This window comes from Amycolatopsis ruanii (genome assembly GCF_003385175.1).
Lineage (GTDB): Bacteria > Actinomycetota > Actinomycetes > Mycobacteriales > Pseudonocardiaceae > Amycolatopsis_E > Amycolatopsis_E thermalba.
In genome coordinates this window covers 1-56,798 of sequence record NZ_PQHY01000039.1, presented here as the reverse complement: position 1 = coordinate 56,798, position 56,798 = coordinate 1, and the positions used below count along the sequence as shown (strand labels likewise).

General features: G+C 72.0%; 48 protein-coding genes and 7 pseudogenes (1 of these 55 running past the window's edge). 20 read left to right on the top strand and 35 right to left on the bottom strand.

Annotation, left to right across the window (positions count from 1 at the left end; all coding sequences use genetic code 11):
• Window positions 1-93: the 5' portion of a TetR/AcrR family transcriptional regulator gene (locus D0D28_RS21010; RefSeq protein ID WP_233157268.1), read on the bottom strand. 480 nt of this gene lie to the left of the window's left edge; 93 of the gene's 573 nt are visible here — the first part of the coding sequence; its start codon is at window positions 91-93; the stop codon falls past the left edge of the window.
• 115 nt (window positions 94-208) lie between these two features.
• Here D0D28_RS21010 and D0D28_RS21005 point away from each other — a divergent pair, with 115 nt between their 5' ends.
• The gene (locus tag D0D28_RS21005; RefSeq protein WP_116111705.1) at window positions 209-1,408 is read left to right on the top strand and encodes an acyl-CoA dehydrogenase family protein; all 1,200 of its coding nucleotides are present in this window, start codon (window positions 209-211) and stop codon (window positions 1,406-1,408) included.
• A 67-nt stretch (window positions 1,409-1,475) separates the two neighbouring features.
• Window positions 1,476-1,664: pseudogene (locus tag D0D28_RS37505) on the top strand (phosphotransferase); the annotation flags it as partial.
• Between the two features lie 63 nt (window positions 1,665-1,727).
• On the opposite strand, the pseudogene D0D28_RS20995 reads toward D0D28_RS37505, so the two are convergent.
• From D0D28_RS20995 to D0D28_RS20950, 10 genes and pseudogenes are all read right to left on the bottom strand, one after another.
• Window positions 1,728-1,952 (bottom strand): annotated as a pseudogene (locus tag D0D28_RS20995) (acyl-CoA dehydrogenase family protein); the annotation flags it as partial.
• A pseudogene (locus tag D0D28_RS20990) lies at window positions 1,949-3,156 on the bottom strand (acyl-CoA dehydrogenase family protein). The pseudogenes D0D28_RS20990 and D0D28_RS20995, both read right to left, overlap by 4 nt.
• A 133-nt stretch (window positions 3,157-3,289) precedes the next feature.
• The gene (locus tag D0D28_RS20985) at window positions 3,290-4,183 is read right to left on the bottom strand and encodes an alpha/beta hydrolase (RefSeq protein WP_116111704.1); all 894 of its coding nucleotides are present in this window, start codon (window positions 4,181-4,183) and stop codon (window positions 3,290-3,292) included.
• Between the two features lie 142 nt (window positions 4,184-4,325).
• The gene (locus tag D0D28_RS20980) at window positions 4,326-4,763 is read right to left on the bottom strand and encodes a hypothetical protein (RefSeq protein ID WP_162831138.1); all 438 of its coding nucleotides are present in this window, start codon (window positions 4,761-4,763) and stop codon (window positions 4,326-4,328) included.
• 64 nt (window positions 4,764-4,827) lie between these two features.
• A pseudogene (locus tag D0D28_RS37500) lies at window positions 4,828-5,220 on the bottom strand (LLM class flavin-dependent oxidoreductase); the annotation flags it as partial.
• A 295-nt stretch (window positions 5,221-5,515) separates the two neighbouring features.
• Window positions 5,516-5,968 carry a Zn-ribbon domain-containing OB-fold protein gene (locus D0D28_RS20970; protein ID WP_116111702.1) on the bottom strand — a complete coding sequence of 151 codons (453 nt, stop codon included), beginning with the start codon at window positions 5,966-5,968 and terminating at the stop codon, window positions 5,516-5,518.
• The gene (locus tag D0D28_RS20965; protein WP_116111701.1) at window positions 5,965-7,143 is read right to left on the bottom strand and encodes a thiolase family protein; all 1,179 of its coding nucleotides are present in this window, start codon (window positions 7,141-7,143) and stop codon (window positions 5,965-5,967) included. Before D0D28_RS20965 ends, D0D28_RS20970 begins: the two co-directional genes overlap by 4 nt.
• Window positions 7,143-8,198: a hypothetical protein gene (locus D0D28_RS20960; RefSeq protein ID WP_240323287.1), complete on the bottom strand. Its 1,056-nt coding sequence runs from the start codon at window positions 8,196-8,198 to the stop codon at window positions 7,143-7,145. The genes D0D28_RS20965 and D0D28_RS20960 overlap by 1 nt, the downstream gene beginning before the upstream one ends.
• Window positions 8,199-8,266: 68 nt before the next feature.
• Window positions 8,267-9,012 (bottom strand): annotated as a pseudogene (locus D0D28_RS20955) (SDR family oxidoreductase).
• Window positions 9,012-10,185, bottom strand: a pseudogene (locus tag D0D28_RS20950) (thiolase family protein). Before D0D28_RS20950 ends, D0D28_RS20955 begins: the two co-directional pseudogenes overlap by 1 nt.
• A gap of 196 nt (window positions 10,186-10,381) precedes the next feature.
• Here D0D28_RS20950 and D0D28_RS36905 point away from each other — a divergent pair.
• Entirely contained in the window at window positions 10,382-10,696 is a 315-nt protein-coding gene (locus D0D28_RS36905) for an MFS transporter (protein WP_233157266.1), read from the top strand.
• A 47-nt stretch (window positions 10,697-10,743) separates the two neighbouring features.
• Window positions 10,744-11,694: an MFS transporter gene (locus D0D28_RS20945; RefSeq protein WP_233157265.1), complete on the top strand. Its 951-nt coding sequence runs from the start codon at window positions 10,744-10,746 to the stop codon at window positions 11,692-11,694.
• Between the two features lie 27 nt (window positions 11,695-11,721).
• Here the strand turns inward: D0D28_RS20945 and D0D28_RS20940 are convergent, their stop codons facing one another.
• The 7 genes from D0D28_RS20940 to D0D28_RS20910 all read right to left on the bottom strand — a co-directional run bounded on the left by D0D28_RS20940 (window position 11,722) and on the right by D0D28_RS20910 (window position 19,015).
• Window positions 11,722-12,927: an FAD-dependent oxidoreductase gene (locus D0D28_RS20940; protein WP_094005523.1), complete on the bottom strand. Its 1,206-nt coding sequence runs from the start codon at window positions 12,925-12,927 to the stop codon at window positions 11,722-11,724.
• Window positions 12,928-12,975: 48 nt separating this feature from the next.
• Window positions 12,976-14,106 (bottom strand): FAD-dependent monooxygenase, encoded by a 1,131-nt coding sequence (locus tag D0D28_RS20935; RefSeq protein WP_094005522.1) that lies wholly within the window; start codon window positions 14,104-14,106, stop codon window positions 12,976-12,978.
• Entirely contained in the window at window positions 14,103-15,134 is a 1,032-nt protein-coding gene (locus D0D28_RS20930) for a VOC family protein (RefSeq protein ID WP_158224429.1), read from the bottom strand. Before D0D28_RS20930 ends, D0D28_RS20935 begins: the two co-directional genes overlap by 4 nt.
• A 31-nt stretch (window positions 15,135-15,165) precedes the next feature.
• The gene (locus D0D28_RS20925; RefSeq protein WP_094005520.1) at window positions 15,166-16,050 is read right to left on the bottom strand and encodes an MBL fold metallo-hydrolase; all 885 of its coding nucleotides are present in this window, start codon (window positions 16,048-16,050) and stop codon (window positions 15,166-15,168) included.
• A gap of 11 nt (window positions 16,051-16,061) precedes the next feature.
• Complete coding sequence (locus tag D0D28_RS20920) at window positions 16,062-17,075, bottom strand: amidohydrolase family protein (protein WP_116111699.1); 1,014 nt, start codon at window positions 17,073-17,075, stop codon at window positions 16,062-16,064.
• Window positions 17,072-18,037, bottom strand: a complete 966-nt coding sequence (locus D0D28_RS20915) for a fumarylacetoacetate hydrolase family protein (RefSeq protein ID WP_116111698.1) — start codon at window positions 18,035-18,037, stop codon at window positions 17,072-17,074. Before D0D28_RS20915 ends, D0D28_RS20920 begins: the two co-directional genes overlap by 4 nt.
• Before the next feature lie 72 nt (window positions 18,038-18,109).
• Window positions 18,110-19,015 carry a LysR family transcriptional regulator gene (locus D0D28_RS20910; protein ID WP_094005517.1) on the bottom strand — a complete coding sequence of 302 codons (906 nt, stop codon included), beginning with the start codon at window positions 19,013-19,015 and terminating at the stop codon, window positions 18,110-18,112.
• Window positions 19,016-19,160: 145 nt separating this feature from the next.
• Here D0D28_RS20910 and D0D28_RS20905 point away from each other — a divergent pair, with 145 nt between their 5' ends.
• The 4 genes from D0D28_RS20905 to eno are packed head-to-tail and all read left to right on the top strand — an operon-like array spanning window position 19,161 to window position 23,333.
• Window positions 19,161-20,105: a fumarylacetoacetate hydrolase family protein gene (locus D0D28_RS20905; protein ID WP_094005516.1), complete on the top strand. Its 945-nt coding sequence runs from the start codon at window positions 19,161-19,163 to the stop codon at window positions 20,103-20,105.
• On the top strand, window positions 20,102-21,076 hold the full coding sequence (locus D0D28_RS20900; protein ID WP_158224428.1) for a C-terminal binding protein: 975 nt from the start codon (window positions 20,102-20,104) through the stop codon (window positions 21,074-21,076). Before D0D28_RS20905 ends, D0D28_RS20900 begins: the two co-directional genes overlap by 4 nt.
• Entirely contained in the window at window positions 21,073-22,017 is a 945-nt protein-coding gene (locus tag D0D28_RS20895) for a phosphotransferase family protein (protein ID WP_094005514.1), read from the top strand. Before D0D28_RS20900 ends, D0D28_RS20895 begins: the two co-directional genes overlap by 4 nt.
• Entirely contained in the window at window positions 22,014-23,333 is a 1,320-nt protein-coding gene (eno, locus tag D0D28_RS20890; protein ID WP_116111697.1) for a phosphopyruvate hydratase, read from the top strand. The genes D0D28_RS20895 and eno overlap by 4 nt, the downstream gene beginning before the upstream one ends.
• Before the next feature lie 67 nt (window positions 23,334-23,400).
• Here eno and D0D28_RS20885 read toward each other — a convergent pair whose 3' ends face one another.
• Entirely contained in the window at window positions 23,401-25,611 is a 2,211-nt protein-coding gene (locus tag D0D28_RS20885; RefSeq protein WP_240323286.1) for an alpha-L-rhamnosidase C-terminal domain-containing protein, read from the bottom strand.
• Between the two features lie 146 nt (window positions 25,612-25,757).
• Here D0D28_RS20885 and D0D28_RS20880 point away from each other — a divergent pair, with 146 nt between their 5' ends.
• The 3 genes from D0D28_RS20880 to D0D28_RS20870 all read left to right on the top strand — a co-directional run bounded on the left by D0D28_RS20880 (window position 25,758) and on the right by D0D28_RS20870 (window position 31,111).
• A complete protein-coding gene (locus D0D28_RS20880) occupies window positions 25,758-26,858 on the top strand; it encodes a LacI family DNA-binding transcriptional regulator (RefSeq protein WP_198958228.1) in 1,101 nt (366 codons plus the stop codon).
• 156 nt (window positions 26,859-27,014) lie between these two features.
• Entirely contained in the window at window positions 27,015-28,298 is a 1,284-nt protein-coding gene (locus D0D28_RS20875; RefSeq protein ID WP_094005512.1) for an MFS transporter, read from the top strand.
• Window positions 28,295-31,111, top strand: a complete 2,817-nt coding sequence (locus D0D28_RS20870; RefSeq protein ID WP_116111696.1) for an alpha-L-rhamnosidase — start codon at window positions 28,295-28,297, stop codon at window positions 31,109-31,111. Before D0D28_RS20875 ends, D0D28_RS20870 begins: the two co-directional genes overlap by 4 nt.
• Before the next feature lie 68 nt (window positions 31,112-31,179).
• On the opposite strand, the gene D0D28_RS37495 is transcribed toward D0D28_RS20870, so the two are convergent.
• The gene (locus tag D0D28_RS37495) at window positions 31,180-31,785 is read right to left on the bottom strand and encodes a GntR family transcriptional regulator (RefSeq protein WP_116111695.1); all 606 of its coding nucleotides are present in this window, start codon (window positions 31,783-31,785) and stop codon (window positions 31,180-31,182) included.
• 280 nt (window positions 31,786-32,065) lie between these two features.
• On the opposite strand from D0D28_RS37495, the pseudogene D0D28_RS20860 reads away from it, so the two are divergent.
• The 3 genes and pseudogenes from D0D28_RS20860 (at window position 32,066) to D0D28_RS35735 (ending at window position 34,681) form a co-directional block, all read left to right on the top strand.
• A pseudogene (locus D0D28_RS20860) lies at window positions 32,066-33,226 on the top strand (IS3 family transposase).
• A 124-nt stretch (window positions 33,227-33,350) separates the two neighbouring features.
• On the top strand, window positions 33,351-34,403 hold the full coding sequence (locus tag D0D28_RS20855) for a GIY-YIG nuclease family protein (RefSeq protein WP_162831136.1): 1,053 nt from the start codon (window positions 33,351-33,353) through the stop codon (window positions 34,401-34,403).
• A 140-nt stretch (window positions 34,404-34,543) separates the two neighbouring features.
• Window positions 34,544-34,681 (top strand): hypothetical protein, encoded by a 138-nt coding sequence (locus D0D28_RS35735; protein ID WP_158224426.1) that lies wholly within the window; start codon window positions 34,544-34,546, stop codon window positions 34,679-34,681.
• A gap of 554 nt (window positions 34,682-35,235) precedes the next feature.
• Here D0D28_RS35735 and D0D28_RS20850 read toward each other — a convergent pair.
• The 11 genes from D0D28_RS20850 to D0D28_RS20800 form a co-directional block, all read right to left on the bottom strand.
• Window positions 35,236-35,601, bottom strand: a complete 366-nt coding sequence (locus D0D28_RS20850; RefSeq protein ID WP_094005498.1) for a DsrE family protein — start codon at window positions 35,599-35,601, stop codon at window positions 35,236-35,238.
• A 68-nt stretch (window positions 35,602-35,669) separates the two neighbouring features.
• The gene (locus D0D28_RS20845) at window positions 35,670-37,238 is read right to left on the bottom strand and encodes an HD domain-containing phosphohydrolase (RefSeq protein WP_205413320.1); all 1,569 of its coding nucleotides are present in this window, start codon (window positions 37,236-37,238) and stop codon (window positions 35,670-35,672) included.
• 35 nt (window positions 37,239-37,273) lie between these two features.
• Window positions 37,274-38,839 (bottom strand): class I adenylate-forming enzyme family protein, encoded by a 1,566-nt coding sequence (locus tag D0D28_RS20840; RefSeq protein ID WP_205413319.1) that lies wholly within the window; start codon window positions 38,837-38,839, stop codon window positions 37,274-37,276.
• Window positions 38,836-40,512 carry a CoA transferase gene (locus tag D0D28_RS20835; RefSeq protein WP_240323285.1) on the bottom strand — a complete coding sequence of 559 codons (1,677 nt, stop codon included), beginning with the start codon at window positions 40,510-40,512 and terminating at the stop codon, window positions 38,836-38,838. Before D0D28_RS20835 ends, D0D28_RS20840 begins: the two co-directional genes overlap by 4 nt.
• Complete coding sequence (locus tag D0D28_RS20830; protein WP_116111693.1) at window positions 40,509-41,327, bottom strand: class I SAM-dependent methyltransferase; 819 nt, start codon at window positions 41,325-41,327, stop codon at window positions 40,509-40,511. The genes D0D28_RS20835 and D0D28_RS20830 overlap by 4 nt, the downstream gene beginning before the upstream one ends.
• A 34-nt stretch (window positions 41,328-41,361) precedes the next feature.
• Complete coding sequence (locus tag D0D28_RS20825) at window positions 41,362-42,957, bottom strand: class I adenylate-forming enzyme family protein (RefSeq protein ID WP_240323284.1); 1,596 nt, start codon at window positions 42,955-42,957, stop codon at window positions 41,362-41,364.
• On the bottom strand, window positions 42,954-44,291 hold the full coding sequence (locus D0D28_RS20820; protein WP_116111692.1) for a protoporphyrinogen/coproporphyrinogen oxidase: 1,338 nt from the start codon (window positions 44,289-44,291) through the stop codon (window positions 42,954-42,956). Before D0D28_RS20820 ends, D0D28_RS20825 begins: the two co-directional genes overlap by 4 nt.
• A complete protein-coding gene (locus D0D28_RS20815) occupies window positions 44,288-45,241 on the bottom strand; it encodes a UbiA family prenyltransferase (RefSeq protein WP_116111691.1) in 954 nt (317 codons plus the stop codon). The genes D0D28_RS20820 and D0D28_RS20815 overlap by 4 nt, the downstream gene beginning before the upstream one ends.
• On the bottom strand, window positions 45,238-45,909 hold the full coding sequence (locus tag D0D28_RS20810; RefSeq protein ID WP_233157261.1) for a class I SAM-dependent methyltransferase: 672 nt from the start codon (window positions 45,907-45,909) through the stop codon (window positions 45,238-45,240). The genes D0D28_RS20815 and D0D28_RS20810 overlap by 4 nt, the downstream gene beginning before the upstream one ends.
• A 26-nt stretch (window positions 45,910-45,935) precedes the next feature.
• The gene (locus tag D0D28_RS20805) at window positions 45,936-47,081 is read right to left on the bottom strand and encodes a DegT/DnrJ/EryC1/StrS family aminotransferase (RefSeq protein WP_116111711.1); all 1,146 of its coding nucleotides are present in this window, start codon (window positions 47,079-47,081) and stop codon (window positions 45,936-45,938) included.
• Window positions 47,078-48,271: a DegT/DnrJ/EryC1/StrS family aminotransferase gene (locus tag D0D28_RS20800; protein ID WP_116111690.1), complete on the bottom strand. Its 1,194-nt coding sequence runs from the start codon at window positions 48,269-48,271 to the stop codon at window positions 47,078-47,080. The genes D0D28_RS20805 and D0D28_RS20800 overlap by 4 nt, the downstream gene beginning before the upstream one ends.
• A 244-nt stretch (window positions 48,272-48,515) precedes the next feature.
• Between D0D28_RS20800 and D0D28_RS20795 the strand changes: the two genes are divergently transcribed.
• Genes D0D28_RS20795 through D0D28_RS20770 form a run of 6 tightly spaced genes read left to right on the top strand, consistent with a single transcriptional unit; the run spans window position 48,516 to window position 54,128 of the window.
• Entirely contained in the window at window positions 48,516-49,595 is a 1,080-nt protein-coding gene (locus tag D0D28_RS20795; protein WP_162831135.1) for a Gfo/Idh/MocA family oxidoreductase, read from the top strand.
• Window positions 49,558-50,448, top strand: a complete 891-nt coding sequence (locus tag D0D28_RS20790) for a sugar phosphate isomerase/epimerase family protein (protein ID WP_205413318.1) — start codon at window positions 49,558-49,560, stop codon at window positions 50,446-50,448. The genes D0D28_RS20795 and D0D28_RS20790 overlap by 38 nt, the downstream gene beginning before the upstream one ends.
• The gene (locus D0D28_RS20785; RefSeq protein WP_240323283.1) at window positions 50,445-51,728 is read left to right on the top strand and encodes a M20/M25/M40 family metallo-hydrolase; all 1,284 of its coding nucleotides are present in this window, start codon (window positions 50,445-50,447) and stop codon (window positions 51,726-51,728) included. Before D0D28_RS20790 ends, D0D28_RS20785 begins: the two co-directional genes overlap by 4 nt.
• Window positions 51,725-52,798 (top strand): Ldh family oxidoreductase, encoded by a 1,074-nt coding sequence (locus D0D28_RS20780; protein ID WP_205413317.1) that lies wholly within the window; start codon window positions 51,725-51,727, stop codon window positions 52,796-52,798. Before D0D28_RS20785 ends, D0D28_RS20780 begins: the two co-directional genes overlap by 4 nt.
• The gene (locus D0D28_RS20775) at window positions 52,798-53,709 is read left to right on the top strand and encodes a Gfo/Idh/MocA family protein (RefSeq protein ID WP_116111688.1); all 912 of its coding nucleotides are present in this window, start codon (window positions 52,798-52,800) and stop codon (window positions 53,707-53,709) included. The genes D0D28_RS20780 and D0D28_RS20775 overlap by 1 nt, the downstream gene beginning before the upstream one ends.
• The gene (locus D0D28_RS20770; RefSeq protein ID WP_094005490.1) at window positions 53,706-54,128 is read left to right on the top strand and encodes a DUF6917 domain-containing protein; all 423 of its coding nucleotides are present in this window, start codon (window positions 53,706-53,708) and stop codon (window positions 54,126-54,128) included. Before D0D28_RS20775 ends, D0D28_RS20770 begins: the two co-directional genes overlap by 4 nt.
• Before the next feature lie 42 nt (window positions 54,129-54,170).
• Here D0D28_RS20770 and D0D28_RS20765 read toward each other — a convergent pair whose 3' ends face one another.
• The 4 genes from D0D28_RS20765 to D0D28_RS37385 all read right to left on the bottom strand — a co-directional run bounded on the left by D0D28_RS20765 (window position 54,171) and on the right by D0D28_RS37385 (window position 56,728).
• Complete coding sequence (locus D0D28_RS20765; protein WP_094005489.1) at window positions 54,171-54,695, bottom strand: EF-hand domain-containing protein; 525 nt, start codon at window positions 54,693-54,695, stop codon at window positions 54,171-54,173.
• A 104-nt stretch (window positions 54,696-54,799) separates the two neighbouring features.
• Window positions 54,800-56,065, bottom strand: coding sequence for a nucleotide sugar dehydrogenase (locus D0D28_RS20760; protein ID WP_116111687.1), 1,266 nt, complete (start codon window positions 56,063-56,065; stop codon window positions 54,800-54,802).
• Entirely contained in the window at window positions 56,062-56,370 is a 309-nt protein-coding gene (locus tag D0D28_RS20755) for a hypothetical protein (protein ID WP_233157259.1), read from the bottom strand. The genes D0D28_RS20760 and D0D28_RS20755 overlap by 4 nt, the downstream gene beginning before the upstream one ends.
• A 223-nt stretch (window positions 56,371-56,593) precedes the next feature.
• Window positions 56,594-56,728, bottom strand: coding sequence for a hypothetical protein (locus D0D28_RS37385; RefSeq protein ID WP_275895911.1), 135 nt, complete (start codon window positions 56,726-56,728; stop codon window positions 56,594-56,596).
• Window positions 56,729-56,798: the final 70 nt, after the last annotated feature.

The window sequence follows — 56,798 nt, the reverse complement described above, 5'->3', positions numbered from 1 at the left end:
CGCCGCGCCGATGTCGCTCATCGTCGTGGCCTCGAAGCCCTTGCGGGTGAACAGCTCGAGTGCGGCGTCTCGGATGTCACCGAGCCGGTCCACGGGCACCTCCCTCCGCCGGGCTAACAAATCATAGCCGAGTGAGCCGACGCACCTTCCTGCCAACCGGGCAGGGCCTATAGTTTCGGCTAATGGTCATTAGCCGAGTGGAGGTGCCATGGCTGTCGACCTCGCACAGGGGCCGGACGTCGCCGAACTGGCGCGGCGCACCGCGGAGTTCGTGCGCGAGCACGTGATTCCGGTCGAGGAGGAGCACGACGGCGTCGTGCCCTCCGACGACGTGCGCGTGCGGCTGCAGCGTGCGGCGAAGGAGGCGGGGGTGTTCACCCCGCACGTGGGCGCCGAGTTCGGCGGGCACGGGCTGGACATGCGCGGGCGGGCCGCGGTGTTCGAGGAGGCCGGATACTCGCTGCTGGGCCCGCTCGCGTTGAACATCGCCGCGCCCGACGAGGGCAACATGCACATGCTGGAGGCCATCGCGACCTCCGAGCAGAAGGAGCGCTACCTGCGCCCCCTCGCGAGCGGGGAGGTCCGGTCCTGCTTCGCGATGACCGAGCCGGCGCCCGGCGCGGGGTCCGATCCGGCGGCGCTGACGACCCGGGCGGAGCGGGTGGACGGCGGCTGGCGCATCAACGGCCGCAAGTGGTTCATCACCGGGGCCGAGGGGGCCGGGTTCACGATCTGCATGGCCCGCACCTCCGGCGAGCCTGGCGACGCGGGCGGCGCGACGATGTTCCTGGTCGACGAGGACAACCCGGGACTGCGGGTGGCCAGGCACATCGAGACCCTGGACGAGAGCCTCTACGGCGGGCACATCGAGCTGGAGTTCGACGACTGCGTGGTGCCCGACGAGGCGGTGCTCGGCGAGGTCGACCAGGGCTTCCGCTACGCGCAGGTCCGGCTCGGCCCGGCGCGGATGACGCACTGCATGCGCTGGCTGGGCATCGCCCGGCGCGCCCAGGACATCGCGGTGGCACGCGCGGCGGAGCGGCGGCTGTTCGGCTCCCGCCTCGGCGACCTGGGCATGGTGCAGCAGATGATCGCCGACAACGAGATCGACATCGCGGCCTCGCGTGGGCTGCTGCTGCGTGCCTGCTGGGAGCTGGACCAGGGCGAGCACGCGTCGCAGTCCACCTCGATCGCCAAGACCTTCTGCGCCGAGGCGATCTGGCGCGTCGTCGACCGGTCCATCCAGATCTGCGGTTCCCTCGGCGTCTCCGGCGACCTGCTGCTCGGCCGGTTCCTGCGCGAGGTCCGGCCGTTCCGCATCTACGACGGGCCGTCGGAGACCCACCGCTGGGCCATCGCGCGCCGGGTGCTGCGCAGGCACGAGAGGATCCAGAGTGGACGGTCTTGACCTCCCCGCGCTCGACGAGTTCTTCGCCCGCAACGTGCCGGGCTTCGCCGGGAGCCTGTCCGCCGAGATGCTGCAGGGCGGCCGGTCGAACCTGACCTACCTGCTCACCGACGGGCGCACGCGCTGGGTGCTGCGCCGTCCGCCGCTGGGCGGGCTCACGCCCTCGGCGCACGACATGGGCCGCGAGTACCGGGTGGTGGCCGCGCTGCGGGACTCCGGCGTGCCGGTGGCGCGCGCCGTCGCACTCGCCGATGCCGACGTGCTCGGAGTGCCGTTCTCGGTGGTGGAGCACGTCGACGGCGTCGGTCTCGCGCCAGCTCGCGCCGGCACCGCCGGCCGCCTCCGGCACGGCGAGCGCGGCGCACCCGATCTCGCCGGCGAGCAGGGTCCACAGCTCACGGTCCGTGGTCTCGGCGGATTCGGTCCTCGCCAGCACCGCGTCCCACGGACTGCGTTTCTCCAGCAGAGCACGCACGCTCGCCCGCAGGTCCTCCTCGATCTCGGAGTACAGCAGGTTACCGGTACGCGGTGTCGCATCGGTCATCGCGGCAGGTCCTTCCACGCGGTGTCCTTGTCCACTCTCGGTTCGGCAGGCAGTCCGAGCACACGTTCGGCGATGATGTTGCGCATGATCTCCGAGGTGCCACCCTCGATCGAGTTGCCCTTCGCCCGGAGGAACCGCCACCCGGCGGGACTCTCGGCAGGTGAGACGAGCACCGGCCGCCGCGTCGTGTAATCGGTGTAGCGCGATCCCTCCGCGCCGAGCAGATCCAGCTCCAGCGACGAGATCTGCTGGTTGAGACGGGCGTAGGTGAGCTTCGCGCCGGACCCCTCCGGGCCCGGCATTCCCGCAGCCTGTTGCTGCCGCAACCGTTCGGCGGTCAGACGGGCCACCTCGGCCTCCACCCAGAACCGGGTCACCTGGTCGAACGCACCCGGCGTGCGCACGTCCGGGCGCTCCCGCCAGACGCGCAGCAGTTCACCGATCGCGCCGCTCTCCCGCGGGATGGTGCCCGCCCCGATCGTGACCCGCTGTTCATCAACGTGTTCTGGGTGACCGCCCAGCCCTGGCCGACCTCGCCCAGCCGTTGCTCGTCCGGGATCCGGACGCCGTCGAGGTAGACCTCGTTGAACTCGCTCTCCCCCGTGATCCGCCGCAAGGGCCGCACATCGACGCCCGGCGCGTGCATGTCGCACACGAAAAACGTCAGTCCACGGTGCTTCGGCTGACCGGGATCAGTGCGGGCGACCAGGATCGCCCAGGCTGCTTCGTGGGCCAGCGAGGTCCACACCTTCTGCCCGTTCACCACCCAGTCGTCCCCGTCCCGCTTGGCGCTGGTGGCGACGTTCGCCAGGTCCGATCCGGCGCCGGGCTCGCTGAAGAGCTGACGCCAGATCTCCTCGCCCGTCCACAACGGGCGCAGCCACCGTCGCTGCTGTTCGGGTGTCCCGAACCGCAGGATCGTCGGAGCGGCCATGCCGAGACCGATGATGTTGAGGTGTGGCCGGTTGCCAGGCGCACCGGCCTCCGCGAAGATCGTGTCCACGTCCTGCTGGAGAGCCGGATCGGCGCCGAGACCGCCGAGGCCTTCCGGGTAGTGCACCCATGCCAGGCCGGCGTCGAACCGGGCGCGGAGGAACTCCAGCCGGTCCGTGATCGCCGGATCGTGGCCGGACAGGAACTCGCGTACCCGGGACGCGACACCGTTCGCGTCCAGGCCGGGGGTCGTCGCGGTTGTGGTTCTCACCGGTCGCCCTTCTCGTGTGAGGTGCCGTACCCGCGGTGCGTCGGGCACCGCGTCCGGTATGACGCTACGGAAACGGCGTCCGCCCCGGATGTCGCAATGCGCGACAACGTGGCGGACGCCGGAAACGAACCGATCAAGCCGGGTTGGCGAACCGCTTGCGCAGGAACTCGCCGATCCGTTCGGTGGACGCCTGCGCCTCGGGCAGGAAGTTGAAGATCGGCCAGATGTGCACCAGGCCTTCGCCGATCTCCAGCTCCGCTTCCCCGCCGGCCGCGCGGACCTTGTCCACCAACCGCACCGAATCGTCGTGCAGACCCTCGTCGGTGCCGACGAGCACCCGGAGCGGGGGGAGCCCGCTCAGGTCGGCGTACAGCGGTGAGGCGAGCGGGTTCTTGGGGTCCACCCCGCCCCGGTACGCGCCGCCCATGGCTTCGACCAGTGTCTTGGCCGGCAACGGGTCGAGGTGGGCCCGGTCGGTGAGCGAGGCTCCCTCGCCCGCCAGGTCCACCAGCGGCGAGCACACGACCGCCGCATTCGGCAGCGGGCCGCCATCGTCGCGCAGCTTGACCAGGGCCGAGACCACGAGTCCGCCACCGGCCGAGTCGCCCACGAGAGCCACCCGCCGCACGCCCTCCTGCTCGCGCGCCCACCGGTAAGCGGCGACGACGTCATCCACCGGCGCCGGGAACGGGTTCTCCGGCGCCAGGCGGTAGTCGACGACCAGCACGCGGGCGTCGGCCGACGCGGAGATCCGGTACCCGAACTCCCGGTAGCCCTTGGCGTTGCCCATGCACCAGCCACCGCCGTGCACCAGGACGACCACCTGGTCGCGGGCCGTGCCCGGCGCGCTCACCCAGATGGCGGCCGCGCCGCCGGCGTCGACCTCCTCGACCTCGGCATCCCCTGGCAGTTCGAAGTTGGCCAAAACCTCGTCGTAGAGCCTGCGGTAGTCGTCCATTGTGGCCTCTGGCTCCGAGACCAGGTGCGCCAGCAACGTGCGGGCGCGACCCACCTCGGAACTCGCCATGAAATCTCTCCTGTTCGATCGTCGTTGATCGGTCACATCTTTTTCGAGCGCCGGCTTGACCTCGCGGGTGACCAGCTCGCAACCCTCCGCGGCGGTCTCGCCGCACAGCCCGCCGTACTGGAACACCGAAATGACCTCGTACTCACCGACGACGGCCTTGCGCTCCTCGTGCTTGGCGATCTGCTCGTCGGGAGTGCCCCAGATCCGCGCGTTGACGTCGGCGCCGCAGACGGTAGCCCTTGGTGTGCTCGAAGTGCCGCCCGCCGAACTCGTAGTGCTCCAGGCAGGCCAGGTAGTAGCTCACGCAGGCCTGGTAGGCGACGCGCAGGGCCTCGGCGGAGTCGCGGTGGCAGTAGGTCAGGTCGATCATCAGCGGCGGCGGGGCCTCACCACCGTGGGTGTCGCGGTAGGTCTTGCGGTACTCCTCGATCATCGGCATGTGCATGGTCTCCAGCGGCCCCTGGATGAACGCCATCATGGGCAGCCCCAGCTTGCCGGCGACCACCGCCGAGTCGGGGCTCATCGCGACCATGGTCGTGCGGCCCTTGAAGCTCCCCAATGGACGCGGGTGGATCGGCACCTTGGCCTGCGGGTAGTACTTGCCGTCGTTTTCGACGAAGCCGTCCTCGAGACCGCATGACCATCTCGGCAGCCTCGTCGAACCGCTCGCGCGACTCGCCCATCTCGAGGCCGAAGCCCTCGTACTCACGCCGGGCGAGACCGCGTCCCATGCCGAAGAGCGCGCGTCCGTCGGACAGGTTGTCCAGCAGCGCGATCTTCTCCACGACGCGAAGCGGATCGTTCCACGGCAGGATCACCGCGGTGGTGTGCAGTTTCGCGTTCTTGGTGCGGCCGGCGAGGTAGGAGAGGAACTGGGTGTTGTCCGGGCACATCGAGCAACCGGGGTCGAAGTGGTGCTCGACGCACCCGATGCTGTAGTAGCCGTCCTGGTCGGCACGCACGGACAGCTCGATCTGGTCCTTGAAGACGTCGTAGTCCGACCGCGCGTTGTTGTAGTTCTGGATCAGGTTGGTCATATGAACCTTCAGGTGTCCTCCTCGTCACGTTTCCGACGACGCTCGCCGGCTTCTCCGGTAGAAATACGACCGTGGTCCGCCACGGCGGGTGCGGTCGCGGTGGGAGCTCCACCGGCGACCCGGCCGTGTGATCGTTGTGACACGGCAGCGGTGCACAGGAACAGAGTCGCAGTGCGACGGGTGCGCAGTTGTCGCAAACCGCTACAGTCCCGGTGGGACGAACTTTTATCTTCAGAGCGCAGCGAAACCGGCCCGAGACGTTCGTCTCGGGCCGGTTTCGTGGAGCTGCGGTGAGTCAGGCCTTTTCGAAGTGGGCGATGTCGAGGATCTGGCCGGTGCGCTCCTCGGCCCACACGGCTCGCACGCGCGTCCCCGGAGGCAGCTGCTCTCGCACACCACTCGAGTCGGACAGATCGAGCCCCTGGACGTAGTGCATCAGCAGTGTGCTCGCGCCCTCCAGCCGGATACCGGCGATGGCGTACGGCGGCGTCGGGCCGCCGCGGAAGCTCTGCCAGGCAACCGGGAACGCCTCCACCACCCCTTCCGGGGGCAGTTCCAGCCAATCTCCGGTGCGCACGAAAAACGACTCGCAGTAGGCCTGCGGGGGCACGAACACCCGGGAGCAATCCGGGCAGCGGTTGGCCAGGATCTTGCGTTCGGTCAGCCCGGTCATGAACCGGCCCCAGGTGGCGCCGAGGTGGACGTCGTAGTTGGGGTCCCAGTGGACCCGCTGGGTGGTGATGGTCATGCGCGTTCCTGCCTCTCCAGGATGGCCAGGTTCTCGAACTGGAAGAACGTTCCGCCGGTGCCGTGTGCGAGCCCCCTCCGGGCCCCGGGTACCTGCATCGCCTCCGGGGCGTCGCCCATCAACTGCAAGGCGACGTAGACGTACGGGGCGAGTTCGCCGGCAACGCCGGCGTTGGTGCACAGCGGCCCGCCAGACAGGTTGACCGGAAGGTCGCCGTCGATCCGCGTCGCACCGGAGCGGATCAGATCGATCCCGCCGCCGGGCGGCGCGAACCCGAGCGCCTCCAGTTGCATCGGCTGCATCGGCGCGTACGGGGAGAACACCTCGACGACGTCGATCTCCTCCCGCGGGTTGCGCACATCGGCCAGCTGGTAGACCTTCTGCGCGAGGATCGCGAGGTTCTCCATCGCGGCGAAGTCGTTCTTGCCGCCACCGAGGTAGGGGTCGCTGCTGGTCGCCATCGCCCGGATGAGCACGGGCACCGGCCGCAGGCCCGCGGCCCCCGACTCCGACGTGACGAGCAGCGCGTTGGCCGAGGTCGAGACCGGGCACACCATCGCCATCGTCATCGGACTCGACAGCGGCTTCGCCGAGACCACGTCCTCGACGGTCAGGGTGTTGCGCAGGTGGGCGTAGGGGTTGCGTGAGGCGTGCTCGTGGTCCTGCACGGCGCTAACCGCGAAATCCTCGACGGTGGCGCCGAACCGCTCGGCGTAGGCGCTCGGGTAGAACGCCCCCATGTGGTAGGCACCCATCCCCAGCGGCTGCTCGACAACCATGGGCGAGTTCGTGTTGATCGCCGACTGCAGGTCCTCGGCGCCGAAGAACGTCGGTCCGCCGACGCAGAGCACCCGTTGCCGGTCTCCCGAGCGCACCTGCCGGGCGGCGATCTGCATGAGGTTGCCGCCCGTTGTGCCGCCGGTGTTGACGATCGACACCGGCAGTTCGGTTCCGAGCCCCAGCCGCCGGACGACGTGCTTGGCCCCGAGGACGGTGCCCTCGAACCCGTCGATGTTGCCGATCACGATGCCGTCGAGCGAGGACGGGGCGGCGCCCGAGTGTTCTAGCGCGGCCCAGACGGCTTCCTGGACCAGCTCGAGGGATGACGATCGCTGTTTGCGCGGCGAAGTCGCCGGGGTGATCCCGGCGCCCGCGATCAGGGCCCGTGTGGCCATCAGACTCCCTCCACGACGAGAACGGTCGCAGTGTCCGCGACGGTGCCGGTGAGCAGGTCGGTCGAGTGCGAGACCGCCTGCCCGCCGCGCTCTTCCACCCAGGACACCGCTTCGAGCAACCGCAGCGCCCCGTTGGCCACGCCGGGGAACGAGCTCAGGGCCCCGCCCGAGGGCGCCACCTCGACGTCGCCCTTGGCCGGCCCGAGGGCGTCCAGGGTGGGGGCCAGCAACGCCGGCGTCGCGGCGGTCAGCTCCACCGCACCCACCTGTTCGCCCGGCTCGGTCACCCCGGCGCGCTGGTAGGCCTCCTGCGCCGCCCGCCGGGCGGCGACCGCGGGATCGTGCAACCACTGCCCGCTCGCCGTGGTGTCGCGGGTGGACTGGCCCCAGCCGGTCAGCACAGCGCGTGGGCGTAGCGCCCGGCGCGCCCGCGCGAGCGAGCCGAGGACCACGGCGACCGCCCCGGTGGACTCCGCAGGCAGCATCAGTTCGCGCAACACGCCGTTCACCGGCGCGGATGCGAGGACCTCGCTGGCGGTCACCGCGGATCGGCGAGCCGCATGAGCACGTGCCGAACCGCGGGTGATGGCGGCGGCGGCGATCTCGGCGAGCTGCTCCTCGGTCAGCTCCCCCGAATCCACCACACGGCCGGCGTGCAGGCCCAGCACCGTTTCCGCCGACAGCCCCACCGGACGGTCGAAGTGCGGCTCGAACCCGTGGTTGGAGATCTGCTGCAGGAACGCGCGCCGGTCCGGCGCCGACACCTCCGGGTTGTGCACCCCGACGGCCAGCGCCAGATCGGCGTCACCCGCCGCGATCGTCTGCGCCGCCGCGATGATCGCCTGCCCCGCGTCGCCCTCGATGCGGTAGGACTGGGCGAGGTACCCACCCGAGGCGGCGTTGGTCAGCCCGCTGGAGATGCTGTGCCCGTCGTAGATGTCCAGTGACGCGGTGACCGACAAACCGAGTTCGTGCTTGCGGATCCCGGCTTCCCGCAACGCCTGGAAGACGGCGTCGAAGACGAGCTCGTCGAGGCCGGCGTCAGATTCGGGCACCAGGGGGGTTGCGGCCAGCCCCAGGACCGGGATCGGGTCCTGGGCGGCTGCGGAGGGGTTCAGCCGTGTCACATCGCCACCCCTCCATCGACCGGCAGGACGACGCCTGTCACGTAGGAAGCCTGCTCCGAAGCCAGGAACGCCACGGCCGGAGCCATCTCGGCCGGTTCGGCGAACCGGCCGAGCGGCACCGACGCCGTCATCTCGGCGAGGCGCTCGGGCGGGATCGCCGCGACCATCGACGTGGACGCGTTCGGCGAGATCGCGTTGACGGTGATGCCGAAGCGCGCGACCTCCTTGGCGACCGTCTTGGTGAAGGCGATGATCCCGCCCTTGGCGGCCGCGTAGTTGGCCTGCCCGACGTTGCCGTGCATGCCGGTGTAGGAGGTCACGTTGATGATCCGGCCGGCACCGGCGGCACGCATGTGCGGGATCACCGCCCGAGTGACCGCGAAGGTGCCGCCCAGGTGCACGTCGAGCACCGCCTGCCACTGCTCGGCGGACAGCTTCCAGACGCGGCGTCCCGCGTGATGCCCGCGTTGTTCACGGCGACATCGACCCCGCCCGCCCAGTCCACGATCCCGGCGACGGCGTCGACGACCGCGTCGGCATCGGCGACGTCCACGGCGGCCTGCCGCACGTTGTCCACGCCGTCCCAGGCCGCCTTCAGCTGCGCCGAATCGCGGTCGAGGACCGAGACCTTCGCACCGGCGGTGGCGAAGTAACGAGCGATCTCGAAGCCGATCCCCTGGGCGCCGCCGGTCACCAGGACGCTGGCCCCGGTGAAGTCCGCGTTGATCTTCCCCGTACCCATCAGAGCCTCTCGATGATCGTCGCGTTGGCCATCCCGCCGCCCTCGCACATCGTCTGCAACCCGTAGCGGCCACCGGTCGCCTCGAGGTGGTTGACCAGCGTGGCCAGCAGGCGGACACCCGAGGCGCCGAGCGCGTGCCCGAGTGCGATGGCCCCGCCGCGCGGGTTGAGCTTCTCCGGATCCGCCTGCAGCTCGTGCTGCCAGGCCAGCGGCACCGGCGCAAAAGCTTCGTTGACCTCGTAGGCATCGATGTCCTCGATCGACATCCCCGCCCGCGCCAGCACCTTGTGCGTGGCGGGGATGACCCCGGTGAGCATGAACAGCGGGTCGCTTCCCGCCACGGCGAATTCGTGGAACCGCGCACGCGGCCGCAGCCCGAGCTGGTCGGCGCGCTCCTCGCTCATGATCAGCACGGCCGAGGCCGCGTCGGTCAGCGGGGAGGAGTTGCCCGGCGTGATGCGCCATTCGATCTCCGGGAACCGCCGCCCCAGCTCCTCGTCGACGAAGGACGGCTTCAGCCCGGCCAGGCTCTCCACCGTGGTCGACGCCCGCAGGGTCTGGTCGGTGTCGTGCACACCGCCGTCAACCTCGATCGGCACGATCTCCTGGGCGAACCCGCCCTCAGCGGTGACCTGCGCCGCGCGCTGGTGGGACCGCGCCGAGTAGGCGTCGAGCGTCTCCCGGTCGAACTTCCACTTCGCCGAGATCAGCTCGGCCGAGACGCCCTGCCCGATCAGGCCCTCGGGGTAGCGGGCGGCGAGCGGCGCGGTCGGGTGCTGGTCCACCGAGCTGTACCCCATCGGCACCCGGCTCATCGACTCGACACCGCACGCCAGGACGATGTCGTACGCCCCGGCCATCACGCCCTGCGCCGCGAAGTGCACGGCCTGCTGGCTCGATCCACACTGCCGGTCCACGGTCGTGCCGGGGACCGACTCCGGAATCCCCGCCGCGAGGACGGCGTTTCGCGCGATGTTCAGCGCCTGGTCCCCCGCCTGGGACACGCAGCCCGCGATCACGTCGTCGATGCTCGCCGGGTCCACGTCCGTGCGCGCGAGCAACGCGCGCAGGGTGTCGGCGAGGAGGCTGACGGGGTGCGCTCGACAACGCGCCCCCGGGCTTGCCTTTGCCCGACGCCGTACGCACGACGTCGACGATCACTGCTGACCTCATATGGCGACTGCTCCCGTTCGTCAGGGTCGGTGAGGGGCTCTCCCGTGGCCCTGACCGTAGGAGAAGACGAAGCCCGTGAGTTGTCGCAAGGTGCTACAAGACCGAGTGCACTGTCCCGAAATGCGACATTCCCCCGGTCCGTCCCCGATGCATGGTCTACCCACCCCACCGAGACCACGGGACCGAAAGGGCGGACATGTCCACAGCAGCGACCAGCACCGGAGTCGAGAGACGGCAAGTACGCAAGGTAGCCGCGGCGGCACTCACCGCCAGCACTCTCGAGTGGTACGACTTCTACATCTACGGCACCGCCGCCGCACTGGTCTTCGGGCCGCACTTCTTCTCCGGCATCGGGGCCGCGGCCGGCACCCTTGCCGCCATGGCGACCTTCGGAGTCGGGTTCATCTTCCGGCCCGTCGGCGGTCTGCTCTTCGGCCACTTCGGAGACCGGCTCGGACGGAAGCGCCTCCTGGTGATCGCCATGATGCTGATGGGATCTCGACGTTCCTGATCGGGCTCCTGCCGGGCTACGCGACGATAGGGATCGCCTCACCGCTGTTGCTGGTGCTCCTGCGGGTGCTGCAGGGCGTCGCGGTCGGTGGCCAGTACGGCGGTGCCATCCTGCTGGTGACCGAGAGCGCGCCCGCCCACCGCCGGGGTTTCTACGGCAGCTTCGCCCACATCGGTCCCTCGCTCGCGGTGATCGTGTCCAATGTGGTGTTCCTCGTGGTCGCCAACCTGGTCTCGCCGGCCGCGTTCGCCTCGTGGGGCTGGCGGATCCCGTTCCTGTTGAGCGCCGTGGTCATCGCCGCGGGCCTGATCATCCAGCTGCGAGTCACCGAGACCGCCGATTTCCAGCGCCTCCAGGAGGAACAGACGGCGAAAACGAGTGCGCCGGAGAAGCGACGCTCGCCGCTCCTCGTCGCGCTGCGCACGCACCCCAAGGAAATCCTGCAGGCCGGCGGGATGATCCTGCTCATCCAGGTCTACTACTACATCCTGATCGTCTTTTCGATCTCGTACACGACCGGCCGGGGTATGAGCAAGTCGGAGATCCTCATCCTCGTCCTGCTCTCCAGCGCGGTGACCGTCGTCAGCATTCCCCTGTTCGCCGCACTGTCTGACCGGATCGGCCGGAAAAAGGTCATCATCGCCGCGACGGTCCTGAGCATCGCCTCCGTGATCCCGTTCGTGACACTGCTGGAGACGCTGCAGACCGTGCCGACCCTGATCGGGCTCCTGATCCCCGGTCTGGCGCTGGGCGCCATGTACGGTCCGATGGCGGCGTTCTACAGCGAGATGTTCAGCACCGGTGTCCGCTACTCCGGCGCCTGGACGGGCTACCAGCTCGGCGCCGTCGTCGGTGGCGGGTTCGCCCCGCTGATCGCCTCCGCGCTGCTCGAAGGCACCGGCTCACTGTGGGCGGTCGGCGGGTACATCATCGCGGCCGGAGTGCTCAGCCTCGTCGCCGTGGCGACCACGAAGGACCGCTACCGCCCCGCCCGCTGAACGCTTGGACGCTCCTCGCCGGCTTCCTCACACCTCCGCGAGCGACTCGGACCCCATCTCGGTGAGCTGGTGAACGATCTCCCGCGGGCTGCGTTCACCCACCTGCTTCTGCAGCAGCGGTGTCCGGTCGAGCACGAAATCGCGGACGGGGCGGAGTGCCCTGGGGATGTGGTGGAACACCTGCCCGAGCACGTAGGCCTGCTGGACCTGGGCTGTCGTGTGCCGGATGCGCCCCCGCTCGTAGGCGAGGAGCGCAGCGCGGACGGCCGCGGTGTCGCCGAGATCCACGTGCTTGAGCTTCTTGGCGAGGACGTAGGCGTCGGTGATGGCCATGCCGGCGCCGTAGGCGGCGTAGGGCGAGGTCGGGTGTGCCGCGTCGCCGGCGAGGGTGATGCGGCCCTTCGACCACTGCTTGAGCGGCTTGCGGTCGCGGATGATCCAGCGCTGCAGGTTGCCGGGCGGCGTCGCGGCGATGATGTCGCGCAGGGACGCGGGGAATTCGGCCGTGATGGTTTTCGCGTGGGCGAGCAGGTCGGTGGGCGCCGGAGCGTCGGGGTCGGCGGCTTCGACGATCCACCACTGGTATCCATCGCGGCCGCAGTCGCGGATCGAGGAGTAGCTGCCCTGGACCCAGTTGCCGTGCATGATCGGGTTCTCGCCGGGGGTGGCGGTCGGCGGGAGCTCGTAGGTGAAGCCACCGATCGCATGCAGCCGGTGTTGCCGTTTGGGCGAGTCGCCCCACAAGGCCTTGCGGACAACCGAGTCGATGCCGTCGGCGCCGATCAACACGGGCGTCTCGATCACCTCGCCGTCGGCGAAGGTCACCGCGACGCCGTCGCCGTGGTCGCGCAGCGCTGTCACCGTCCGGTTCGGCTGGACGACGCCGTCCGGCATGGCGGCCAGCATCCGTTCGAAGAGAACGGGCCTGAGCAGGCCGATGAACCCGCCGTGGTACTCGGCGAGCACGTCCTGCGGCAGCCGCACCTCGGCTCGCACGTGCCCGGTGTAGGCGTTGCGGAACGAGCTGCGGCACGGTGCGCCGAGGTCTTCCACGTCCACGCCCATCTCGGCCAGCGCGCGAATGGGCGGGGGCCACAGGTTCAGGATGTTGCCCGCGGGACGCGCCTCGGGGTAGCGCTCGTACAGCCGGACGTCGATGCCGACCTTGCTCAGTGCGAGCGCGCTCGCCATGCCGGCGGGTCCGCAGCCAACGATGACAACCGGGTTTGGCATGTGTTTCTCCTCGTTGAGTTTCCTCGCCACCCACGACGGTGGGCGCAGCTACAGCGGTGCCATCGCCGCCATCGTCACCTCGAAGGCAACGGCGTCGGGATCGATGTCCAGCGAGTGGTCCTGCTCCCATCGGCCGATCTGCTCCGAGCCCTGCACGATGGTCCGGCACCGCTCGAACCGCCGGGCCATGAAGTTGGCGAGAACCTGCTCGGCGGGGATGTCCCTGGCCACTTCCTCGGCCAGGACCACGCCGTCTTCGATGGCTTGCGCGCCACCCTGCCCGCACTGCGGGGACGTGCCGTGCGCGGCGTCGCCGATCAACAGGACCCGCCCGCGGTACCAGGGCGGCGGCACCAGGACCGTGTCGATCGGCCGGTACACCACGTCCGCGTCGTTGGTCACCAGCTCGCGGTGCTCGGCGATCGGGCCGCCGTACTCGGCCAGGCGCTCCCGGTACACCCTGGCAAGCCCCTCCCGCGGCAGCCGGACCGGTCGCCCGGCGGGCGCCTTCTCGATGGTCAGCATGTACATCAGGTCCGGCCCTAGGGGGCAGAACCCGGCCGATCCCGCCGACCCGCGATAGATCGACAGCCGGTCGAGTTCCGGGATGCGCGGCAGGTTGATCCGCCAGCCCACCTCGCCGGTGAACTTCGCCTGGTATTGCGTGCCGAACACCATGTCGCGGATCTGCGAGTAGAGCCCGTCGGCGCCGACGAGGAGGTCGTAGGACCGTTCGTGCCCGTCGCTGAACTCCACGTCGACGCCGGATTCCCGCTGCCGCAGAGCGGTCACGACGACACCGGTCCGGACCTCCGCCCCCGACTCGCGCACCGCGTGCACGAGGATCGAGTGGAACCGGGTCCGGGTGATGCCGTTCGCCGGGGGAAGCCCAGGCAGCAGCGCCGGGAACGCGTCGTCGTGCAACGGGGTCACGCCGTCGGCGAGCCAGCTGCGCTGACCGAGGATGGGGTGCCCCAGGGCGACGCACTCCTCGGCCACGCCGAGTTCGGCCAGTGCCCGCAGCGCGTTGCCCGGCTGGATGATCCCGACGCCGTAGACGTCCCACGCCGGGTTGCGCTCGATGAGGTCGACCTCGACCCCGTGGCGGCGCAGCGCGATCGACGCCGACAGCCCGCCGATACCGGCCCCCACCACCAAGACCCGGCCGATCGCGCTCATCGCCGGCTCGTCTCCACCGCACCGAAGAACTCGCGGCGCTGCGCCATGGCCTCCTTCTCCTGCGCGGCGGCCGTTTCGTCCGCGGCGGGCCAGGCCTCGTGGAAGCCGGGCGGGGGCGTGACGTTGCGGTAGATGCTCGCCCCAGGGTTACCGCGCGCGGCCTGGTAGGTGGTGGCCTCCCAGTCGGGCATCGTGTTCACCCAACCACCGGAGTTGATCTCCATCCGGAACCCGCCGGGCTCCCGCACGTAGAGGTAGGTGATCTCGTCGATGCCGTGGATGCCGGGGCCGAACTCGATCGGGGTGCCGTTGGCCAGGAAGACCTCCGCGGCGCGTTCGACGTCGAGCCGCTGGTCGACGCGGAAGGCGATGTGGTGGGCGCGACCGGTCACCCCGCTGAAATCGGGCACGAGCGCCATGTCGTGGGTCGAGCGGATGCCGTTGCAGGTCAGCGTGGAGAACACGGAGAACCCGGGTTCGGCCTCGGTCTGCGCGGTGTGGCGCGCGCCGAGCTGCTTGTAGAACTCGATGTCCCCGCGCATGTTCGCCGTCGGCATGGTGACGTGGTCGAGGTAGCGGGCGCCGATGCCACGGCCGGAGTAGCGCTGCGGCCGGTTGGGGATGGCCGGGTCGCGCTCCTCGGGCGGGGCCTGGTAGCGGTCGACCTCCCAGAACACCTCGTGCAACTGCCGGCCGTGCGGGGCGCGGTACTGGTAGGTGGCACCGTGACCGGTCCAGTCGTCGACCCAGCCGACGGCCTCCTCGGTACCGCCCAGGCGCTGGGCGACGATCTCCGGGTCACCCGGTCCGTAGGTGCGCCACCCTATGCGGCCGACGCCCGGTTCGCGGCCCTCGGTGACGATGAGGCTGGAGTGCAGCCACTCCGCCCAGCCGCGCAGGTACACCGACTGGCCCTCGCGGGTGGTCTCCTCCAGGCCGAAGACCTCCTTCATCCACTGGACCGTCTCGTCGGGCTTGGGACTGATCAGCTCGACGTGCGCGAGCTGGGACAACAGGATTTCGGACATGGGCCCTCCTCGGCTCATGGATGGGGTGGGGTCAAGCGCGGCAGCGCAGCGGCCGGCCGCCGTTGTAGGCGACCATGGCCCGCAGCGCGGCGTGGAAGTCGACCGCGCCGCCGGTGTCCTCGGCGTAGGCGCGGTGCAGGTTGCCGACGATGCGTTCGGCGTCGGTCCAGGACGCGAAGCGCCCCAGATCCGTCTGCCGGGCCAGGTCCAGCGGGGACAGGCCGGCTGCCTGTCCCTCCGCGGCGACGTCGAGCACGAAACGCAGGTAGGCCACGACTTCGGCGATCACCTCGGGACCGCAGACCGGTCCGTGGCCGGGCACGATCCTGCGCGCGCCGAGCGGGGCCACGAACTCCTCGAGCACGGCGATGGTGCCGCGCACCGACCCGGACAGCGCGAACGGGGTGCCGCCGTTGAACAGCAGGTCGCCGGCGAACAGCACCGACCGGTCCGGGATCCACACGACCACGTCGTTGGTGGTGTGCGCGGTCCGGCCCGGATGTATCACCTCGCACCGCAACTCGTCGGCCCACAGCGTGATCCGGTCGGTGAAGGTCAGCTGCGGCAGCGCGAGTTCCAGGTCGCCGTAGTCCACATCGGACCAGATTCCGTCGTTCGCGGGCAGGCCCAGCACCCGCATCTCGGGCCGGGCCTGCTCGTGGGCGACGATCGTGGCGGTGGGGAACAGGCCGTTGCCCGCCGTGTGATCGGGATGGTGGTGGGTGTTGACCAGTGTCCGGACCGGAGCGTCGGTCAGCCCGGCGATGGCGGCGAGCGCGGCGCGGGTGCGGCGCTCGGTCGCGCAGGCGTCGATGGCGACCACTCCGGAGCGGCCGACCACAAATCCGGTGTTGTTGATCATCCAGCTGCCATCGGGCTGGACGAAGGCGTAGATCCCGTCCGAGATCTCCTCCATGTGACCGCCGCTCACGTCGGCACCTCCTGGGTCCCCGGGAGCGACCCCAGGAGAGCGCGAGCGTTGCCGGACCGGATCGCCTCGGCGGCCTTGGGCGGCAGGCAGGCGTGCGTGAGCCGGTCCAGCGGGTCGGTGATCCCCATGTCGAACGGGTAGTCGGTGCCGAGCAGGACGCGGTCCGGCCCGACGGCGGTGACCAGCGCGCGCAGCGTGTCCGGGGTGTAGACGAGCGCGTCGAACCACATGCGGCGCAGGTAGCTGCTCGGCTGGTGCGCGCAGGTGCGCGACTCCGGGCGGACTCGCCAAGCGTGGTCGCCGCGGCCCAGGTAGCCCGGCAGGTAGCCGCCGCCGTGGGCGGCGAGGATCTTCAACCGGGGATGGCGGTCCAGCAGTCCCGAGAAGACGATGCGGGACAACGCGATCGTGGTTTCGGCCGGTTGCCCGACGATGTTGGACAGGTACGCGGTGGCCAGGCGCTCGCCGAGGGTGCATCCCCAAGGGTGTACGAACACGACCGCTCCCAGCGCTTCCGCGCGTGCCCAGAAGGCCGCCAGCGACTCATCGGACAGTTCCCGGCCGGCCACGTGCGTCGAGACCTCCACCCCGCGCAGGCCGTCGGCCACGGCCCGGTCCAGCACCTCCACTGCGAGGTCCGGATGCTGCAACGGCACCGTGCCCAGCCCGACCAGCCGGTCGGGCGCGGCGGCGCAGTGCTCGAGCACCCCCTCGTTGGTGAGCGCGCTGAACTTCACTGCCAGGTCGCGGCCGGCCCAGTAGTGGTGCAGCGGCATCGGGCTCACCAACTGCACGTCGACGCCGGCGTCGTCCATGGCGGCGAGGCGCGCGGCCGGATCGGTCAGGGCGGGCAACAGCCGCGTCATCTGATCGCGGTTGACGGCGGCCGACGCGGCATCCGCGCCTCCGGCGTCGGCGGCCCGTTCGGCTGCCAGTCCGGGTTCATTCGCGAGCAGCGCTTCCGCCGCACTGACGAGGACGTGGGCGTGCACATCCACGACGCGGCTCATCGTGGCTCCTCAACGCAGCGATTGTGCTGGGCTCCGATGCCCGAGATGGCCGCCTCCAGGACATCACCCGGCCGCAGCCAGCGCTGCCACGCGCCACCGTTGCCCGCCGGGCTTCCGGTGAGCAGCAGATCGCCGGGGTACAACGTCGTCGCCGCCGAGGCGGCCACGATCAACGCCGCCACGTCGAACAGCAGGTTCGCGGCGACGTCGGCCTGCTTGCGCTCGCCGTTGAGGTCCAGCGTCAGCTCCAGGCGACGGTAGTCCGGCACGAGATCGGCCGGCACGATGAACGGCCCCAGCGGCAGGAACGTGGGGCGGTTCTTGGCGCGTAGCCAGTCCCCGCCCAGTGGCCGGTGCTCCGCCGGGAACTGCAGGTCCCGCGCGCTGATGTCGTTGACGACGGTGTACCCGGCCACGTGGTCCATCGCCCGCTCGCGCGGCACGCGGCGCGCGGTGGCGCCGATGACGACCGCGAGCTCGACCTCCCAGTCGACCTGCCGGGACTCGGCGGGCAGGAGCACGTCGTCGTCCGGCCCGCAGATCGCGGCCGGCAGGCCGGTGAAGAAGAACGGGCTGCCGGTACGCACCTTGGCGTCCATCATCTCCTCGGCGTCCCGGCGCAGCTCCTCCTCGCTCCGGGTGTCGCCCGGGTCGCGGCCGGACACGACGATCTCGGCCACGTGGGCGCGGTAGTTGGCGCCTGCCTGGATGATCTGCCACGGCTCCACCGGCGCCAGCACCGTCAGCGCGTCGAGGGGGACCCCGCCCGGCGGCCGGGCGAGTTCCGCCAGCCGGGGACGTACGCGCGCCCAGTCCTCCAGCAGTCCCCGGACGGTGGCGTTCTCCTTGGCCCACTCCTCGGTGTCCAGGCGCCGCACCCGGTCCCCGGACACGAGCCCGGCGAAGGTGTCCACGCCATCGGAGAAGGTGCCGAGCGCGTACCCGTTGACCCATCGCTTCATCGCGTCTGCCTCATGGACAGCGACGCTAACGACGAGGAGCGGCCGGGCGGAAATACCTTGCGTGGATACCAGCTATCCGACGACGGCGACCAGTTGCTCCCGCAGCCACCGGTGCCCGGGGTCGCTGTTGCGGCGGGAGTGCCAGTACGCCGACTCCCGCACCGCACGGATCTCGAACTCCGGCTCGAGCAGGACGATCCCGGCGGCATCGGCGACCTGGCGCCCGAGCCGTTCCGGGATGATCGTCACCAGACCGGTGCCGGCGAGCAGGAACGGCATCGTGACGAAGCTGATCGCCGTGGCCTCCACCCGGCGGGAGATCCCGGCCTTGTCGAGATCCTCCTCGATCAGGCTGAACCCGTCAGGTGGCGCGAAGGCGAGGTAGGGGTGTTCGGCCAGCGCCGCCGCCGGCAGCGACCCTCCCGCCAGGGGATGTCCCCGCCAGACCGCGCCCACGAACCGGTCGGCCAGGACCGGCACGCTCGCGCAGTCGCCGAGGCGCTCCCCCTCGGCCAGCGACTCCGGCAGGATCGCCAGGTCGATCTCGTCGCGTTCGAGCAGCCGCAGGAAGTGACCTGAGATCTGCGCCAGTTCCAGGCTCAGGTTCGGCGCGAGGCCGCCGATGCGGCCCAGCAGCGGCCGGATCAGCATCATGCCGACGTAGTCGCTGGCGATCACGCCGAAGGTCCGGCGGTCGTGCGCCGGATCGAACCCCGGTGGCTTCACGATGCTCTGCTCGATGGTGGCCAGCACGTCGCGAACCGGGTCGACCAGCGCCTCGGCCCGCGGGGTCAGCTGCAGGTACCGCCCGTGCTTGACGAGCAACGGGTCCCCCAGCACCTTGCGCAACCGCGCCAGCGCGGTACTGGTGGCCGGCTGCGACATGTGCAAACGCTCGGCGGCACGGGTGACGTTCTGCTCGCGCAACAGCGCGTCGAGGACCACCAGGAGGTTGAGGTCCACCTGTCCCAGGTTCACTCGCGTCACCCTCCCTGCGCCGTCGCCACGCGACCGATCCTAACGACGATCCATTCACCGGGCCGATACCTGCCAACCACGCTCTGCATTTCCGCCGGATCCGGTGGCGTCCCTAGCATCGCGGCAGATCCGCGAAGGAGGCGTGATGAGATTCGCCCGGCACCGGACGGATCAGGGCCCCAGACTCGCCGTGCTCGACGATGAGGACGCCCTGATCGATCTGGACACCGAACCCGACCTGCCCGCACTCCTGGCCCACGACGGCAGGCTGCGGTCCGCGGGCGAGGTCGCGCTGCGCACCCGGAGGCGTGTCACCCCCTGGGCTGGCGCGGACCTGATGGCGCCGCTGGACCCACCGACCGTTCGCGACTTCTCCACCTTCCCCGAGCACACCGCGGGGGTGGTCAAGATGCTCGACCCCGATGCCGAAATTCCGGCGGAGTTCTGGGAAATCCCGGCGTTCTACTTCTCCAACCCCTACGCCACCGTCGGCCCGCACGACGACGTGGAAATCCCACCCGGATGCGCGCTGTTCGACTTCGAACTGGAAGTCGCGGCGGTGGTCGGCGCTGCCGGCCGGGACCTCGGCGTCGAGGACGCCGCGGACCATCTCGCCGGGTTCGTCGTCCTCAACGACTTCTCCGCCCGCGACGTGCAGTTCCACGAGATGCGGATGCGGCTGGGACCGGCCAAGGGCAAGGACACCGCGACCGCGCTCGGCGCCGTGTTCGTGACGGCCGACGAGCTGGCGGACCGGCGGTCCGGACCCTCCTACGACCTGGCGATGGAGGTCCGGGTCAACGGCGAGCTGATCGGGCAGGACCGGCTGGACAACATGGCCTGGAGCTTCGCCGCGCTGGCTACCTACGCCTCGCGGGGCACCTGGATCCGCCCCGGCGACCTGCTCGGCTCGGGAACCTGCCAGGGCGGGTGCCTGGCCGAGCTGTGGGGCCGGCACGGGCGCGACCACCTCCCACCACTGCGCCCCGGCGATGTCGTGACGACCAGCGTGGAACTGCTGGGCGGGACGCGGAACCGGGTGGTGCCGGGACCGCCGCGCCACGAGATCCTGCCCTGGCGGCGCCCGTGAAGCGCGTCCTCGTCACCGACCACCCGTGGCCGTCCCTCGACCTCGAGTCGCAGATCGTCGCCGCGACCGGCGCCGAGGTCGTCGACGCAAGCGGCGATCCCGCGGAGATCGCCCGCCTGGCCACCGGCGCGGACGCGATCCTGACCTGCTTCGCGAAGATCCCCGCCGACGTGCTCGACGCGGCCCGGCGCTGTCTCACCGTGGCCCGTTACGGCGTCGGCGTGGACAACATCGACGTCGCCCGTGCCACCGAGCTGGGCATGGTGGTCAGCAACGTGCCCGACTACTGCTCCGACGAAGTCGCCGACCACACACTGCTGCTCATCCTCGCCCTCGCGCGGCGGCTCGTGCCGCACACCCGGCTGCTGGGCCACGGCGGCTGGGACGTCACCGGCACCGGCACGCCGAGCCGGCTGCGCGGCAAGGTTCTCGGCCTCGTTGGGCTCGGCACCATCGGACGCGCACTCGTCCCCCGGGCACTGGCCGTCGGCCTGCAGGTCCTGACCTGGAGCCGGACCGACCGAGCAGTGCCGGGAACCGAACCGGCCGCGTCGCTGGAGGAACTGCTGGCCGCCAGCGACATCGTGTCGCTGCACGTACCGGCCACCCCACAGACGCGAGGCATGATCGGCGCCGCCGAACTGGCGAAGATGAAACCCACCGCGTGGCTGGTCAACACCGCACGCGGCTCGCTCGTCGACACCGACGCCCTGGTGTCCGCGTTGCGCGACCGGGTCATCGCCGCCGCCGCGCTGGACGTCACCGACCCCGAGCCCCTCCCGCCCCACCATCCACTCCGGACCCGCGACGACGTGGTCCTCACCCCGCACGTCGCGTTCAACTCCGACGGCTCACTGGCCGACCTGGCCCGAACCGCCGCCACCAACGTCGCCGACGTCCTGACCGGACTCGTCCCAGCCACGGTGGTCAACCCCGAAGTCCTGTCCAGCACGGCCCTGAGGATGCGATGATCGCCGAACACCTGGTGCGGCGCGGCCTCGCCACCCGCACCGAAACCCTCGACGTGCGGCCCCTGACCGGCGGGGTGTCCAACGACGTCTTCGCCGCCACCGGCCCCGGCGTCGACGTCGTCGTCAAACGCGCGCTGCGACGGCTGCGGGTCGCACAGACCTGGACCGCCGACCCCGCGCGCATCACCACCGAAGGCCGCGCCCTGCGGCTGGCCGGGCGCATCACCCCCGGCGCGGTCCCCCGCGTGCTCGACCTCGACGACGGCTACCTGGTCATCAGCCGCGCTCCCCGCACCTGGCACACCTGGAAGGATGAACTGCTCGCCGGCACCGTCCGACCGTCCGTCGCCGGAGAGCTGGGGCACCTGCTCGGCCGCTGGCAACGGGAGACAGCCGCGATGCCGGGCGTGCTGCACGACTTCGCCGACCGGACCGTCTTCACCCAGCTGCGGGTCGACCCGTTCCACCGCGCCATCCGGCGCCGCCACCCCGACCTCGCCGGGCCGATCGACACCACCCTGTCGGTGATGGCCGAGACCACGACCTGCCTGGTGCACGGCGATTACACACCGAAGAACGTGCTCGTCGATCCCGATGGCCACCAGCTGTGGGTCATCGACTGGGAGGTCGCCCACGCCGGCGACCCCACCTTCGATCCCGCCTGGACGGTCGGCCACCTGCTGCTCAAATCACTGCACCGGCCCACGGCCGCCCCCGCCTGCGCCGCGGCCGCGCACGAGTTCCTGGACGCGCTCGAAGTGCCCCTCGACGAGAACCAGCTGATCCGCCAGACCGGCTGCCTCGTGCTCAGCCGGGTCGACGGCACCAGTCCCGTGGACTACCTGGCGCCCACAGCCCGGGATCGCGCGCGGGCGCTCGGCCGCCGTCTCCTGCTCGACCCGCCCGACGTGGTGACCGACATCTGGAAGGACCTGACGTGAGTGACACCGCCATCAGCGCCGTGCGGGCGTGGGAGGCCCTCGACTCCCGCGGCAAGCCGACGGTCGGCTGCGAGGTGCGCCTGGAAGGCGGGGCACGTGGGGAGACCACCGTCCCCTCCGGTGCGTCCACCGGTCGCCACGAGGCCCGCGAGCTGCGCGACGGCGGAATCCGGTACGGCGGTCAGGGCGTTCGCGGAGCGGTCAGCGCCGTGTCCGGGGAGCTCTTCGGCGCCGTACGCGGTCTGGACGCCACCGCCCAGAGCAGCGTGGACCAGGCGCTGCGCAGCGCGGACGGCACCACCGACCTCGGCCGGCTCGGCGCGAACGCCATCCTCGCCGTCTCGGTCGCCACCGCACTCGCCGCGGCCGACGCGGGCGGCCTGCCCCTCTACCGCGCCGTCGCCGACGACGACGCCACTCCCCTGCTGCCGCTGCCCATGGTTAACATCATCTCCGGCGGCGCCCACGCCGGCCGCGCGATCGACGTCCAGGACTTCCTCGCCGTGCCCGTCGGCGCGCGCTCGTTCGCCGAAGCCCTCGAATGGTGCTCGCGGGTGCGGGCCGCCACCGCCGACGTCCTCACCGCTCGCGGCACGTCACCCGCGCTCGTGGCCGACGAAGGCGGGCTCGGTCCGGTCCTGCCGACCAACCGGGCCGCGCTGGACCTGCTGACCGCCGGGATCGAACGCGCCCGGCTGCGCCCCGGCGACGACATCGGGATCGCCATCGATGTCGCCGCCACCCAGTTCTTCACCGGCGACCGCTACCGGCTCGCCGCCGAGGACCGCGACCTCACCGCCCACGAGTTGATCGATGAGCTGGCCGGCTGGTGCGACCACTATCCCATCGTGTCCATCGAGGACGCTCTCGCGGAGGACGACTGGACGGGCTGGCGCGACGCCACCCAGCGCCTGGCCGGCCGCCAACTCCTCGGCGACGACCTGTTCGTCACCGATCTCGCCCGCCTCGACCGCGGCGTGCGTGGCCAGGTCGCCAACGCCGTGCTGGTGAAGCCCAACCAGACCGGCACACTCACCGCCGCCCGCGCCGTCGTCCGCCACGCCCAGGACAACGGCTACACCACCGTGCTGTCCGCACGCTCCGGCGAAACCGAGGACAACTGGCTGGCCGACCTCGCCGTGGGCTGGCGCACCGGCCAGATCAAGGTCGGCTCCATCACCCGATCCGAACGCACCGCCAAGTGGAACCGCCTGTTACGCCTGGAAACCGAACTGGGCGAGGACGCCGACTACGCCGGCGCCACCGCGCTTCGCGCGAGCGCCCGTACCACACTTGACGGTGCACGACGCACCTGACGAGCGTCGTTGAGTTCGCACAGCGCTGGTGGCACCCCGGCCAGACCGGGGTGCCACCAGGCAAGGGTTACCGCACCGCGACGCGGTACTCGCCGCCGGGCACGGTCAGCAGCACGTACCCGCCGGACTCGGTCGCGCCCAAGGCCGTGCCGCGGCCGTCCCGCCATACCGTGCGGCCGTTGACCGACACGTCCGCCCCGCGGGTCACCGGCACCGCGATCACGCCGCTGGTGCCCGCCGGCGTGCGCGCGGTCAAGGCGAACCGGCCCGCCTTCTGCTCGGAGCTCCAGCTGACCTCGATGTCACCGAACGCGGTCGGCACGCTGCCGGCGCTCCACTTCAGCTCGGCCGGACGCGGCTGGATCCGCCAGCTCTGGTAGCCGGGCCCGACCGGTGCCACGCCGAGGACCTGCTCGGTCAGCTGCACGGTCGGCGAGGCGGCCCAGCCGTGGGCGAGGCTGGCTGTGGCGCGGTTGACCCCGCCGTCGCTGTTCTTGAACTCCCAGAACGCCCCGGTGTAGAGCAGGTTCGCCGGATCGACCATCGGCCCCCAGGTGCGGCGCATCAACTCCAGCGCTCCCCCGGTGTCACCGACCGCGAAGCGGCCCGCGGTCTCCATGCCGTTGGCGAACGGTTCGATCGTGTGCCCGGTCGGGTCCTTCAGGCCCGGCCCCATGATCGCGCCGTAGGGAGTCCACAGTGTCCTGATCGCGGCCAGCACCCGCCCTTCCTGACCGGCCGGCACGAACCCGTACTGCAGCGCCAGCGCGTTGGCGTCGCCGACGAGCACGCCGGGGTTGGTGCTGCTCTGCGGGTACGCGCCGAGCTGCGGGTTCCACAGCTTCGTCATCACGGCGGTCTTGATGGCGTCCGCCGTGGCGTCGTAGCCCTCGGCGGCCGAGGCCGACCCCACGGCACGCTCCAGCCACGCCATCTCCCGCAGCAGGATGTAGTAGTCGATGCTGTACTTGGTCACTTCGCCGGTCTGGGTGGCCTGCCAGTAATCGCGGTCGTTGGACACCACGAGGTTGTCGGCGGTGCGGAAGCTGTCGTTGTAAGCCAGTTCCCGCCGCAGCGCCGGCAGGACGCTGGTGATGTAGGCCTTGTCGCCGGTGTAGCGGTAGTAGTCGATGAACGCCCGCGCACCGTAGCCCGAGTAGTTGTTGGAGTAGAACAGCGGCGAGCCCTCGGGCGAGGTGCGCTTGGCGAAGTCCGGCGAGCCGGGGAACGCCCCGTCCGCGCGCTGCTTGGCCAGCAGCACGTCCAGCGACGAGCGCAGGTAGTCCGCCCCGACGTCGCCGAGGGTGCTGATCGCCGTCGGCCCCTGCACCAGCAGGTCACCGGTCCAGATGCTGCGGTCGCGCTTGGCGCCGTCGTAGATCCGGGCGTCGGCCAGCCCGTTGAGCCCGGGCGCCTTGAGGTTCATCTGCAGCGTGTACGCGCCGGAGTACCACATCCGGTTGAGCTGGTCGTCGCTGGAGAGGAACCAGCCCCGGTAGTCGGCGGGGGTGGCGCGGTAGGCCTGGAAGTCGACCCCGGCCGAGGACAACGACACGCTGCCCGGCGAGCTCACGGTGACCAGCGCGAACCGGAACCCGCCGTGGAAGCCGCCGTTGAGACGGCCTGGCCCGGTCGGCTGCAGGGTGTCCGGACCACCGACACCGGCCAGGCCCCGCGACTCGTCCGAGCTCGGCGCCCCGGGCGAAGTCGTCACCGGGGTGCCCGCCGCCAGGTCGCGGGGCAGGCCGGAATCCAGGTCGACGGTCTTGGCGGCGGGGTCGAAACCGGTGATCGTCCGCGTGACGGCGTCCGCGCCGGTGCCGAAGGTGATGGTGTTCCCGGCCTCCAGGTTGGCGGCCGAGGCCAGCGGCACCCGGGTCGTTCCCGCCGGGACGGCCGCCGCGACCGTGGTCGACGCGGGTGTCCGGATGTACTGGCGCGCCTCGGACGTCACGATCGTGATCGTGGGGCTGCCGGTGACAGCGGTGATGTCGAGATTGGGCACGCCGCCGACCTCGCGACCGAAGTCGAGCAGGACCGACGCCGGGGTGCCCTCGGCCGCGGTGGTCAGGGTCGTCGCGGGCCCGTGCCCCGAGACCAGGGTCCGGGGGTGGCGCACGTCCCCACGCTCTTGGGCGGCGACCGGACGCACCTGCGGGGACGACGGCCCCAGGACGTATTGCTGCCACTTGGCGGACGCCGACTGGAAGACTGTGTCCGGCACCGGAGCACCGGCAGCGGGCACGGTGGCGGTGACCATGGTCGCGACCGTCAGCACGCCAACGGCCACACTTCGCGCGGATCTAGGAGTAAATCGTTTCAACTCCGACCTACCTCTCTCCCTCGAGCGGATGTTCGTTTCGGAGTACCGGGAAGGTACGGGGCCGCCCCCGCCACGGTGCAAGGATTTGTCCGGAACCGGACATGCGGAACGCCTGGATGGCGCAGCACTACCATGGGCTGATCGACACCGTGCCGACATCGACCGAGGAGGACAGGCTGAACAGGGTGACCATCCGCGAGGTCGCCGAACTGGCCGGCGTGTCCCCCGCGTCCGTGTCGAACTTCTTCCACAAGCCACGCAAGCTCTCCGAAGCCACCCGCGAGCGCATCCAGCAGGCCGTCGACAGGCTCGGGTTCGTGCCCAACGACGTGGCCCGCACACTGCGGATGGGCGTCAGCCCGGTGATCGGGTACATCGCCTTCGAACTGGCGGGAGCGACCACCCCGGAGATCGCCGCGGCGATCGAGCAGCGGGTCTCGGCGCGGGGAATGTACCTGTTGATGGCCAACGACACCGGCTCCCAGCAGCGCGAACGCGCCTACCTGCAGCTGTTCGCCAAACAGCAGGTCAGCGGCGTGATCATCGCTCCGGTCGGCGACGTGGAGGACGAACTCGCGCAGATGCGCGCGCACGGAATCGCCAGCGTGCTCAGCGCCCGCCGTGCGGTGTCGCCGGAACAGGCGTCGGTGTCGATCGACCACGTGGAGGGCGGCCGCCTCGCCATGCGCCACCTCCTCGACCGGGGGCACCGGCGGATCGGCTTCGTCGCCTCGTCGCTCGAACTGCGCCAGGTGGCCGACCGGCTCAACGGCGCCCTGTCGGTGGTCGGGTCCGTCCCCGGCGCGACGCTGGAGATCATCCCGGTGCCCGAACGCTCGGTGGACGCCGGAATCGCGTGCGCGAACGACATCGCCGACCGCTCACCGGAGCACCGGCCGGACGCGTTGTTCTGCGTCAACGACCTGCTGGCGATCGGGGTCGTCCAGGCCTTCGTTGCCGGCCGGCGGGTGAGCGTGCCGGGCGACATCGCGGTCATGGGCTACGACGACATCGAGTTCGCGAAGTCGACGATCGTTCCGCTGAGCACGATCCGCACGCCGCACGTCGAGCTCGGCCGCGCGGTCGCGGACCTGCTGTTCGAGGAAATGACGGTCCTCGAAGCCGGCACCGACCCGGAGCACCGGCGGCAGATCGACTTCTCCCCCAAGCTGGTGGTCCGCGCCTCCACGGGCGGCGACTGACCCTCCCGCTCAGCGGCCACGCCGCCGGGCGGCGGTTGCGCCGAGTGTTGAATCGTTTTACTCTCACCGGCACCAACCTCGTTACCTCCTCTAGCAAGACTCGCAATAACCATAGGTAAATCGTTTTACCTCTCTTCGACGATGAAGGAGAACCCCATGCCCGACCCGACATCGGCGCGCCTGGACCGCAGGCACTGGCTGCTCGCGGTGGCCGCCGGAATGGCGTCCCTGCTCGACTCCGGCGCGATCATCTCTGTCGGCCTCGGGCTGGCGCTCTGGAAGAAGGCGTTCGACCTGGACGTGTGGACCGTGGGCGTGCTCGGGTCCGCGCTCACGCTGTTCATCGCCGTCGGCGCGCTCACTGGCGGCCGCCTGGCGGATCTGGTCGGCCGCGGCCGGATGTTCTCGATGACGATCCTGCTCTACGCCGCGGCCGCGGTCGCGGTGGCCGTCGCGCCCAACGCCACCGTGCTCGTCGCCGGCGTGATCGTCATCGGTGTGGCGGCGGGGGCGGACCTGCCGACCTCGATCGCGGTGCTGTCCGAGCGGGCGCCGCAGGGCGCTCAGGGCCGTCTTGTCGCGTTCACCCACGTCATGTGGACGGTCGGCGTCGTGCTCGCGACCGCGCTGGGCTTCGCGGTGTCCGGGCTCGGGCTGACCGGCATCCGCTTGATCTTCGGACTGCTGGCCGTGCTCGCGGTCGCGACGTTCGCGTTCCGCGCGTTCTACCCGCCCTTCCGCGACCTGGAGGCCGACGCCGAAGCCCGGCACGCCGCGGCCGGCGTCGATGCCGCGAAAGCGTTGCCCCTCAAGGAACTCGTCCGAGAGCGCTCCTACCTCGGCATGATCGCGCTCACCGCGCTGTTCTACCTGTTCTTCACGCTGGTGGCCAACACGTTCGGCTCGTTCAAGACCTACTTCCTGGTCACCGTCGGCGGCACCACCCAGGCCGTCGCCACCGCCGTCTCCTTCGGCACCACGCTCATCGGCCTCGTCGGCACCGTGGTGTTCACCCGGATCGCGGACACCCGCTGGCGCAGCAGGTTCTTCGCCGCGGGCGTGGTCATCTTCGCGTCCTGCCAGCTGCTCATCGCCGTCACCGGCGGTGTCGTGCTGCCCGCGATGATCGCGGCCCTGGTGCTCTACAACATCGGGTTCCCGTTCGTCGGCGAGGCGCTGTACAAGATCTGGACCCAGGAATCGTTCCCGGTCAACGCCCGCGCCACGGTGCAGGGCGCGACCATGGCGGTGGCCCGGTTCGTCGCCGCGGCCTTCGCCCTGGTCACGCCGGCGCTGATCGCCTGGAGCCCCTCGGGTTTGTATTACCTGCTGACGTTCTTCGCGCTGGTGTCCGGCTTCATCGGGGCAGTGATCATCCGGCGGGTTCGCGGCTCAGGCGTGATCGAACCGGCGCCGCTCGCCGACGAGGTCCGCTCATGACGGTCGCGAACCCGCCCCGCATAGGCCTGACCAGTGAGCCCTTCGCCCCGGACCCCTGTCCCCCGCTGTCGTGGACGACGACCACCACGGCCGGCGACTGGGTCCAGGCCGGGGCGGACCTCGAACTCACCACGGACGGCACCCGGCACACCGCGTACGTGGAAGGCGACGCGTCCGTGCTCGTGCCGTGGCCGTTCGCGCCGCTGGTCCCCCGGCAGACGGCCCACCTCCGGGTCCGGGTCCACGGCACGGACGGCTCGCGCTCGAAATGGAGCGAGCCGACCACGGTGACCGCCGGATTCCTCGCTCCTGGCGAATGGGAAGCGAGGTTCATCGGCTCTGGTGCGGAACATCCGCACCTGCTGCGCGGAACGTTCCGCCTTCGGGAAGGCGTGCGGCGGGCGCTGTTGTACGCCACGGCGTTCGGCGTCTACGACGCGCGGCTCAACGGCCAACGGGTGGACGACGCGGAACTGAAACCGGGCTGGACCAGCTACCAGTGGCGCCTCACCTACGACGTCAGCGACGTGACCGCCCACCTGCGGCCTGGTGTGAACGAGCTCGGCATCGAGCTGGCCGGCGGCTGGTACACCGAGCGGTTCGGCTTCCGCGACGCCGCGAGCCGGTTCTACCAAGGACCGCCCGCCGCCGCAGCGCAGCTGGTGATCGAGTACACCGACGGCACGACGGACACGGTGACCACCGGCGAGCACTGGCGCTGGGCGCGTGGCCCGGTCGTCTCCGCGAGCCTGTACCAGGGCGAAACCTACGACGCACGACGGAAACCGGATTCGTGGCGCCCGGTCGCGCTGATCGACGTCCCGGACGTGACACCCGAACCCCGGTGCGCACCGCCGGTCCGGGTGATCGAGCACCGCGCCGTCGAGCAGGTCCGCACCACACCGTCCGGCAAGACGATCGTCGACTTCGGACAGAACCTGGTCGGCCGGGTGCGGATCACCGTGTCGGGGCCGGCCGGACACACCGTCACGCTCCGGCACGCCGAAGTGCTCGAACACGGCGAACTGGGCACCCGCCCGCTGCGCAACGCCGCCGCGACCGACCACTACACGCTGCGCGGCGACGAGGTGGAGACCTGGGAACCGAAGTGGACGTTCCACGGGTTCCGGTACGTCGAAATCGGCAACTGGCCGGGCGAGTTCGACCCGTCCGCGGTCACGGCGTCGGTAATGCACACCGACATGCGGCGTACCGGCTGGTTCACCACGAACCACCCGCTGGTGCAGCGGTTCCACGACAACGTCGTCTGGGGCATGCGGGGCAACTTCGTGTCCATCCCCACCGACTGCCCCCAGCGCGACGAACGCCTCGGCTGGACCGGCGACATCCAGGTCTTCGCTCCCACCGCGTCATTCCTCTACGACTGCGACGCCTTCCTCCGATCGTGGCTACGGGATGTCGTCGCCGAGCAGCGCGCCGCGGACGGTGTCGTGCCCATGGTCGTGCCGGCGGTGATCCCCCAGGTCCCCGGCCTGTCCGAACCGGTCGCCGCGTGGGGCGACGCGATCACCGTGGTACCGACGGTGCTGCACGAACGCTTCGGCGACCGGGAGCCACTGGAGTCGTGCTTCACCGCCATGGCCGCCTGGGTCGACACGGTGAGCGACCGCTGCGCCGGTGCGCTGCTGTGGGAGCGCGGTATCCAGTTCGGGGACTGGCTCGACCCCGATGCTCCGCCCGACCTACCCGGGCAGGCGAAGACCGACGCCGGGATCGTCGCCACCGCCTACTACTTCCGCTCCGCCGACCTGACGGCACGCGCCGCCGTGCTCCTGGGCCGCGACGACGACGCCCACCGCTACGGCGACCTGGCGCGGCGAATCGCCGCCGCCTTCCGCGACGCCTACGTCACGCCCAGCGGCCGAATGATGTCCGACGCGCCGACCGCCTACGCCCTGACGATCGTGTTCGGCCTAGTCACCGACGAGCGCCGGGCAGCACTGGGCAGGCGGCTGCGCGAACTGGTCCGCGCGTTCGGCTACCACATCTCGACAGGCTTCGTGGGCACCCCGATCATCTGCGACGCGCTCACCGCCACCGGGCACGCCGACGCGGCCTCGCGCCTGCTCACCACGACCGAATGCCCGTCGTGGCTCTACCCGGTGACCATGGGCGCCACCACGATCTGGGAACGCTGGGACTCGATGCTCGAAGACGGCTCCATCAATCCCGGCCAGATGACCTCGTTCAACCACTACGCCCTCGGCGCGGTGGCGGACTGGCTGCACCAGCACGTCGCCGGCCTCGCCCCGGCCGAGCCCGCCTACCGGCGCATCCGAGTGGCACCGGTGCTGCTGGACACCCTCGACGACGCCGCCGCCTGGCACGACACGCCGTACGGCCGGGCGTCCGCCGGCTGGCGGCGAGAGGGAGACCTGGTGCGGTTCCACGTCGAGGCACCGCCCAACACCCGCGCCGAGGTGCTCCTGCCCTCCGGGGTGAAGTATGAGGTGGGCAGTGGGATCCACGAGTGGGCTGAACCCCACCTTCGCGCGACATCGGCACGTGACGACCTGAGCCTGGACAGCGATCTGACCACGGTGATCGACGATCCCAGCGCCTACCAGGCCGTCCTCGGCGCGATCCGCGACCTCGATCCCGACCGCGCGGCCACCTTCCGCCGCACCACGAGGTGGACGCCCGGCCGCTCCCTGCGCGACCCGCTCAACAAAGCCCCGCTGGATATCCTCGACGCGGTCGACAAGGCGCTCCGCGGCCTGCCCACCACCTCAGCGGTCCCGGAGCGTGCAGAAGATCTGGCGCCGCCCGATGAGGACGACGCCCGCACGTGACCCTTCCCAGCGTCCCCAGTCCTCCGCAAGCGACCGAACTGGACGAAGAAGCCGAGTACGCCGGCGTGTCAACCCGGCGCCCCCGTGATTCGCGAGGTGCGGACGCGTGTCTGCAGGTGGTACCTGCTTCCGCCCTGCCGCTCCAAGCGCCTTCCAGCCGCCCGGGTAGATCGCGGCGACGACGCGGCCGCCCGTTCGTACCACCGGCGGGCACTGGCGAGCGCGATCTCGGCCATGTATTTCGCAAGCGCCAGACCGCGGTCGGCAGTTCCATTGCGTTGAAGCCCCGGGCGGAACTGGGAAATCCAGGCGCACCTGTGCCGGTCCAACCCGCCGACGTAGGGACCGAGGTTTCCGCCAGGATCAGGTGCCTTACGAACGCTGCGGCAAAGACCTCTCACCTGATCATTCTCACGGCCCCGCACCACCGGTAGCCCTTGCACCGGGTCACGAATGAAGGTCCCCTTCGACGGCACTGTGACGACGAGTCCCTCGTCTCGTAGGAGCTGAGTCGCGTGGCGAAGGGTGCCGAGCGCGACGCCAAGTTCTGCCGCCAAGCGCCGTTCGGCCGGTAGCGGTGTGTTCGGCGGGAGTTCACCGGATTCGATGCGGGCCTTGAACTGCTCGAAAACCGTCCGATAGAGATATTGCGGAGTTCGACGATCTTCCGTCATCGCCGACTCCGGTGCACGCGTACCCAGCCGTTTTCTTCGTTGAGCGCAACCTTCACGCGCTCGGGCATCGCGTGGCGAGGGCGATGCTGCGGCCGAACGCTTCTCGCCGAGGAAGGCACGCCACGGCAAATACGAGAAATCCACCGCCACATCATTCTTCCCTCCAGGTTTGGTGCGGTGCTACACACCAAACGACGGTGCAATGCGCGAACAGGGTCTGTTCAGGGTCTGGTTGACACCTCACCTGTGAGGTTCCGGCCTCGCCTGGAAGGATGTCATCGTGCCCAAGCCCTATCCCCGCGAGTTCCGTGACGACGTGGTCGCCGTGGCCCGTCGCGGCGAGACCCCGTTGAAGCAGGTCGCGAAGGATTTCGGGATCTCCGAGTCCTGCCTGGCCAACTGGCTGCGCGCCGCCGACGTCGAGGACGGCACCCGGCCCGGCGTAACCCGCGAGGAGTCCGCTGAGCTGCGCGAACTGCGTAAACGCAACCGGCTGCTGGAGCAGGAGAACGAGGTGCTGCGCAAGGCGGCTGCCTATCTGGCGCAGGGCAATCTGCCGGGAAAATAGCCTTCCCGCTCGTCCGTGAACTGGCCGCGGCCGGCGCCCCTGTGCGAGTGCCGGTCGCGGTGACGTGCAGGGTGCTGGGTATCTCCCGGCAGGCCTACTACCAGTGGCTTCGCGATCCGGTCTCGCAGCGGGACTGGGATGACGCCCATTTGATCAATGCCGCCCTCGACATTCATGCCGATGACCCGGCCGACGGGTACCGGTTCATCGCCGACGAACTCGCCCAGCGCGGGTTCACCGCCTCGGAGAACCGGGTGTGGCGGATCTGCTCGATGCAACAGATCTTCTCGCTGCACGCCAGGAAGAAGGGCCCTCTGCCGCAAGGCCGGGCCGCCGGTGCACGACGACCTGGTGCGCCGCAGCTTCACCGCCGACGCGCCGAATGTGCTGTGGCTGACCGACATCACCGAACATGCCACCAGGGAGGGAAAACTGTATCTGTGTGCGATCAAGGACTGCTACTCCAACAAAATCGTCGGATACTCCATAGACACGCACATGCGGGCCTCACTCGCCGTCAGCGCGCTGCGCAACGCGATCGCGCTACGCTACCCGGCCGGCACCGTGGTCCACTCCGACCGAGGGGCCCAGTTCCGCTCCGCCGCCTACCGGCGAATGCTCCGCAGTCACGGGCTGGCCGGATCGATGGGCCGTGTCGGCGCCTGTGGTGACAACGCCGCGATGGAATCATTCTTTTCGTTGCTGCAGAAGAATGTCCTCGACACTTGCCGGTGGCGCACCCGCGACGAACTGCGGCTGGCGATCGTGTCCTGGATCGAGACGAAGTACCACCGCAAACGCCGCCAACGCGCCCTGGGCAAGCTCACCCCAGTCGAGTTTGAGACCATCTACACGCCCGCAACAGCGGCCTGAAAACAGTCAGCCCCGGTGTCAACCGAAGTCTGGGCAGACCCGGGCTCCGCATCGCCGCTTCAACCTGGGCACGGCGTGCGCTGTTGACCAAGTGCGAACTGGAACCTACTGCATGAGGCATCCGGTGGAACTGCTCGTGCAACCGTCAGAAAATGTCAGCCCCTTCGGGCAGACTACGCGCATGGAAGGAAGCGACGTCGGGTTCGTGTATGTCTTGACCAATCCCGCGATGCCTGGGTTGGTCAAGATCGGTTTCACCACTGATCTGCCAGAGGACCGCGCCGCGGCTTTGTCACGCCATCCTGGCGTGCCGCTGTCCTTCACCGTCGAGTTCCGAGCGCTCACCACACGATGGCGGGCTCTCGAAAAGCTCGTCCACAGATACCTTGCTGACGCACGCGTCAACCCGAAGCGAGAATTCTTCCGTGTCCCCGTCGACCGGGCGATCGAGACTGTCCGGGAATGCGTCCTCGACATCGACGGCATCGATGCATGGGGCACGGGCGCCTCAAGCCGCCCGCACCTGATCGGCGACCCCCAGCGCATCAGCCTTGCCTTGGAAGCTGGAGACATCTTCGTCTTGTTGTCTCACTCGGGCCTATCGTCGTCGCACGGCTTCGGGTGGCAGCCAGTCGATGTGTGGCAAGCGCACGCGAACGGAGACCAATTGGAGATCATTCCTGCCGCGCGCGAGGGCGAGACCGCCGGGTTCAGCATCGGAGACGAGCTTGGCGCTCAGGACCCCGTCCCCCATCTGGACCGCGAGCGGAAGGTCAGCAACGGGCTACTGCTCGGCAGAGAGCGGCTCACTCCAGGCGACCGGGTGCTATGGCTGTCGGATTCCGGCAATGTGGTCGAGAAGTGCAAGAGCGTCCTGTTTGAGGCATTGGCCTATTGTCAGGTCGTTTACCGGAGCTGGACCCCTCAGCTGACGACGGACGGGCACCCTCTGCTTCTCAACATCCTCACGCGAGAACCGAGCCCGGCGATGGTCGCCGCATCACAACACGCGATCGCGCTTCCAGCCCCACGGGCATGGGCCCCACGGCCGACAGCCCAATCAGCTCCGATGGACCCAATCACGCCCGAGCGCTGGTTGCCCCAATTACGCCCACGCGCTCAACGGAAGAAGAAGTCTCAGCATCGTTCGACCCGCAACACACGACACGGCGCGTGAAAGCGGAACTCTCACGCCCGCGCTACCAACGCCGATCCACTGAGCGGGCGCCGAACGGGCTCCACACCCGACGTCACCCACGCGCACAGGCGCGTGCGCATTGCCAAGGCTGCCCTGCGACCTGACCTCCCGTGCACCGCATGCCGGTCGGCCACGTGGAGCCGCGCTTCCTGCCCCCAGCTGGTCAAGCGGCTTCCCTACGCGACGATGCCATCGTCGACGCCTACTACGTCATGCTCGGCGCCGCCCTGCTCGAGCTGCAGATCTCGGCGAGGTAGAGGGCAGGAGCATAGCCAGCCCAGAATGGATGGCAGCGACACACATTCAGCAGGTTCTCCTGAATCTGCGCACCGGTCCGGCGCAGAACCTCTTGTTCGCCTACACTTGCTGGCGGGCCACGCCTGCCTTCGTGCACTGCTGACGACTATCGGGGTGCACGGCCTCGCCGACGTGCCCGCGGTGCTCGCCGTGCTCGCGTCCGTCGCGGTGATCGTCCGGCTGCTCGCCGTCGCCGTGCGGCACGTGTGGCAGACCCGCCGGCACCACACGCGGCCACCTCGCTCGTCCCCTGCGCACCGCCGATCCCACGCCGTTCTGCCGTCCCGACCTGGCCCAGCCGGCGCGGTGAGACGGTTGCTCCCAGGTGAGGGAGGCCGGCCTCAGACGGTTTCCCGTACTTCTCCGACGGGTTGGGTGCCGCCTTGATCGTGGTCAGCACTCTCAAGTCGACGGCGCGAGCGCCGGCGGGTTTCTGCGCTGATTCCCCCGGCTGACCGCCGCGCCAAGCCGAACGCCGGCCCGGTCCCGCCGGGGACGCGGACGAGCCCGTGGCTCAGTAGCTGAACGTGGTGGCCGGCTCGTCACCGATCCAGTTCCACATCGGGACCGTGCCGTTGAGCTCGGCGCCGCCGATCAACGTGTCGGGGTCCAGCTGCTTGGCGTTGAAGCAGATCGGGCAGACGAAGTACCGCCCGCCCGCGGTCTCGTACCGCTTGACCAGGTCGGCCAGCGGTGGGCAGCCGTCGCAGGCCACGCCGGTCGCGGTTTTCGGCACGGCGAGCCGGACCGCCTCCTTCGCCAGGAACATGAGCGTCTCGCGGCCGGTCTCGGCAGCGCCGACGGCGACCAGGAACGCGACGGTGACCTTTTCCGGATCTTCCAGTCCGGTGCTCAGGCTGATGACGGCTTTGCTGGGCATGGCCCCTCCTCGGAGTCGGATGAGGGCACGGTAGGAGGGGGCCGGCGCCGTGTCGTCGGGTGTTCTCCCTACAAATCGAGCGGGTCGAGCAAGCCGTTGCGCAGCGCGAACAGGGTCGCCGTCGCCCGCGAGGACGCCCCGGTCTTGGCGTAGATCCGCTCGATGTGGGTGCCCGCCGTCTTGCGGGAGATCCCCAGGCGCGCGGCCACGTCGCCGGTGGCGGCACCCCGCGCGATCAGGACGAGCACCTCCACCTCGCGCGGTGTCAGGCCCGCGGGCCCGGGGCGGCGGGCCTGACGCCCTTCGACACCCGCCGCGGTCAGCACGGCGTGGGCGGCGTCGGTGTCGAGACGTCCGGCCCGGACCTCGCTGCGGAGCACGCCGGCAGCCGCCTTCGCCGGGAGGGCCGGACGGTGCGCGCGCGGCTCGAGCATGGCCCGGTACGCGCAGGCCGCGGCCAGGATCCGCCCGGTCATCGGCACCGCGGCACCGCCGATTCCGCGGTGGTACCCGCTGCCGTCGTGGCGCTCGTGCGCGAGCGCCGCGACCGCGCCGATCCTGCCCAGCTTCGCGGGCCGGGCCAGCACGCGTTCGGTGTAGTACGCGCTGAGCCGGATCCGTTCCCACTCGGTGACCGACAGCGGCCCCGGCTTGCCGAGAACGGTCACCGGCACGCCGTGCAGACCGATGTCGTGGACGAGACCGGCCCGGTGCAGGACCGTCAGGTCCCGCGGCGGCAGCCCCATCACGCCGGCCACCCGGCCGGCCAGTTCGCCGACCCCGCGGGAATGGCCGGCTCGCCAGCCGCTGCGCAGATCGGTGAAGTCGGCCAGCCCCTCCAGCGCGGCGTCGAGTTCCCGTTCGGACAACCGGCGGCACAGCGCCGGCTCCGCCGCGAGCACCCGCGGCACGTCCACGGTGTCGCCGAGCCCGTCCAGCAGTTCGCCGGCGTGCGCGCAGAACGCGTCGACGACGGCCGGCGCGAACTGACCACCCCGGCGCGCCCGGGCCACGCCGACCGCGGCGTCCACGCCGCCATGCCGGTGGTGCACCTCGGCCACGTCGGCCAACTGGAACAGCTGCACCAGCGGGGACACGTCGGTGGCACCCACACCAGCCGGGACGCCGCGACCGTCCCACCGGGTGAAGAACTGGCGCAGGGCGGTGCCCACCTCGTGACCGAGGCCGAGCCGTTCCGCGAGCACCGCCGTGGTCAGACAGTGCGACTGGATCCCCCGCGCCACCCGGTTGCCGTTGGTGAGCATCAGCGTGGCGACGGCCCGGATCCGGCGTGGCGTGGCCTGGCCGGCGGCGGCGTGGCGGGCGAAGAACGCGGCCCCGGACAGCCCGGCGAGGTCGGCGTCGTAACTCCCGGCCCGGAAAGCGATGTCGTCACCGAAGGACGCCGCGACCTCCGGTGCGTCGGCGACGCAGCCCACCCACGACAGCATGGCGACGTAGAACAGCTCGTCGCGCCGCTCCCCCGCGACGCCGAGGCGGTCGGCCAGCCCCGTGGCGAGGCGCCACGCGCGCAGCAGGTGCTCCATGGGCTGCCCCAGGCCCAGGTCGGTCGCGAGCGAGAACGCCGCCAGCAACTCGGCCAGCGTGATCCCCGAATCGCGATCACGCTCCTCCATGTATGCAGGATAGAGCGCTGCCCGCCGGTTCGGGCTCAGCTCCGTCGCACGGTGCTCGGCTGCGAGGGCGCGGCCTGCGCCGCCGCGTGGGTGGTCAGCGTTCGGCGGCACACCTTGCCCGTGGGGGTCATCGGCAGTTCCGGGAGCACCAGCAGCGCTTCGGGTAGTTTGCGGCTCTCCAGGCCGTGCCGTTGCCGCAGGTAGCCGCTCAGCTCGGCCAGGTCCGGCGCCCGCGCGCCGGGCCTCGGGGTGATGCACGCGCACAGGCGCTCGCCGAGGTCGTCGTCCGGGATGGGGACGCATGCCGCCTCGGCGACGGCCGGGTGCGCGGCCACCAGCTCTTCGACCTCCACCGGGCTGATCTTGTACCCGCCCCGGTTGACCACCCGCCGCAGGCGGCCGAGCACCGTGAGCCTGCCCTGCTCGTCGAGCACCCCGCGGTCGCCGGTGCGTACCCAGCCGCCGGGGCGGCGGTACCGGGCGTCGAGGTCCGGAGCGGCCACGTAGCACAGCGGGGTCATCGGCCCGAGCGCCCAGATCTCCCCCGCCTCACCGGCCGGCCGCGTGGTCCCGTCCGGCCCGGCGATCCGGATGGCGCACACCGCCGGATCGGGCCGGTTGCCGGCGGCCGAATGGCAGTTCACCCCGTCGGAGGACCCGTAGACGGTGATCACCGGGCACCCGAACCGGTCCCGGCAGGCGCGGGCGACCGGCTCCGGCAGCACGTCACCACTGGCGACCAGCGCACGCAGCCCACTCATCGCGGTGGCGGCCGGGTGCGCCGCCAGACGCCGCAGCATGGTGGGCACGCCGAACACGTGCGTCGGCCGGTGCTCGGCCATCATCCGCAGCGCCTGGCCCGCGTCGAACCGCGGCTGCACCAGCAGGGTGCCGCCCAGGGCGGCCACCGTCACCGGAACGCCGGCCGAGCCGAACGACGACGCCAGCGGCGCGAGCACGAAGTTGCGCACCGGTTCCGGCCCGGCGGCCAGCGCGCGCACGTACCGGGCCCGGCCGCCGGCGATCGCGTCGTGCGAGTAGGCGACCATCTTGGGCTCGGCCTCCGACCCCGACGAGACCATGATCCGCGCCGGCCACGCGGCATCCACGGCGGCGGGTTCGCCCCGCCCCGGCGTGGCCGCGCGCAGCTCGGTCATGGTCAGCAGCACCGGCCCCGCCGGCCCGGCGACCGCGGCGTCACCGATCAGGCCCGCGGCACGGCTGCGGCCGAGCAGGCTGCGCAGCGTCCGGGCCGACCGGTCCGGGACGGGCAGGGCGACCGCGCCGATCGTCAGCACGGCCAGCTCGGCCACCACGGCGTCCACCCCGCCCGGCAGCGCGATCCCCACCACGTCCCGCTCGCCGAGCCCCGCGGCCCGCAGGCCGGCCGACACGACGCGCACGTCAGCGGCCAGCTCCGCGTACGTCACCGTCCCCGCGGGGTCGATCACCGCGGCCTGGTCCGGGTGGGCCTGCGCCCGTTCCCGGAACAGGGTGGCGAGGTCGCGGCCGGGGCACCAGCCGCGATCACGCCACTCCCGCCGCAGCGCCGCCGGCACGTGGTCGGTCAGGACGAGACCGGACCGCGAGACCCACCTCACCAGAACTCCCACGGCGGGCGCACCGACACCATCCGCCCGCCCGCCGCGTCCCCGGTGATCTCCAGCGCCTGCTCGAACCGCCAGTCGGCCGCGAGCTGCCGCAGGTCGGTGCACACCGGCACCGCGGGCAGCCCGGCCTCGGCGAGCTGCCGCAGGACCTCCGCGGTGGAGCGCTGCCGCGCCCCACGGAGCACCGCCTGCCCCGCACCCAGCGCGGGCCGCGCGACGCGGGACAGCATCAGGTACCCGTCGGCCGTCCGCAGTGGACGGTCCAGGTCGGTCCACACCGGACGGACCGGGGACCGGGGCAGGGCGGCCGTGGCCGACAGCAGCGAGCTGTCCGTCCGGCTGCCGATCCCGGTCCGGATCCGGGTGTGCAGCGCGCCGAGCACGCCCAGCGCGCACACCAGCCCGCCGAGGAGGTCGGCGAGGGTGAGCAACGTGGGCGCCGGTGGCTCGCCCTGGGGGCGGATCGCGGCCGCCAGCCCGGACTGGGCCTGCACCACGTAGTCGGTGGCGATCTTCGGGCCCGCGCCGGGCTCCGGTCCCCACCCGCCGGCCGCGGCGTACACCAGCCCCGGGCGCACGCGGTTCAGGTCCGCGGCGTCGAGGCCGAGCGCCTGGGCCTTGCCCGGCGCCCAGTTGTGCAGGAACACGTCGGCGCCCGCGACGAGTTCGCACAGCCGCGCGCGGCCCGCCGCGGTCGTGAAGTCCGCCTCGGCCACCCGCTTGCCGTCGTTGATCGCGCGGAAGCGGGCGGAGCAGTCGCCGGCGAGCGGTGGCGGCCAGCGCAACGGGTCACCGCCCGGGGGTTCCACGCGCACCACGTCCGCGCCGAGCATCCGCAGCAGGTGCCCGGCCAGCGGCCCCTGCACGCGGCGGGCCGACTCCACGACCACGATGCCCTCCAGGGGCAGCTCCCGGGGCCGGTGGTAGCTCTGGCGGGAGGTTCCGGCCAGCGGCTCGAAGCGCCACGGCGCGGACTCCGGCGCCAGGCCGGGCGTTTCCCGGACCCGCATCACGACCACACCGCTGGCGGTGCCCGCGGCGAGCACCCGGGCGAACGGCCGGCCGGTGGCGATCTCGTGCAGCTCCGGGGGCAGCGGGCAGGTCGCGGTGCCGAAGCGCAGCTGGAACGGCGGCCAGCCGTGCCGGATCGCCTCCGGTCCGGCGCCGAGGAGGTGCCAGAAGCGCTGCCACGGCTCGGCGTCGAGGGTTTCGATCTCGAACCGCACCCCGTCGGCGGACACGAACGGCGGGGGCAGGCCCGGTCCGGGGACGGGGACGGCGTCCGCGGCGTTGTCGGCGGCCAGGTACTGGGCGGCGAGCAGCAGGGCCGCCTGGCTCGCCGAGGTGCGCACCGCGGTGAGCGGGAGCCCGCGTGCCCGCGCGATGAGCGCGGCGACCACGCCGTGCGCGGCGAGGATCCCGGCGACCGACGCGGCGACGTCCATCGCCAGCGGAACCGGGTGCCCGTCGCGCCTGCCGTGGATGTGCATCAGCCCGCACGCCGCCTGGACCCCGGCCTCGTCCACGAGGGGCAGGCGGACCGGCCCGGCCCACGTGACGTCCGCGGTCACCCCGGTGGGGGCGCAGCCGAGCTGCCGCAGCAGCCGCAGCAGGACGGCCGTGGCGGCGGGCGGAGCGGGCGACGTGGCACGCGTGACGGTCACGACGCCCGCCTGCCGTGGACCGAGTACATCACCGGCGACACCGCGCGGAACCCGGGATCGGTCATCACCCGCCGCACGTCCGCGAGGTGTTCCCCGGTCAGCCCGGCGGCGGCCAGCCGCTCGTGGAGGTGGTGGCTGGTGTGCAGGAGCAGCCGCAGGCCCGGCGATCCGGCGTGCCACACCGTCACCTCGGCGTGCACGTCGATCCCGGTGAGCCCGGCCGCGCGCATCTCCTCGGCGACCTGGGCGCCGTAGCCGGGCTCGGCGCCGGCCGCGCGCATCACGGTGGCGACTGCGGCGCGGAACTCCTCGTAGCGTCGCCGGGCCGCCGGGCCGGGCGCGAGCAGGCAGGGCCCGTAGCCGGTGTCGAACTCGTCGATCTGCAGCCACCCGCCCGGCCGCAGCGCCCGGGCCAGCTTGCCCAGCACCGCGGCGCGCCGTGGCAGGTGCCGCAGGACGAGCCGCGCGTGCACGAGGTCGAACGCGGCCTCCGGCAGCGGGTCGGTGACGACGTCGTGCCGCTGGACGACCAGGTTCGCGGCGGTGCCGACGTGCCCCGGGTCGAGGTCGGTGGCGACGACGCCACCGGACGGGGCGACCCGCGCGGCCAGCCAGCGGGAGACGCTGCCGCCGCCCGCGCCCACGTCGAGGCACCGCCAGCCGGGGCCGGCACCGGTGGCCGCGAGCCGCCGGGTGGTCAGCGGGTCGTAGGCGGCGGCCAGCCACTGGTGCTGCCGGGCGCGCGGATCGTCGGTCCCGGTGGCCCCGGCGCCGGCGAAGACGTAGCCGGCCGGGGTGTCGGCGCGCGTGCTCATCCCACTCCCTTCACGAAGACGTGCACGGTTCGGATCAGGTCCAGCGGCCGGAGCCGGGCAGCGTGGCGCCGTCCTGCAGCTCGGCGAGGAGCGCGGACCGGCGCACCTTCCCGGTGGCGGTGCGGGGAACCTCGTCCCAGCGCAGCGCGACCGGCTCGCGCAGCGGCGGCAGGTCGCGCACGGCGGTGGCCCACGCGGCGCGGTCGAGCGCGCCGTCCTCGGTGACGGCCACCGGCAACGGGGGCCGGCCGCGGGTGGTGAGGACGACGCACTCGATGACCTCCGGCAGCCGGTCCGCCACCACGTCCTCGATCTCCAGGCAGCTCAGCGCGCCGGCGTGGTCGACCTCGCGGTCCAGCAGGAGCAGGCTGCCGTCCCGGCGCCGGACCCCGATGTCGCCGGTGTTGAACCACCGCCCGTCGCGCTTGGCGGCCCAGCGGTCGTCCTCGCCGACGTAGCCGAGGCAGGTGGCGGCCGTGGCGGCCAGCACCAGGCCGGGCCGGCCGGCCGGTACCGGGCGCAGGGTCGCGGGATCGACGACCCGCAGCCGGGTGCGCCCGGGCACCGGGTGGCCGAGGTTGCGGGTGCCCGGGTGCCGCTCGCCGCGCTGCCGCACCGACCCGCGGGTGAAGAAGCGGAACGTGAGCGGGCCGGTCTCGCTCTGGCCCCAGCCCTGCATCCACAGTGGAGTCCGCCGTCCGGACGCGGCCAGGTAGTCCCGGACCGTCGGCGGGTGGATCGCGTCGAACGTGGACAGGTAGAGCCGCACGTTCCGGAACGCGTTGTCCAGCCGGGACAGCAGCGGCCGCAGCCGCAGGTAGTTCGCCGGGGTGGACTCGACGATCGTCGGCGGCGCGGCCCGCAGCACCGGGTCGGCGGTGTCCGGGTCGGCGCCGGTGAGGATGCTGATCGAGCGGGGGCCGAGGCAGAACACGCTCGCCGTCCAGCAGAACGCCCGGCCGTGTGCCCAGGCGCCGGCGTTGGCCAGCACGTCGTCGCGGCGGGCCGCCAGCACCGGTACCCGCACGGCCTCGAACCGGGCGAGGGTGCCGATGACGGTCCGGGTCGAGTGCACCACCAGCTTGGGCACCCCGGTGGTGCCGGAGGTGTGCACGACGACCAGCGGGGCGTCCGGTTCGGGCCGCCGGGGCGGCGGGGGCGGCGTGCCGCGCACGTCGTCGGCGGACCGGGCGCCGGGCACCGGTTCGCCGAGCGCGAGCACCGGCAGGGCCAGGCCGCGGAGGTCGACGCCGGCTTCGGCGCAGCGCTGCAGGACGGCGGAACCGGCGAGCAGCACGGACGGCCGCAGGCGGTGCAGCAGGGTCGCCAGCGACGGGGCGTCGAGGTTGCCGGCGATCTGCGCGGGCACCGCGCCGAGCCGGATCGCCCCGCAGGCCAGCAGGACGTAGTCCCAGTGGTTGTCCTTGACGATCGCGACCGGATCGCCCGGCCGCGCCCCGGCGGCGTGCCACCAGGCGGACACCTCGCGCACCAGTCCGGCGAGCGCGGGGACGTCGTAGCTGGTGCCGCCCTCCGGCGCGATGTCGAACGGGCGGTCCAGCCGGACGGTGGTGGGGATGGCGTGCTCCGCGCACTCGTCGAACAGCACGCCCATGTCGTAGGGCTTCATACCCGGGCCTCCCGCCGGTTCCGGGCGAGCAGGGACCGGACCCGGGCGGAGGCGAGCGCGGCCGCCCGGACGGCGCCCTCGCTGCTGGGCCGCAGCAGGACCCAGTCACCGGCGTAGTCGACCGGGCCGACCGGCCGGTCCGCGAACGCCGCGCGCAGCCGCAGCGCCGCCGGGGGCGCTTCCGGCAGGCCGTGCCGGAAGCGGTGCACGAGCGTGGTCGTGGTGGCCGCCGTGATGCCGGGCAGGTAGCGCTCGGCGGCCGCGACGAGCCGTCCGGCGACCGCGGCGTCCGGTTCGGACAGCAGACCGGGGACCGCGGCGGGGGCGGCGATCAGGCTGATCAGCCCGCGTCCCGCCGGAACGCGGCCGGGGTGCTTCGCGTGATCGACGACGAGCCCGGCGAGCAGGGCGTTCGCGGCGGCCGCGGCGAGCAGCGCGTACAGCGGCACCGGTGACCGGGGTGCGAGCGGCCGGTCGAGGAGGCAGGCGACCTTCAGGACCGGGGCGAACGTGCAGGCGCGCAGGAACGCGCGCTCCGGCTCGGGGGCGGTGGGATACAGCGGCGCGGCGACCGGTGCGGGCACGCACAGGACGACGGACGCCGCGCTCAGGTCTCCGCGATCGGTCACGATGCGCGCGCGGTGCCCGTCGGCGGCCACCTCGCGCACGGCGCACCCGGTCTCGACCGGCACGCCTCCCGCGAGGCGACGGGCCAGCGAGTCCATGCCGTCCCGGTAGGTGCGCCAGCACGAGACGCTCCCGACCTCGTTCATCAGCGCCACCATCGGCGCGGCGCACGACCGGCGCGTGTCCCAGCCGAAGAAGGCGGACGCGACGGGCGCCAGCAGGTGGTCGTGCAGATCCGGGTGGTACCGGGCGGCCATCTCGGCCACGGTGGCGGTGCCCAGCGGGGTCCGCTCGGGCTGGTCGGGATCGAACGCCGCCCGCCCGCGGGCCAGGCCCAGCTGGAAGCGCGCCAGGTCCAGCCGCGCGCGCCGGGACAGTCCGGCTCCGGTCACGACGGCCCGCGGGTCGGCCACGCCGCGGTGCGCGCGGCCGTCGCGCCACACGCCGATCGCGTGGCCGATCTCCGGCACCTCCGCCGGGGTGAACCCGGTGCGCCGCAGCAGTTCCCAGGTGGCCCGGTAGCCGCGCGCGGAGATCTGTTCCGCGCCTTCGTCGATGACGAACCCGGCGTGCCGGGTGGTGGCCATGCGGCCGCCCACCCGGTGCCCGGCCTCCAGGACCCGCACGTCCGCTCCGGTGGTGGCGAGCTCGTGCGCCACGGTGAGCCCGGCGATTCCGGCGCCCACCACCACGACGTCGGCGCTCACGCCGCGGTCCCCACGAGCAGCACGGAGGCGGCGATCAGCAGCACGGTGCTCACCCGGTGGATGGTGAAGCCCATCCGGCGGGCGCGCATGATGTCGCCGCGGCGGAAGCCCGTGTACCACTGGGCGGCGCGCAGCACGGTCACGGGCAGCATCAACGGCACGAACCACCACGGGGCGAACCCGGCGACGGTGGCGGTCAGCACGATGGCGAACTCGGCGGCGGACAGCGCGCCGATGAACACCGCGTTGGCCGTCGGCGAGACCAGCGCCGCCACGGTGGGCCGGCCGATGCCCCGGTCGCCCTCGATGTCGTTGGTGTTGGAGTACACCCCGAACAGCAGCGGGCCGAGGCCGAACAGCAGCGCCTGCGTCACCACGAACGCGGAGGCTCCCCCGGTGACCAGCGCGTAGGGGGCGAGCACCAGCGCCCAGCCCAGCGCCGCGATGAACAGTTCCTGGAACCCGTGGTAGCTGAGCTTGATCCCGTAGGAGTACTGCAGCGAGATCACGAACAGCACGGCGATCGCGACGACCAGCCACACCGGGCGGTGCGGGGCCAGCGCGACGGCCACCGTCCACAAGAGACCGCCCGCGGCCGCGGCGGCGGTGGCGAATCCGGCGACCTCCCGTTCGGTGAGGGTGCCGGCCACCAGGGGCTTGCGGAGCTTGCGCCGCAGCGGCGCGTCGGGTGCGTAGTTGGCGATGTCGCTGCCGTCGCGGTACCCGGTGAGGTCGTCGAGCGCGACCAGCGCGGCCAGCACGCAGACCTCGCCGAGGCCGAAGGCCAGCAGCATCGGCAGCACGCCCAGGTCCAGCCGCCCGGCCTGCGCCGACACCGCGGCCAGCACCAGCGGCACGCTCAGGTAGTAGTCGAAGACGTCCAGCTTGGCCAGCCGGGCGTAGCTGCGCAGCTTCGGTTCCGGCCGGAGCACCACCGCGTCGGCCGTCATCGCGCACCGGTCCGGATCAGCGCGGCCGCGGACAGGTCGCCGCCGTAGTCCAGCTCCTCGCGGCACCGCAGCCGCCCGCCGGGGATGAGCGCGACGTACTCCTCCATCGGCCGCAGCCGGGACCACCGGCTCACCGGGACGCGGGCGTGCTCGTACTCGACCAGCACGACGTACCGGGCGGCCGTGCCCAGGGCCTGGCAGGCGGCCGCGAGCCGCGCCGGATCCAGCACGTGCATGAGTACCCACACGCACACCGCCGCGTCGAATTCGCCGGGACGGGCCTGGAACTCCTCGATCCGCTGCCTGCGGAAGTCCACTGTGTCCTGTCCCGCGCAGTTCCGCCGCGCCGCGTCGAGCATTTCGGCGGTCATGTCGATCGCCGTGAGGTGCTCGGTGCGCGCCGCGATGTGCGGGGTGAGCCTGCCGACCCCGCACCCGACCTCCAGGCCGCGCCGCAGCGGGCGGCCGAGCTCGGCGGCCGCCCGGTCGAGCAGGGCGCCGACGAGCGCGCGCGTGGCGGCGGTGACCTCGGCGTTGAGGTGGCCGGGCTGCGAGGCGCGCATGACGCGGGCGAGCCCGTCGCGGCCGGCGCGGCGGCGCCATTCCTCGCCGATCTCGTCGTCGGTCAGGGACGTGCCGTCCTGGGGGCGGGCGGGCACAACGCTCATCGGGGTTCTCGCTTTCGGGGTCGGGCTCAGCGGGCGGCGGCCGCGCGGGGCATCGCGAACTCGCACACGGCGTCGGCGACGCCGGTGACCTGCTCGTCGGTGAGGTTCGGGTGGATCGGCAGCGCGAGGATGCGGTCGCACGCGTGCTCGGCGTGCGGCCAGCGCGCCCCGGGCGGGGCGAACGGCGCGAACGGCGGCTGGTGCGGCAGGGGCCGCCGGTAGTAGACGTGGGTCTGGATGCCCTGCTCGCCGAGGTGGGCGGCGAGCTCGTCGCGCCGTTCGGCGAGCAGGCAGTAGACGTAGTAGCAGCGCCCCTCGCGGCCGGGCGGCGGGGGCACGACACCGCGCTCAGCCAGTGGGGTGAAGCGTCCGGTGTAGTACGCGGCGATCTCGGCCCGCCGGTCGAGGCGGGCGGCCAGTCCCGGGAAGCGGTGCAGCTGGAACGCGGCCTGGATCTCGTCGAAGCGGCTGTTGTACCCGATGCGGTGGTGCAGGAAGCGGTTCGTGCCGTCCTGGCCGTGGTTGCGCAGCATCCGCACCGTCCGGCCGAGCCCGGGATCACCGGTGACGACGACGCCGCCCTCCCCCGGCATCCCGAACGTCTTCACCTGGACGAACGAGAACAGGCCGGCGTCACCCCAGGTGCCCGCGGGCCGGCCGGCCAGCACCCCGCCCTGGGCCACCGCCGAGTCCTCGATCAGCCGGACACCGTGCGCCCGGGCGACCTCCCGCAGGCGCGGCATGTCGGCCATGACGGAGAACATGTGCGCGGGCACGATCGCCTTCGTCCGGTGCGTGACGAGCCGGCCGGCCTCGTCCGGGTCGACGACCATGGTGTGCGGCCGGATGTCGGCGAACACCGGTGTCGCGCCGAGGTTGACCACGGTCTCGGCCAGCGGGGCGCAGCCGAAGGCGGGCACCACGACCTCGTCGCCGGGCCCGATGTCCATCGCGTGCAGGATCAGCGTCAGGGCCGAGGTGCCGCTGCCGCACGCGATCACGTCGGCGCAGCCGAGTTCCGCGCGCAGCAGCCGTTCCAGCCGGGCGGTGTGCTCGCCGAGGATGAACCGCTGCTCCGGCGCGATCCCGATCTCGCGCACCAGCCGCAGCAGCACGGCGCGATCGGCCTCGAACAGGTCGGGGGCGAAGAACGGCACCCGGTAGCCGGTCATGCGCACCGCCCCTCGTAGAACTCGCCGATCGCCGCGCACACCTGCTCGACCTGCTCCACGCGCAGGTCCGGGTACAGGGGCAGGGCCAGGGCCCGGCGGCAGGCCGCCTCCGCGTGCGGGAAGTCGCCTTCCCGGTGCCCGAGCTCGGCGAAGCACGGCTGCAGGTGCAGCGGACGCGGGTAGTAGGTCTCGGTGCCGATGCCCCGCGCGGCGAGGAAGGCGGCCAGTTCGTCGCGCCGTTGCGCCTCGACGAGGTAGACGTAGTACACGGACTCGTCGCCGGGCCCGTCCCGGACCACCTCGGGACAGCGGATTCCGGGCACGTGCGCCAGGCGTTCGGCGTAGGCCGCGGCGAGTTCCGCGCGCCGGTCGATGTCGGCCTCCAGCCGGGTGAGCTTCGCCAGCAGCACCGCCGCCTGGATGTCGTCCATCTTGCTGTTGACGCCGCTGAGTTCGGTGGTGTTGGCGATGCCCGGGAAGTGGCCGAGAGTCTGCCCGCCGCGGCCGTGGTGCCGCAGCGCCGCGGTCCGCCGCGCGATCTCCGGGTCGGCGGTGAGCACCGCGCCGGCGTCCCCCAGCGCTCCCAGCGTCTTGCTCGGGAAGAAGGACAGCACACCGCCCGCGCCGTGCAGTCCCGCGTGCACCCCGCCCTGCCGCATGCCGATGGCTTCGGCGCTGTCCTCGACGACGGTGAGCCCGTGGCGGGCGGCGACGGCGGTGATCGCGGCCATGTCGGCCATCTGGCAGAACAGGTGCACCGGCATCGCGAACCGCACGTCCCGGTCCGCCACGGCGGCCAGGGATTCGCCGGTCATCGCGTAGGTCCGCGGGTCGACGTCGGTGAACACCAGCCGCCCGCCGGCCAGCACGACGGCCGACGCGGTCGCGACGAACGACATCGCGGGCACGGCGACCCGGTCGCCGGGGCGCAGCCCGGCCGCCCGCAGCAGCAGCACCAGCGCGTCGGTCCCGCTGTTGACGCCGATCACGTGCGGCGCGCCGGTGTAGCCGGCGAGCTCGCGTTCGAGCGCTGCCACGCTCGCGCCGTGGGAGAACTTGCCGTTGTCGAAGACCGCCTCGATGTTGTGGTTGATCCGGGGCCACAGCCGGTCGAAAGTGCCGGCCTGGGAGAAGAACGGAATTCGAGTACCAGCGGTCTTCGATAACTCAGCGTATCTGGAATGCGGCATTCGGCCAGTCCCCTCGGGCAGGCGGATCACGTTTGCTGCCAACGAAGGCGACCGTAGCCGAGCGGGTGGGGCACCGGAAGGACCTGAACCCGAAGGCCGCGTTCATTTCACCCTATGTAGCCACAGGACCGGCGCGCGGTTGACGGGATTCCGGTCGTGCAGCAGCATCGGCTTCCGGCCACAGTGGACGGCCCGAGCCGGGAGACCCACGGTCGGCGAAAGTCCCTCCGAGACGAGGAAAACCATGGCACTGCACACGTTCGTGGTCGGTTTCGGCCGCGCGGGCGGCGGTCTGCACCTGCCGGTGGTCCGCAAACTCCGCGCGGACGCGCGGGCCGCGGAAGTGCTGGGCACGGCACCGATCGTGGTGTTCGACCCCGCCACGCCTCCGCGGCACACGGACGATGTGCTCGCCGTGCCGTCCATCGCCGCCGCGGGGGAACTCCTGGACCCGCGGCGGACCGTCGTCCACGTCTGCGTGCCCCCGCGGGAACGGCCGGCGGTCGTGCGGCGGCTGGCCCGGGCCGGTTTCACCAAGGTGGTGCTGGAAAAACCACTCGCCTGCCACCGCGCGCACGCCGACGACATCGCCGGCACGGTGCTCCGGCACGGGATGGACGCCGTCGTCGTCGCGCACTGGCACAGCGCCCGCCTCACCGCGCGGTTGGCTCGCCTGATCCGCTCCGGCGACCACGGCCCGCTGCGCGCCATCACCCTGCGCCAGCACAAACCCCGGCTCGAGCGGTCACTGCGCGCCGGGGCGGGCGACACCGCCTTCGACGTCGAGGTGCCCCACGGGCTCGGCCTGGCCCTGTCCCTGGCCGGCCCGGCCTCGCTCACCGGCGCCTCCTGCACCGCGGCGCGCTGCGACGGCAGGCGCCTGCCCTGGCTCGGCTCGGCGGAGCTGGTGCTGCGCCACGACAGCGGGGTGCGCACCCACCTGGCCTCCGATCTCACCGCGCCGATCCGCCAGCGCAGCATCACGCTGCGGTTCGACGACGCGACGGTCACCGGCCACTACCCGGTCAGCGCCGAGGACTCCCACGCGCGGCTGACCGTGCGCGGGCGCGCCGGGCGCTCCCAGGAGGTGTTCCGCGACGACGCGCTGACCGCCTTTCTCGGCGCGGCCTACCGGTACTTCGCCGGGCTGGGCGCCCCTCCCAAGGGCGCGGACCTCGGCCGTCACGCGGAGATCGTCCGGATCCTCACCGAAGCCAAGGAACGCTGCGGCGTGCCCGGTCCCCCGCCGGATCCCCGGATCGAGATGCCCAGAACGGAGACACACTGTGCCACTTCGGCAGCAGGCCACGACACCGCCGTCTGAACCGGTGCGCCTGGCGGGCATCGGCGACGAGGCCGCCCCGGACATCGCCGGGCAGGCGGCGGCCGTGCGCCGCCTCGGCTGGACGGCGCTGGAGCTGCGCACCGTCGACGGCATCCCGGTCGCCGCCCTGGACGCCCACCGGGTGCGCTCGATCCGGGACGAGCTGGACCGCGCCGGGATCCACGTCGTGTGCCTCGATTCGCGTATCGGCGGCTGGGCCCGCCCGGTCAGCACCGGGTTCGCCACCGAGCTGGCCGAACTCGACACCCTGATCGGGCACGGTGCGATCCTCGCCGTGCGCGCCATCCGGATCATGTCCTACCCCAACGACGGGCTGCCGGAAACCCGCTGGCGCGCCACCGTCGTCGACCGCGTCCGCCAGCTCACCGACCGCGCGGCCGGGGCCGGCTTCGTGCTGCTGCACGAGAACTGTTCCGGCTGGGCCGGGCAGTCGGCCGAGCGCGCGCTCGACCTGCTGGCCGCGGTCGGCAACCCCGCGCTGCGGCTGCTGTTCGACACGGGCAACGGCGTCGCCCACGGCTACGACGGGCTGTCGATGCTCGCCGAGCTGGTGCCCCACGTCGCCCACGTGCACGTCAAGGACGGCGTCGCCACCCCGGAGGGGCCGCGGTTCACGCTGCCCGGCGACGGCGACGCGCGGGTCGCCGACTGCCTGCGCCTGCTGCTGGACCACGGCTACCGCGGCGCGGTGTCGCTGGAACCGCACCTGGCGGTGGCCCCGCACGCGGGGCGGGTCGTCGCCGGCGCGGACGGCGTGGCCCGCTTCGTCGAGGCGGGACGCCGCCTCGACGCGCTGGTCCACGAGCCGGCCCGGCGGGCGGTGGCGGGGTGACGGCGGCGCCGAGCACCGCGCCGCCGCTCACCGCGCGGGACACCGAACTGCTGCTGACCCTGCTGCGGCTGCCCACGGTGAGCCCGCTGGAGGCGCCCGGTGAGCAGCCGATGCTGTGGGAGGCGCAGCGGGTCTACGCGGCCGTCGCACGGGAGTCCGGGTTCCGGGTGCTGCACCACGGCAGCGCCGATCCGGCCGTGCTGCGGCGCGACGACGTGCCGCGGGCCGTCCGCGGTCGTCCGGCGGAGTTCCTGGCCACCCAGCCGAACCTGGTCCTGCGGCTCGGTCCCGCGCTGCCCCGGTCCGCGACCGTCATGTTCAACGTGCACTTCGACACCGTCGCCGGCGCACCGCCGGTGACCTTCGACGGCCACCGGGTCACCGGCCGCGGCGCGGTGGACGCCAAGGGACAGGCCGTGGCCGTGCTGGCCGGGATCCGGGCGGCGCGCGCCGCCGACCCGCGCATCGGCCGCGACGTCGCGGTGCTCGTCCAGGCCGTGTCCGGCGAAGAGGGCGGCGCCCTGGGCTGTTTCGGTACGCGCCCGCTGGTGGAGGCGGGGTACGTGGGGCGGCTCAACGTCTTCTGCGAGCCGACCGGGTCCCGTTACCTGTGCCGCGCGACGGCGTCGATGACCGCGGAGCTGCGCGTCGCCGGCCTGGACGCGATCGACGACCGGCCGGGTGCCGGGCACAACGCCACCGTCCTGCTGGGTTTCCTCGCCCAGCACCTGGCGGGTGCGGTCGCGGGCGAGCCAGGGGCGGCGGTGTGCGTGGCCGGGTTGCACACCGGTGACCAGCACAACCGGGTCTACGGGACGGGCCGGCTGCTGCTCAACATCGGTTATCCGTCCGTCCACACGGGACGGCGGCTGGAGGGCGCCGTGGAGCGGGCCGTGCGTGGCGGGCTGGCGGAGTTCCGGTCGCGGTTCGCCGCCCAGCCCGGGCTGGCCCGGACCGCCGTGGACGCCGCCGCGATCACGACCCTGGTCTGGCACAAGCGCCGGCTGCCCTGCCTGGCGCAGGACGAGACCGCGGTCGCCGCCCTGTGCCGGGCCGCCGGGCTGGCCCCCTGGCCCGCCGCGGATCCGGCGTTCACCTGCGACGCCATCTGGATGGACGGGGTTCCCGGCGCCGCGACCGTCGTGCTCGGCGCCGGCTCGCTGGACGCCAACCACGCCCACGCCGACGGCGAATACGCCGAGCTGGCCGATCTGGCCGGGTTCGCCGGTGCCGTCGCCCGCCTGCTGACCTGCTTCGCCGACGAGGAGACCACCCCGTGACCGTGACCGTCCCCTACCCCGCCCTGCGCACCTTCGTCACCGGGCAGTTCACCGCGCACGGCGTGCCGCCTCGGCGAGCCGCGCTCGCCGCCGACGCCCTGTGCCACGGCGACCTGACCGGGGCCGGCTCGCACGGCGTGTTCAACCTCGCCCGGCTGTACCTGCCCCTGCTGCGCGACGGGCGGGCCGACCCGGCCGCGGAGCCGCGCGCGGTGCGGGACACCGGCCCGTGCGTCCTGCTGGACGCCTGCCGCGCGCTGGGCCTGTGGTCGGCCGCGGAAGCGATGGACCTCGCGGTCGTGCGGGCACGGCGGTACGGCGTCGGCCTGGTGTCGGTCCGGGGCGGCACGCACCTCGGCTGCGCCGGTTTCGCCGCGTTGCGCGCCGCTTCGCGCGGCATGGTCGGCGTCGTGGCGAGCAACTGCGGCGGGCAGCGCATCGCCCGGCCACCGGGCGGCGCGGTGGCGATGCTCGGCACCAACCCGCTCGCCGTGGCCGCGCCCGCGGTCGAGGACCACCCGTTCCTGCTCGACATGAGCACGACGGTGGTGCCGACCGGCCGGGTGCGGCTCGCGGCGGCCGCCGGTGAGCCCGTCCCGGCCGGCTGGCTCGCCGACGACTCCGGGCGCGAGGTCACCGACCCGGCCGCCTTCGACCGTGGCGAGGCGCACCTGCGCTGGCTCGGCGGCACCCCCGAGCTGGGTGTCTACAAGGGATTCGGCCTGGGCCTGGTGGTCGAGCTGCTGGCCGCCGCGGTGTCCGGGGCCGGGCTCGGCCCCGGTCCCGCCGCGCTGCGGGGCGATGGCCGGCCCTCCGGACGCGACGACGACATCGGCTTCCTGCTGATGGCGGTCGCTCCCCTGCACACCGGGTTCGGCGAGACGGCGCGGTCGCTGTTCGGCGCCCTGCTGGCCTGTCCGCCCGCCGACCCGTCGGCGCCGGTGCGCTACCCCGGCTGGCCGGAGGCGGAGCGGGCGCGGCGCCGCCGCCGCGAGGGGGTCCCCCTGCCCGGTCCCGTGTACGACGAGCTCGCCGCGCTCGGGTTCGGCCGGGTGGCGGTGACCGGCTGATGCGGCTGGGCGTGGTCGGCCTCGGCGTGATCTCCAAGTTCTACCTCGCCGCGGCGCGCCGGCGGCCCGACGTGACCCTCGCCGCGGTGTGCGACCTGCGCGCCGCCGCGCTCGAACCGCACGCGGGTGTGGTGGGCACCTACCGGGACCACCGGGCGATGCTGCGCGAGGCCGGGCTGGACGGTGTCGTCGTGACCACGCCGAACGACACCCACGCGCCGGTGTGCCGGGACGCGCTGGCCGCCGGTGTCGCGGTGTGCGTGGAGAAACCGCTCGCCCACCGGCTCGCCGACGGCCGCGACCTGCACCGGGCGGCGCGCGCCACCGGGGTCCCCCTGTTCACCGCGTTCCACCGGCGCTACAACTCGGCGGTGACGGCGCTGCGGGCCGGGCTGTCCGGCGGCCCGGCCGCGGCGGGGCTGACAGTCCGCTACTGGGAGCGGATCGAGGACCACGTCGGCGCGGACCGCTGGTACCTCGATCCGCGCCGCTGCGGCGGGGGCTGCGTCGCCGACAACGGGCCCAACGCCTTCGACCTGGTCCGGCTCCTGCTCGGCGAGGTCACCGTCACCGGCGCCGGCATCCGGCGGGACGCGCGCGGGATCGACCGCGCGGCGCGCGTCGAGCTGCGCAGCCGGGACGGTGTTCCCGCCGTGGTCGAGCTGGACTGGTCCTACCCCGGCGAGGTGAAGGACGTCGAAGTCCGGCTGCGCGACGGCACGGTGCGGCGCGCCGACATGCTGGCCGGGCACCCGGGGTTCAAGGAGTCGCTGTGGCACGAGTACGCCGGGGTCCTCGGCGCGTTCACCGCGGCGGTGGCGGGCGGCTCCCGCGACGACGGCGGGCTGGCCGCGCTCGAGCTCGTCGAGCAGACCTACCACCGCGCGAACCGGTACCAGGAGGCACCATGACCGATCCACGGGACGAGAACGGTCCGAAGAGGACAGTGCAGGGCAGGCTGGTGAAGGTGCTGCGCCACCGCCGGGACGAGCGTGGCATGTCGCTGGAACCCCACACCGCGCGGTGCGTCCGCGAGGGTGAGGTGCACGAGCTGGTGACGACCGACCACACGGAAACGGCCCCCGGCAGCCGGATCGACCGCGTCGGTTTCCTCGGCTTCGCCGAACTCACCTGCGGCGGCGTGATCGACCGGGACGACCCGGTGTGGATCGGCGAGCGGCTGGTGGGCCGGGTGCTCGGCTTCGACTCCTGCCACTTCCCCAACCACTACAACATCCTCATCCACGTGCCCAGCCCGCTGACCGGGACCGAGCTGGGACTGCGCCCGGAGCTGCCGGTGCGCTTCGGCTCCGGCGAGGCGGGCACGTGATCCGGCCGGGACGCGGGTCCCGGCCGGACCGTCCGCGGCCGCTCAGCCCAGCAGAGCGACGTCCAGCTCACCGAAGTGGAACTTGCGCACGGCGCCGAGCAGTTCGTCGGCGGACAGCTCGCCGCTGTGGTCGGCGTCGATCCGGTCGAACGCCGATTTGGCCTGGGAATCCGGCACTCCCACGGCGGTGAGCCACACCGCGAACTCCTCGCGGCTGATCTTGCCGTCGGCGTTCTTGTCGCACAGGCCGACGATCGCCTGCACGACCGGACGCATCAACCGGTTGAACCCGGACTCGCCCTCCTGGAAGATCAGCTTCTCGGTCGCCTGCATGAACTGCTGCTCGGTGATCTGCTGCGAGCCCGACTGCTGCACCAGGTAGTCGTGCAGCCCCCGGAACGACTCCGCCAGCGCCTTTCCCGCGCCGGTGCCGGTCGAGGAACCGAACGCGCGGGCGATGCGCTCGGCCTCCTGCTCGAAGTCGGAGCGGTCGAGCACGCCGTCGGAGTTGGCGTCCCACTTGTCGAATCGTTGTTTGAGCCTGTTGTCCACCACGGGTGCGCCCATGTCGATGCACTTCCTTCCTCGGTTTTTCGCGACAGCCACCGGCGGGGCGCCGGTGACCGCTCGTCCGGTCCACACCGGACGGAGTGTGGGTCGGCCCGGGCGGCTCAGAGCCGCCGGACCCGCTCGCCGGCCACCTTTCCCCTGGTGTCCAGCAACAGCCGGGCGTGCCGGGCGAGCATGGCGGGCCGGTAGGCGCGGTGGTCCTGCAGGCGCACCGCGAGGTCCGCGGCCGCGAGCGCCCCGGGCAGGTCCCGGGCGCGCGGCACGCCTACGCCGTCCACCGCGTAGGCGGGCACCAGCGGGTCGTGGTAGCTCACGACGGCACCGTGGTCCCGCAACCGCCGCACCAGCGGCGCCGCGGGTGACTCCCGGGTGTCGGGCACGTCCGGTTTGTAGGCGACGCCCAGCAGCAGCACGCGCGCCCCGCGCACCGGCACCCCGCGCTCGGCGAGCATGGCCCGCGCGCGGTCCGCGACGTAGCCGGGCATCATGCGGTTGGCCCGCTGCGCCGCCGCCAGCACGCCGAAGGTGAACCCGTCGGCCGCCGCCCGCTCGGCCAGGTAGACCGGGTCGACCGGGATGCAGTGACCGCCGACGCCCGGCCCCGGCGTGAAGGACGCGAACCCGAACGGTTTGGTGCCGGCGCAGTGGATCACGTCCCACACGTCGACCCCGATGCCCGCGCAGTACCGCGCGAACTCGTTGACGAGCGCGATGTTGACGTAGCGGTAGGTGTTCTCCAGCAGCTTGGCCAGTTCCGCCTCGCGCGTGCCCTTCGCCACCACCACCTCGTCGACGAACCGGCCGTAGAACGTGGCGCAGTGCTTGGCGCACAACGGGGTGCAGCCGCTGACGATCTTCGGGGTGTTGCCGATGCCGAAGCGCGGGTTGCCCGGATCCACCCGCTCCGGGGAGTACCCGAGGTGGAAGTCCTCGCCGGCGACGAGCCCGCTCCGCTGCTCGAGCACCGGCCGGACGAGTTCCTCGGTGGTCCCGGGGCGGGTGGTCGATTCGAGCACCACGAGCATCCCGGGGCGCAGCCGGGCGGCGACGGTCCCGGCCGCCGCCCGGACGGCGCCGAGGTCGGGGGCGCCGTCGCCGTCCAGCCCGGTGGGCACGCAGATCACCACCACGTCCGCGTCGGCGAGGATCCGCGGGTCGGCCGAGGCCCGGAAGCCCGCGGCGCGCAGGGCGCGCACGGCGGCGTCCGATACGTCGGGCACGTGCGAACGGCCCGCGTTGAGCCGGGCCACCACGGCGGGGTCGGTGTCGAACCCGGCCGTGGACAGGCCCGCGGTGTGCGCCTGCCACAGCAACGGCAGGCCGGTGTACCCGACGCCGACGACGGCGAGGTCCACGCGCCGGCTCATTCGACCGAGAAGCTACCGGTCAACGGGGCCACGTGGGTGCCGAATCCGGGTTGCACGATCAGGCTCGGCGTCAGGCACAGCGGATCACCGTAGGTCCGCACCGTCGCGTCGGTCAGGTTGACCAGCACGTGCGAGGCCACTGGCAGCTTGTGACAGCCGCTCGGGTCCTCGTAAACGGTGAGCTGCTGGAATTCGGTTTCGAAAACGACGACCCGGCCGGTCGCCGCGGCCGCGGTCCCGGCCCCGGAAATGACCGCCGGAATAGCCAGCGCCACTGCCGCGGCAGCCATGACAATGCGACGCATGAATTGTCCTTTCCCATTGCGGAACCTTCGCCGTGGAGCGTATCCAGCGAATTTCTGCGGCGTAAGACGCGGACCGGGGGTCGGCACTGGACGAGTGAGCAGATCAGTTCGACCGGGTCCGCGGCACTCGCGGTCACTCACCGACCGCCATCGCCTTTTCCCGGTGGTGGGAGCGCGCGGTCCGGGCGGCACGCCACCCCGCACCGTCGATCACGCTGTGTGACTAACCCCGGGGCCGCACCGCGCCGGAGAGCGCCCCGACGGTGACGGTCATGACCAGCACCCCCAGCACCGCGATCACCGCCGCGGTGCGGGCCGGTGCCGCGAGGGGACCGGTGTTGTCCCGCCGCGTGGCCACCGGCCACGACGGCCAACGCGTTCGTCTCCGCCGCCGCGGGCGCCGTGAACCCGCGGCACCGCTCCAACAT

Bases quoted from the DNA above. Each gene is read 5' to 3' on its own strand.
- D0D28_RS21005 (WP_116111705.1), top strand. From the start codon at position 209: ATGGCTGTCGACCTCGCACAGGGGCCGGACGTCGCCGAACTGGCGCGG.
- D0D28_RS20985 (WP_116111704.1), bottom strand. From the start codon at position 4,183: ATGGCGAGTTCCGAGGTGGGTCGCGCCCGCACGTTGCTGGCGCACCTG.
- D0D28_RS20970 (WP_116111702.1), bottom strand. From the start codon at position 5,968: ATGACCATCACCACCCAGCGGGTCCACTGGGACCCCAACTACGACGTC.
- D0D28_RS20965 (WP_116111701.1), bottom strand. From the start codon at position 7,143: ATGGCCACACGGGCCCTGATCGCGGGCGCCGGGATCACCCCGGCGACT.
- D0D28_RS36905 (WP_233157266.1), top strand. From the start codon at position 10,382: ATGTCCACAGCAGCGACCAGCACCGGAGTCGAGAGACGGCAAGTACGC.
- D0D28_RS20940 (WP_094005523.1), bottom strand. From the start codon at position 12,927: ATGCCAAACCCGGTTGTCATCGTTGGCTGCGGACCCGCCGGCATGGCG.
- D0D28_RS20935 (WP_094005522.1), bottom strand. From the start codon at position 14,106: ATGAGCGCGATCGGCCGGGTCTTGGTGGTGGGGGCCGGTATCGGCGGG.
- D0D28_RS20930 (WP_158224429.1), bottom strand. From the start codon at position 15,134: ATGTCCGAAATCCTGTTGTCCCAGCTCGCGCACGTCGAGCTGATCAGT.
- D0D28_RS20925 (WP_094005520.1), bottom strand. From the start codon at position 16,050: ATGGAGGAGATCTCGGACGGGATCTACGCCTTCGTCCAGCCCGATGGC.
- D0D28_RS20920 (WP_116111699.1), bottom strand. From the start codon at position 17,075: ATGAGCCGCGTCGTGGATGTGCACGCCCACGTCCTCGTCAGTGCGGCG.
- D0D28_RS20915 (WP_116111698.1), bottom strand. From the start codon at position 18,037: ATGAAGCGATGGGTCAACGGGTACGCGCTCGGCACCTTCTCCGATGGC.
- D0D28_RS20905 (WP_094005516.1), top strand. From the start codon at position 19,161: ATGAGATTCGCCCGGCACCGGACGGATCAGGGCCCCAGACTCGCCGTG.
- D0D28_RS20895 (WP_094005514.1), top strand. From the start codon at position 21,073: ATGATCGCCGAACACCTGGTGCGGCGCGGCCTCGCCACCCGCACCGAA.
- D0D28_RS20880 (WP_198958228.1), top strand. From the start codon at position 25,758: ATGCGGAACGCCTGGATGGCGCAGCACTACCATGGGCTGATCGACACC.
- D0D28_RS20875 (WP_094005512.1), top strand. From the start codon at position 27,015: ATGCCCGACCCGACATCGGCGCGCCTGGACCGCAGGCACTGGCTGCTC.
- D0D28_RS20870 (WP_116111696.1), top strand. From the start codon at position 28,295: ATGACGGTCGCGAACCCGCCCCGCATAGGCCTGACCAGTGAGCCCTTC.
- D0D28_RS37495 (WP_116111695.1), bottom strand. From the start codon at position 31,785: ATGACGGAAGATCGTCGAACTCCGCAATATCTCTATCGGACGGTTTTC.
- D0D28_RS35735 (WP_158224426.1), top strand. From the start codon at position 34,544: ATGCCGGTCGGCCACGTGGAGCCGCGCTTCCTGCCCCCAGCTGGTCAA.
- D0D28_RS20850 (WP_094005498.1), bottom strand. From the start codon at position 35,601: ATGCCCAGCAAAGCCGTCATCAGCCTGAGCACCGGACTGGAAGATCCG.
- D0D28_RS20845 (WP_205413320.1), bottom strand. From the start codon at position 37,238: ATGGAGGAGCGTGATCGCGATTCGGGGATCACGCTGGCCGAGTTGCTG.
- D0D28_RS20830 (WP_116111693.1), bottom strand. From the start codon at position 41,327: ATGAGCACGCGCGCCGACACCCCGGCCGGCTACGTCTTCGCCGGCGCC.
- D0D28_RS20825 (WP_240323284.1), bottom strand. From the start codon at position 42,957: ATGAAGCCCTACGACATGGGCGTGCTGTTCGACGAGTGCGCGGAGCAC.
- D0D28_RS20815 (WP_116111691.1), bottom strand. From the start codon at position 45,241: ATGACGGCCGACGCGGTGGTGCTCCGGCCGGAACCGAAGCTGCGCAGC.
- D0D28_RS20810 (WP_233157261.1), bottom strand. From the start codon at position 45,909: ATGAGCGTTGTGCCCGCCCGCCCCCAGGACGGCACGTCCCTGACCGAC.
- D0D28_RS20805 (WP_116111711.1), bottom strand. From the start codon at position 47,081: ATGACCGGCTACCGGGTGCCGTTCTTCGCCCCCGACCTGTTCGAGGCC.
- D0D28_RS20800 (WP_116111690.1), bottom strand. From the start codon at position 48,271: ATGCCGCATTCCAGATACGCTGAGTTATCGAAGACCGCTGGTACTCGA.
- D0D28_RS20795 (WP_162831135.1), top strand. From the start codon at position 48,516: ATGGCACTGCACACGTTCGTGGTCGGTTTCGGCCGCGCGGGCGGCGGT.
- D0D28_RS20775 (WP_116111688.1), top strand. From the start codon at position 52,798: ATGCGGCTGGGCGTGGTCGGCCTCGGCGTGATCTCCAAGTTCTACCTC.
- D0D28_RS20770 (WP_094005490.1), top strand. From the start codon at position 53,706: ATGACCGATCCACGGGACGAGAACGGTCCGAAGAGGACAGTGCAGGGC.
- D0D28_RS20765 (WP_094005489.1), bottom strand. From the start codon at position 54,695: ATGGGCGCACCCGTGGTGGACAACAGGCTCAAACAACGATTCGACAAG.
- D0D28_RS20760 (WP_116111687.1), bottom strand. From the start codon at position 56,065: ATGAGCCGGCGCGTGGACCTCGCCGTCGTCGGCGTCGGGTACACCGGC.
- D0D28_RS20755 (WP_233157259.1), bottom strand. From the start codon at position 56,370: ATGCGTCGCATTGTCATGGCTGCCGCGGCAGTGGCGCTGGCTATTCCG.